Annotated in this window: 44 protein-coding genes; 24 read left to right on the forward strand and 20 right to left on the reverse strand. The window is 58.0% G+C overall.

The window, feature by feature from the left end; genetic code table 11:
- The coding region (locus tag AB1772_01365) for an IS110 family transposase (protein ID MEW5794985.1) at positions 1-106 on the forward strand (106 nt) is incomplete at its 5' end.
- 116 nt (positions 107-222) lie between these two features.
- Here the strand turns inward: AB1772_01365 and AB1772_01370 are convergent.
- The 4 genes from AB1772_01370 to AB1772_01385 form a co-directional block, all read right to left on the reverse strand.
- The gene (locus tag AB1772_01370) at positions 223-726 is read right to left on the reverse strand and encodes a DinB family protein (protein MEW5794986.1); all 504 of its coding nucleotides are present in this window, start codon (positions 724-726) and stop codon (positions 223-225) included.
- A 174-nt stretch (positions 727-900) separates the two neighbouring features.
- Complete coding sequence (locus AB1772_01375; protein MEW5794987.1) at positions 901-1,860, reverse strand: aldo/keto reductase family protein; 960 nt, start codon at positions 1,858-1,860, stop codon at positions 901-903.
- A gap of 126 nt (positions 1,861-1,986) precedes the next feature.
- Positions 1,987-3,765 (reverse strand): hypothetical protein, encoded by a 1,779-nt coding sequence (locus AB1772_01380; GenBank protein MEW5794988.1) that lies wholly within the window; start codon positions 3,763-3,765, stop codon positions 1,987-1,989.
- Between the two features lies 1 nt (position 3,766).
- Positions 3,767-4,669, reverse strand: coding sequence for a tetratricopeptide repeat protein (locus AB1772_01385; protein MEW5794989.1), 903 nt, complete (start codon positions 4,667-4,669; stop codon positions 3,767-3,769).
- 285 nt (positions 4,670-4,954) lie between these two features.
- Between AB1772_01385 and gmd the strand changes: the two genes are divergently transcribed.
- Genes gmd through AB1772_01400 form a run of 3 tightly spaced genes read left to right on the forward strand, consistent with a single transcriptional unit; the run spans position 4,955 to position 8,264 of the window.
- Positions 4,955-5,923, forward strand: a complete 969-nt coding sequence (gene gmd / locus AB1772_01390; GenBank protein ID MEW5794990.1) for a GDP-mannose 4,6-dehydratase — start codon at positions 4,955-4,957, stop codon at positions 5,921-5,923.
- Positions 5,920-6,897 carry a GDP-mannose 4,6-dehydratase gene (locus tag AB1772_01395; protein ID MEW5794991.1) on the forward strand — a complete coding sequence of 326 codons (978 nt, stop codon included), beginning with the start codon at positions 5,920-5,922 and terminating at the stop codon, positions 6,895-6,897. Before gmd ends, AB1772_01395 begins: the two co-directional genes overlap by 4 nt.
- Positions 6,898-6,923: 26 nt before the next feature.
- Complete coding sequence (locus tag AB1772_01400) at positions 6,924-8,264, forward strand: nucleotide sugar dehydrogenase (GenBank protein ID MEW5794992.1); 1,341 nt, start codon at positions 6,924-6,926, stop codon at positions 8,262-8,264.
- Positions 8,265-8,410: 146 nt separating this feature from the next.
- On the opposite strand, the gene AB1772_01405 is transcribed toward AB1772_01400, so the two are convergent.
- Positions 8,411-9,037 (reverse strand): exosortase C-terminal domain/associated protein EpsI, encoded by a 627-nt coding sequence (locus tag AB1772_01405; protein MEW5794993.1) that lies wholly within the window; start codon positions 9,035-9,037, stop codon positions 8,411-8,413.
- On the reverse strand, positions 9,013-9,867 hold the full coding sequence (locus AB1772_01410; protein ID MEW5794994.1) for an exosortase/archaeosortase family protein: 855 nt from the start codon (positions 9,865-9,867) through the stop codon (positions 9,013-9,015). Before AB1772_01410 ends, AB1772_01405 begins: the two co-directional genes overlap by 25 nt.
- Positions 9,868-10,043: 176 nt before the next feature.
- Here AB1772_01410 and AB1772_01415 point away from each other — a divergent pair, with 176 nt between their 5' ends.
- Positions 10,044-11,519 carry an oligosaccharide flippase family protein gene (locus AB1772_01415; protein MEW5794995.1) on the forward strand — a complete coding sequence of 492 codons (1,476 nt, stop codon included), beginning with the start codon at positions 10,044-10,046 and terminating at the stop codon, positions 11,517-11,519.
- A gap of 29 nt (positions 11,520-11,548) precedes the next feature.
- Positions 11,549-12,928 carry a phenylacetate--CoA ligase family protein gene (locus AB1772_01420; protein MEW5794996.1) on the forward strand — a complete coding sequence of 460 codons (1,380 nt, stop codon included), beginning with the start codon at positions 11,549-11,551 and terminating at the stop codon, positions 12,926-12,928.
- Positions 12,929-13,267: 339 nt separating this feature from the next.
- Here the strand turns inward: AB1772_01420 and AB1772_01425 are convergent, their stop codons facing one another.
- Positions 13,268-15,133 (reverse strand): asparagine synthase-related protein, encoded by a 1,866-nt coding sequence (locus AB1772_01425; protein MEW5794997.1) that lies wholly within the window; start codon positions 15,131-15,133, stop codon positions 13,268-13,270.
- A 504-nt stretch (positions 15,134-15,637) separates the two neighbouring features.
- Between AB1772_01425 and AB1772_01430 the strand changes: the two genes are divergently transcribed.
- From AB1772_01430 to AB1772_01485, 12 genes are all read left to right on the forward strand, one after another.
- Positions 15,638-16,561 carry an alpha/beta hydrolase gene (locus AB1772_01430; GenBank protein ID MEW5794998.1) on the forward strand — a complete coding sequence of 308 codons (924 nt, stop codon included), beginning with the start codon at positions 15,638-15,640 and terminating at the stop codon, positions 16,559-16,561.
- Positions 16,548-17,507, forward strand: coding sequence for an alpha/beta fold hydrolase (locus tag AB1772_01435; protein ID MEW5794999.1), 960 nt, complete (start codon positions 16,548-16,550; stop codon positions 17,505-17,507). The genes AB1772_01430 and AB1772_01435 overlap by 14 nt, the downstream gene beginning before the upstream one ends.
- Positions 17,508-18,437 (forward strand): glycosyltransferase family 2 protein, encoded by a 930-nt coding sequence (locus AB1772_01440; protein MEW5795000.1) that lies wholly within the window; start codon positions 17,508-17,510, stop codon positions 18,435-18,437.
- 5 nt (positions 18,438-18,442) lie between these two features.
- The gene (locus AB1772_01445; protein ID MEW5795001.1) at positions 18,443-19,801 is read left to right on the forward strand and encodes a glycosyltransferase family 4 protein; all 1,359 of its coding nucleotides are present in this window, start codon (positions 18,443-18,445) and stop codon (positions 19,799-19,801) included.
- Between the two features lie 12 nt (positions 19,802-19,813).
- Complete coding sequence (locus AB1772_01450; GenBank protein MEW5795002.1) at positions 19,814-21,277, forward strand: O-antigen ligase family protein; 1,464 nt, start codon at positions 19,814-19,816, stop codon at positions 21,275-21,277.
- Positions 21,274-22,680, forward strand: coding sequence for an AMP-binding protein (locus tag AB1772_01455; GenBank protein ID MEW5795003.1), 1,407 nt, complete (start codon positions 21,274-21,276; stop codon positions 22,678-22,680). Before AB1772_01450 ends, AB1772_01455 begins: the two co-directional genes overlap by 4 nt.
- Before the next feature lie 166 nt (positions 22,681-22,846).
- A complete protein-coding gene (locus tag AB1772_01460; protein MEW5795004.1) occupies positions 22,847-24,184 on the forward strand; it encodes a sialidase family protein in 1,338 nt (445 codons plus the stop codon).
- Positions 24,185-24,254: 70 nt separating this feature from the next.
- Positions 24,255-25,457, forward strand: a complete 1,203-nt coding sequence (locus AB1772_01465; GenBank protein MEW5795005.1) for a glycosyltransferase family 4 protein — start codon at positions 24,255-24,257, stop codon at positions 25,455-25,457.
- Between the two features lie 169 nt (positions 25,458-25,626).
- Entirely contained in the window at positions 25,627-26,736 is a 1,110-nt protein-coding gene (locus AB1772_01470; protein MEW5795006.1) for a glycosyltransferase family 4 protein, read from the forward strand.
- Positions 26,720-27,742 (forward strand): polysaccharide deacetylase family protein, encoded by a 1,023-nt coding sequence (locus AB1772_01475; protein MEW5795007.1) that lies wholly within the window; start codon positions 26,720-26,722, stop codon positions 27,740-27,742. The genes AB1772_01470 and AB1772_01475 overlap by 17 nt, the downstream gene beginning before the upstream one ends.
- Positions 27,742-28,935, forward strand: coding sequence for a GNAT family N-acetyltransferase (locus tag AB1772_01480; protein MEW5795008.1), 1,194 nt, complete (start codon positions 27,742-27,744; stop codon positions 28,933-28,935). The genes AB1772_01475 and AB1772_01480 overlap by 1 nt, the downstream gene beginning before the upstream one ends.
- Entirely contained in the window at positions 28,922-30,052 is a 1,131-nt protein-coding gene (locus AB1772_01485; GenBank protein ID MEW5795009.1) for a glycosyltransferase, read from the forward strand. The genes AB1772_01480 and AB1772_01485 overlap by 14 nt, the downstream gene beginning before the upstream one ends.
- Positions 30,053-30,089: 37 nt before the next feature.
- Here AB1772_01485 and AB1772_01490 read toward each other — a convergent pair whose 3' ends face one another.
- The 4 genes from AB1772_01490 to AB1772_01505 form a co-directional block, all read right to left on the reverse strand.
- A complete protein-coding gene (locus AB1772_01490) occupies positions 30,090-31,133 on the reverse strand; it encodes a glycosyltransferase family A protein (GenBank protein ID MEW5795010.1) in 1,044 nt (347 codons plus the stop codon).
- Positions 31,134-31,144: 11 nt separating this feature from the next.
- On the reverse strand, positions 31,145-32,287 hold the full coding sequence (locus tag AB1772_01495) for a GNAT family N-acetyltransferase (GenBank protein MEW5795011.1): 1,143 nt from the start codon (positions 32,285-32,287) through the stop codon (positions 31,145-31,147).
- A 243-nt stretch (positions 32,288-32,530) separates the two neighbouring features.
- Complete coding sequence (locus AB1772_01500; protein ID MEW5795012.1) at positions 32,531-33,532, reverse strand: acyl carrier protein; 1,002 nt, start codon at positions 33,530-33,532, stop codon at positions 32,531-32,533.
- Positions 33,529-35,031: a class I adenylate-forming enzyme family protein gene (locus AB1772_01505; protein ID MEW5795013.1), complete on the reverse strand. Its 1,503-nt coding sequence runs from the start codon at positions 35,029-35,031 to the stop codon at positions 33,529-33,531. Before AB1772_01505 ends, AB1772_01500 begins: the two co-directional genes overlap by 4 nt.
- Before the next feature lie 624 nt (positions 35,032-35,655).
- Here AB1772_01505 and AB1772_01510 point away from each other — a divergent pair.
- Together AB1772_01510 and AB1772_01515 are read left to right on the forward strand one after the other, a co-directional pair.
- The gene (locus tag AB1772_01510; protein ID MEW5795014.1) at positions 35,656-38,718 is read left to right on the forward strand and encodes a hypothetical protein; all 3,063 of its coding nucleotides are present in this window, start codon (positions 35,656-35,658) and stop codon (positions 38,716-38,718) included.
- 270 nt (positions 38,719-38,988) lie between these two features.
- Positions 38,989-40,881 carry a T9SS type A sorting domain-containing protein gene (locus AB1772_01515; protein ID MEW5795015.1) on the forward strand — a complete coding sequence of 631 codons (1,893 nt, stop codon included), beginning with the start codon at positions 38,989-38,991 and terminating at the stop codon, positions 40,879-40,881.
- Positions 40,882-40,920: 39 nt separating this feature from the next.
- Here the strand turns inward: AB1772_01515 and AB1772_01520 are convergent, their stop codons facing one another.
- The 4 genes from AB1772_01520 to AB1772_01535 all read right to left on the reverse strand — a co-directional run bounded on the left by AB1772_01520 (position 40,921) and on the right by AB1772_01535 (position 44,806).
- Positions 40,921-42,303: a hypothetical protein gene (locus tag AB1772_01520; GenBank protein MEW5795016.1), complete on the reverse strand. Its 1,383-nt coding sequence runs from the start codon at positions 42,301-42,303 to the stop codon at positions 40,921-40,923.
- A gap of 105 nt (positions 42,304-42,408) precedes the next feature.
- Entirely contained in the window at positions 42,409-42,567 is a 159-nt protein-coding gene (locus AB1772_01525; protein ID MEW5795017.1) for a DUF5989 family protein, read from the reverse strand.
- Between the two features lie 12 nt (positions 42,568-42,579).
- Positions 42,580-43,005, reverse strand: a complete 426-nt coding sequence (locus AB1772_01530) for an SxtJ family membrane protein (GenBank protein ID MEW5795018.1) — start codon at positions 43,003-43,005, stop codon at positions 42,580-42,582.
- Positions 42,992-44,806, reverse strand: a complete 1,815-nt coding sequence (locus AB1772_01535) for a carbamoyltransferase (GenBank protein ID MEW5795019.1) — start codon at positions 44,804-44,806, stop codon at positions 42,992-42,994. Before AB1772_01535 ends, AB1772_01530 begins: the two co-directional genes overlap by 14 nt.
- 337 nt (positions 44,807-45,143) lie before the next feature.
- On the opposite strand from AB1772_01535, the gene AB1772_01540 reads away from it, so the two are divergent.
- Entirely contained in the window at positions 45,144-46,127 is a 984-nt protein-coding gene (locus AB1772_01540) for a GDP-mannose 4,6-dehydratase (protein MEW5795020.1), read from the forward strand.
- Positions 46,124-47,434 carry a UDP-glucose/GDP-mannose dehydrogenase family protein gene (locus tag AB1772_01545; GenBank protein ID MEW5795021.1) on the forward strand — a complete coding sequence of 437 codons (1,311 nt, stop codon included), beginning with the start codon at positions 46,124-46,126 and terminating at the stop codon, positions 47,432-47,434. Before AB1772_01540 ends, AB1772_01545 begins: the two co-directional genes overlap by 4 nt.
- 220 nt (positions 47,435-47,654) lie before the next feature.
- Here AB1772_01545 and asnB read toward each other — a convergent pair whose 3' ends face one another.
- From asnB to nadE, 4 genes are read right to left on the reverse strand one after another with little or no spacing between them, the layout of a single operon-like run.
- On the reverse strand, positions 47,655-49,640 hold the full coding sequence (gene asnB, locus AB1772_01550) for an asparagine synthase (glutamine-hydrolyzing) (GenBank protein MEW5795022.1): 1,986 nt from the start codon (positions 49,638-49,640) through the stop codon (positions 47,655-47,657).
- A 31-nt stretch (positions 49,641-49,671) separates the two neighbouring features.
- Positions 49,672-51,231: a class I adenylate-forming enzyme family protein gene (locus AB1772_01555; protein MEW5795023.1), complete on the reverse strand. Its 1,560-nt coding sequence runs from the start codon at positions 51,229-51,231 to the stop codon at positions 49,672-49,674.
- A 31-nt stretch (positions 51,232-51,262) separates the two neighbouring features.
- Positions 51,263-51,526 carry an acyl carrier protein gene (locus tag AB1772_01560; GenBank protein MEW5795024.1) on the reverse strand — a complete coding sequence of 88 codons (264 nt, stop codon included), beginning with the start codon at positions 51,524-51,526 and terminating at the stop codon, positions 51,263-51,265.
- Positions 51,527-51,558: 32 nt separating this feature from the next.
- Positions 51,559-52,533, reverse strand: coding sequence for an NAD(+) synthase (gene nadE, locus AB1772_01565; GenBank protein ID MEW5795025.1), 975 nt, complete (start codon positions 52,531-52,533; stop codon positions 51,559-51,561).
- 621 nt (positions 52,534-53,154) lie between these two features.
- On the opposite strand from nadE, the gene AB1772_01570 reads away from it, so the two are divergent.
- Positions 53,155-54,663 (forward strand): Wzz/FepE/Etk N-terminal domain-containing protein, encoded by a 1,509-nt coding sequence (locus AB1772_01570; protein MEW5795026.1) that lies wholly within the window; start codon positions 53,155-53,157, stop codon positions 54,661-54,663.
- A 21-nt stretch (positions 54,664-54,684) separates the two neighbouring features.
- Here AB1772_01570 and AB1772_01575 read toward each other — a convergent pair whose 3' ends face one another.
- The gene (locus AB1772_01575; protein MEW5795027.1) at positions 54,685-55,110 is read right to left on the reverse strand and encodes a hypothetical protein; all 426 of its coding nucleotides are present in this window, start codon (positions 55,108-55,110) and stop codon (positions 54,685-54,687) included.
- 344 nt (positions 55,111-55,454) lie between these two features.
- On the opposite strand from AB1772_01575, the gene AB1772_01580 reads away from it, so the two are divergent.
- Positions 55,455-57,494 (forward strand): alkaline phosphatase family protein, encoded by a 2,040-nt coding sequence (locus AB1772_01580; protein MEW5795028.1) that lies wholly within the window; start codon positions 55,455-55,457, stop codon positions 57,492-57,494.
- Positions 57,495-57,671 lie beyond the last annotated feature (177 nt).

Below are 57,671 nucleotides of genomic sequence, written 5' to 3' on the forward strand. Positions count from 1 at the left end.
CGGCAAATCAAAGATGACCGCTAACGTGGCCTGCATGCGCAAGCTCATCACCATCCTCAACGCCATGCTCGCCAAAAACCAATACTGGGAACCAAAAATGGCTTGATCTCAAACACAGTCGCTACGAAGTTGCGGTCGGCCGTGGTCGACGAGGACGTCCACCACGCACGGAATTCGACTTCCCGCGACCATCAAGCAGCAAGCTATGGGCTACCGGATTATTCAGATCTCCGGCGCCGGGGCCCCGTAGTTTACCCACTCCTCTTTGGCCGGGCCATAAAAACCGAGGACCTTGAGACCGGCCTGGCGCATGAGCACGGTCATCTGACCCCGATGATGCACCTCGTGCTTGATGAGAATGAGCAGCGAGTTGCCGCGTTTCCACATCTCGCCATACATGTTGTCCTCGACCTGCAGCGAGGCGTCATTCCAGTTGCGTTTCACCTGTTCGAGCAGTTCGAGTGACAGCGCCGCATACGCCTTGGCGATTTCCGACGCGCTCCGGGGCACCGGGGCTTTGAAATCGACCGACGTCAGTTTCAGACCGGTGTGGGACATCATCTCCGGGATAGTCGTCGCAATGTGCCAGGCGATTCGACCCAGACTCCGGTGTCCGTCGACAACGCACTGCCCGAGCGACTTGTCGGTTAGCTGGTCCATTTGCTTCTGAGTGGCGGATGATTCATAGGTCCAGCCCTGCACGAATTCATCGATTGTGTGATACATGGTAGGCTCCTATTTGCGGGTTGTATTCGCACTTAAGCCGGCAGATGATGGCATCTGCCGGGCACTTTGATACCGATGGTAGGAACTCGGCACAGCGAGTAGGCGCCAAAGGTCCCGGCCAACGAGTACTATTACGAAAGCAATCCACCGTCGGCCATCACATTTGGCGGACCTTTAGAACTTGAACCGGCTGCTGGGCGGTGTGCCGAGGATCAGATCGATTTCCTCAATCAGGTCAGCCGACATTTCGACATCGGAAGCGCCCAGATTCTCCTGCAGTTGCTCCACAGAGGTAGCGCCCACTATGGCGGCACTGATTTCGGGTCTCCGCAGAACCCAGGCCAGCGACATCTGGGCGATACTGAGCCCCGCTCGCCTGGCCAGTGAGGTCAGTTTCCTGACTTTGGCCAGGTTCTCCTCACTGAGATGCCCGGCCAGCCACATCGTATCGGCGGCGCGCGAACCTTTCGGGACGCCGTCGTTGTACTTTCCGGTCATTATCCCCTGCGCCAGCGGCGACCAAACCACCAGCCCCATGCCATGATAGGCGCAGGTAGGCAGGATGGATTCCTCGATATGCCGGTCGAGCATGTTGTAGCGTGGTTGTTCCACCGCGGGGAGATAGCCGTGCAGCGTGCGTGCGTCGCCGACCGCCCGTTCGATCTGATCCGCCTCCCAGACCGAAGTCCCCCAGTAGAGTATTTTTCCCTGCGCCACCAGGTCGGACATCGCCCGGACGGTTTCTTCTACCTGCGTTTCCTTGTCAAACCTATGGCAGAAGTACAGATCGAGATAGTCGGTGCCGATCCGGGCGAGCGATTTGTCGATCGACTCCATGATATGTTTGCGGCTGAGGCAGCGGTCGTTGACATTGTCGCTCATCGGCCAATAGAGTTTGCTGGAGATGACCAGGTTGGAGCGGGTCATTCCCCGGATGGCCTGCCCGACCACTTTCTCCGCCTCGCCCCGGGCATAGATGTCAGCGAGGTCGAGATAGTTCACGCCGGCGTCTACCGCCGCGTGGACAATTTCCGCAGTGCGCTTGGCATCGACCGAGTTTCCAAATGTCAACCAGGCGCCGAGCGAGATTTCGGAGACCTTGATGCCGTACTTTCCGAGGCGGCGGTATTTCATGTCATGTCTCCTTCAGGTGATCGGCAGGGTTCCATCCCTGCCGTTCCGTTTGCGGCAGGCGCGGAGGCCTGCTGCTCGACACATACTATGCCAATCGAAATACACCCTATCGATCGCGCTCACTGCTCATCGGCTGAGCCGCAAAACCGTCCCAAATTCACCGACCGCCCACACATCGTCATAAGATGTCCCCCACACGTCCAACAGGCGTGATGTGGTCGGCGAGCTCATTTCGGTCCAGTTGAAACCATCGAAATGCAGAATTGTGCCGCCTATACCAACTGCAAACGCCTTGCGCTCTCGGAATCCCCAGACTCCGTACAACCACGATGAAACCGGTGCGGTCATCTTTGTCCAATTTACGCCGTCGTGCCTGAAAACAGAGCCGTTGGCGCCGACCGCGAGCGCCAGACCCGGCGCAATTGCGTGAACATCGAGCATAGGATTGGTGTACCCGGCGGTGTCATACTCCCAGGTGGCGCCGTCACCAAACAAGAGCGCGCCCGATGAGCCCACCGCCAGCAGGGCGCTGTCCGCAAAACCGCCAATGCCCCAGAGCGTCAGCCCAAGCCCCGATGATCTTACAGACCACTCCGAGCCGTCGAAATGCAAAACAGTCGCCTGCTGCCCGACCGCGTAAATGCTCGATTCCGACAGGCCCCAGATCGACGTAAGCGCTGCCGAAACCTCGGTTGCCATCTCTCCCCAACGGACGCCATCATAGTGCAGCACCAGACCACCGGGTCCTACGGCATACAGGTTGTCAGGTCCCGTTCCCCAAATCTTCTGGAGATTCACATCCACGCCGCTGGCCATGAAGCTCCAGACTCGGCCGTCGAAATGCCGAATTACGCCTTCTTCTCCGACTGCGAAAGCGTGCTCACCTATAGCAAATATCCCGAACAGATCACATTCTGCCGGACTGCGAAGCGGGGTCATACCGTAGTTGAAACGCATGATGGGGTACCTGTCTCCGACCACCAGCCCGTTCTGCCACCAATGGCCCCAGACAGCGCGGAGATTGGACCCCACCACCGCCTGAAATGTCATCCAACTCAAGCCATCGAAATGGGCGAGGATTCCTCCGGTTCCGACGGCATCAACGAGGTCCATTTCGCCGACCGAAACATCGTACAAGTCTTCGGTGGTTTGAGGGTCGAGCATCTCCCAGACATCGCTGTAATTGCGGATCACCGTACCACTGTCTCCAACAATGTAGAACGACTCTGTCGGCCATGACTGCACCGCCCGCAAAGTGTGTGTGGTCAGCGACCGAATGCCTGCCCACTGGTCATTCTCGAGCTTAAGCATGGTTCCGTTCTCTCCCACGGCCAACCCGTATGTGAGGGAGTCGATCCAGATGCCATAGAGATCGTTGTTGCCGGGGTGATAGTACGGTGTCCAATCTGTTCCGTCATAGTGCAGGATCAGGCCGGAATCTCCGACGGCATAGATGTCATCCTGTGCGACACCCATAATCTCATTCAGATCTACGCCAACACCCGTGTTGATGCCGGACCAATAGCTGCCGTCGAAGTGAACGATTGTGCCGGAGTCGCCAACCGCGTAGATATCGTTAAGCGAGAAGGCCCACACACCGTTCAGCATCCTTGATGTGGGTGACGAATAAGCCGACCACGATTCCCCGTTGTAGCGAAACACCGAACCACTCTCCCCTACAGCGAGAACTGTATCGATAGTCGGTCCCCAAAGATCGTTGAGAGCCATCGATGTTGAAACCACGCGCCAGGTAGGGTCTGGTTGCGCCGGTTCGGTCGGTTTCTCCGATCCGCAGCCGCTCAGAATCCCAGCCGCGGCAACACCCATTGTCGCCAACACAATTCGACACTTCCACACCGCCGGAACCATGGCAAATCTTTGGAACAGCGGTCCCCAGCGGGACACGCTATTCTCCCAACTCTTTCAGCCTCTTGTTGATGTTTTCCCAGACCTGCGGCGCGGACTGGTCCAGGCCGGCCAGTTTATATTCGTCGCGGGCTCGTCTCAGAAGCTCCAGCCCCTCGCTTTTCTTTCCTGCGGCGAGCGCTATTTCGCCGAGGTCTTCGGCCGCCTGTCCGCTCGCCGAGTGATTGCCGAGCCGTTCAGCCCAGGCAAGCACCGGGCGGAGCCACTGGCCGGCCTTCTCAAGCTGCCCCACTGCGCGATAGGCCATACCGACATGGTAATCCGCAAACAGTTTGGCGTTTTCGCCCGAATACTGCCAGTGATAGGTGCGTGCTTTCAGGAAGGCTTCGAGCGCCGGTTCGTACTGTTTGTTGTCGTAGTAGGTCGCGCCGAGGTTGTTCCAGAGCGGCCCGAGCCAGTTTTCCGCGCCGCCGGCCTCGGCGGTCTCGATCCCCCGTTTGGACCATTCAATCTGCTCGTCGACATCGTCCGCCACAATCGCGATCATATTGGCGGCGTCGACCGCCCGTGCCCAGAGAGCGTTGGTATTGCAGTAGACGTACATTTCATCGAAGGTCTGTCGGGCCGCTTTGAGGTCACCGTCTTTCCATTCGAACCGACCTTTGACACCCAGAAAGCATGACCAGCCCATGGGATCGCTGTCCGACCCCCGGCGAGCGGCCTCGTCCAGCCACTTGCGCCCTTTCTCCTTGTTGCCCAGGACAAGATTGCACCGCGCCATCTGGGCCATCGCTTCGGTCTCGACCGGGCGATTAAACTCCTGCCGGGCAATCTCCAGCGCCCGGGTGTAGTGCTCCAGGGCGGCCGGGTATTCTTGTGCCTGGAACAGGGTATCGGCCTCGGCCAGCAGGGAATCGGCGTTCAGATCTTCGGGCTCGGACATGACGGCTCCTTTGGATTGAACCTCGACTGATTGCACCGACACCCACAACAGCAGAGTCGGCAGAACTAAGGCGATGGTCCGCACAGGCATCTCCTCTCAGTTAGGGCCGCACAATATACAAGGCCGCGCCGGCGATTACAAACCCTTATGCGGCAGCGACAAATCCTTTACGGTTGACCGGCCCGAGGCGCCTCCCTATATTCCGCCCCGACCTGATCCACGTTTTGGCTGGGTGTGCGGCCTGAATCGAGTTCTTGGTGGTCCCCCTTAGTGGAAGGAAAGTATATGCGCGCGCTAGTGACAGGAATAACCGGGCAGGACGGCTCGTACCTGGCGGAGCTGCTCCTCGAAAAAGGGTACGAGGTCATCGGCATGGTGCGGCGGTCATCGACCGAGTCGTTCGAGCGAATCGATCATGTCAAAAACCGCCTGATCCTGGCGCAGGCCGATCTACTCGACCAGTTATCGATTGTCAATATCATCGAGCAGTACCGCCCCACCGAGGTGTACAACCTGGCGGCGCAGTCGTTCGTGCCGGCCAGTTGGACCCAGCCGGTGTTGACAGGTCATTTTGACGCCCTCGGAGTTACCAAGGTTCTCGAAGCGATTCGCCTGGTTGACAAGAAGACCAAGTTCTATCAGGCCTCATCGTCCGAGATGTTCGGCCGCGTGCAGGAAGTACCGCAGAGCGAGACCACCCCGTTTTATCCGCGGTCTCCGTACGGAGTCGCAAAAGTGTACGCACATTGGATCACGGTAAACTATCGCGAGAGCTACGGCATCCACGCGTCATCGGGGATTCTGTTCAACCACGAGTCGCCGAGGCGCGGGCTCGAGTTTGTCACGCGGAAAATCACCGATGCTGCCGCGCGGATAAAGCTCGGCTTGTCCGATAAGCTGAAACTGGGAAATCTCGAAGCCAAGCGCGACTGGGGATATGCCGGCGACTATGTGGAGGCGATGTGGCTCATGACCCAGCTGGCGGAGCCGGACAATTTCGTGATCGCCACCGGCCGCACCCATTCGGTCGGTCGCCTGGCGCAACTGGCATTTGAGCATGTCGGGCTGGATTACAAAGACTATGTCGAGATCGACCCGGCGCTGGTGCGTCCGGCGGAGGTAGACTTGCTCGTGGGCGACGCCTCCAAGGCCCGCAAAATACTCGGGTGGGAGCCGAAAGTCAGTTTCGAAGAACTTATCAAGATGATGGTCGATGCCGACCTCAAACGCCTGGCGCCCTTGAAGAAGTCGTGAAGAAACCGCGCGCGCTGATCACCGGTATCGCCGGCTTCGCCGGGTCATACCTGGCCGAGGAGCTCCTTGCCCACGGTTTCGAGGTGTCCGGGACGCTCTACAAAGGCGAGTCCACCCGCAACGTGCAGGGGATCAAATCGAACTTGCGGCTGTTTACGCTGGATATCCTGAACCACAGGAAATGCGGCGATCTCATTGCCAATGTGCAGCCCGAATTCGTGTTTCACCTGGCGGCGCTGGCATCAGTGGGGCAATCGTTCCGTATGGAGAGAGAGACTTTTCGGGTGAATGTCGAAGGTACCGTGAACATACTCGAAGCGGCCCGCCCAAGCGGGCATCTCAAGGCGCTGGTGTTTGTCAGTTCGCCCGAGGTTTACGGCAAATTCCGGCCGGTCAACAGGACCCTCACCGAGGAACAGCCCTTCGATCCTATCTCCCCCTATGGTATTTCCAAGGCATCCGCCGAATACGCTTGCCGGTATTACTGGCGGCAGTATGGCGTGCCGGTGGTGATCGTCCGGGCTTTCAACCATAGCGGAGCGCGGCAAAGCGACGATTTCGCCATTCCGGCGTTTGCCCGCCAGGTGGCGATGATCGAGGCCGGCCTGCAGAAGCCGGTGCTCAAAGTGGGCGATCTGAGCGCCCGCCGGGATCTGTCCGACGTGCGTGATATTGTGCGCGGCTATCGTCTGGCAGCCGCCAAAGGCGAGCCGGGACAGGTCTACCAGCTCTGCTCGGGTAAGTCTGTCACCATTCAGTCGGTGGTTGAGAAACTGCTGGCGATGTCCCCAACAAGAATCCGGCTGCAGATCGACAAGAGCCGCCTGCGAAAGGCGGAAATCCCGGTCCTGCGCGGGAGCCACCGCAAGGCCGTACTCAAATTTGGCTACAAAGTCCGATATAGACTCGAAGAAACCCTGGCCGATACGCTGACTTACTGGCGCAAAGAGATCGGCACGGGTCCTAAGCACTAGCGCAGATAGAACGGAGCATATCCCATATGGCAATGGCGTCGCGAGCAAAGTCACCGGCGGCGAAAGCGCTGATAAAGAAAATCGATGACCGCACCGCTCGAGTGGGCGTGATCGGGCTGGGGTATGTCGGCCTGCCGCTTTCGATGGTTATGGCCGAGGCCGGGTTCCGCGTAACCGGGTTTGACATTGCCGAGGCCAAAGTCAGGCTGCTCAACTCCGGACGATCCGATATCGATGACATTCCCGATGAAGTTGTCGGCAACGCCGTTAAAGCCGGACGTTTTGTTGCGACTACCGATCCCAGGTTGATCCAGCAGGTCGACACGGTCTCGATATGTGTTCCCACGCCGCTGTCCAAGACCAAGGACCCCGATGTCAGCTTTATTCTGGCGGCAATGGACTGGGTGATAGCCAATGTCAAAAAGGGAGCACTAATCGTTCTCGAGTCAACCACATACCCGGGCACCACCGATGAACTGATCCTGCCCATGTTCGAACAGAAGAAGATGAAAGCGGGCGAGGATTTCTTCCTGGCTTTTTCTCCTGAGCGAGTAGATCCGGGCAACGCGATGTTCAGAACCGAAAACACCCCGCGTGTGGTCGGCGGGGTCACAAATGACTGCACCCTGGTGGCGAAGAAATTCTACGAACAATCGGTCTCGAGTGTCTATCCGGTCTCGTCGACCCGGGCCGCCGAGATGGTCAAGCTGCTGGAGAATACTTTCCGCTCGGTGAATATCGGTCTGGTCAACGAGGTCGCGCTCATGTGTGACCGGCTGAAACTCGACGTGTGGGAGATTATCGACGCAGCCTCGACCAAGCCGTTCGGCTTCATGCCGTTCTATCCCGGTCCGGGACTCGGCGGGCATTGCATTCCGATCGACCCGCACTATCTGTCCTGGAAACTGAAATCGCTGAACTACTATGCCCGTTTTATCGAGCTGGCCGGAGAAATAAACAGCACCATGCCGGAGTACGTGGTCGCCCGAATTGCGCGCATGATGAACGACCGGTATTCCCGCTCGATTAATAAGATGAAGATCCTAGTGCTGGGGATCGCCTACAAGAAGGACATCAAGGACGTTCGCGAGTCGCCGTCGCTGGATGTCATCAAATTGCTCGAAGACGCCGGCGCCCGGGTCACGTACAATGACCCGCACGTGGGCAGCATTCGATGGAGTGGCGGGATCCTAAAGTCTGTCAAAGTGACTGCCGCGACGTTGAAATCAGCCGACCTGGTCGTGATCCTGACCAACCATTCGAAATACGATTACCAGTTCATCGTAGACAACGCCAAAGCGCTCTTTGATACCCGCAACGCCACCAAGAATGTCTCCCGCGGCCGGCAGAAGATAGAGCTGTTGTAGACATTGGACCGGTGCCCCACCCTTTGGGTGGGCTTGAGATGCCCCTCGCGTGAGGTCCTGCCCTTCGCCGGCAGATGAGGGCATCTGCCGGGCACTAATCGCATCCTGCGCTCCATGGGATTACGCACGAAACCAGACCGACAAGTCTATCGTGCGCCTATCGGCAGCCGGGAATAGATATCGGCAAGGAACGCTGCTTCGAATCTGTCCAATGCCGCCAGGCTCTCAGGCGATTCCTTAGCTACGAAACGGACAAACGTCAAATGCCTCGGCTGGAGGGTCAGCGATGTCATCATCTGAAACAGCTTGAGCTGATAGTCGCTGGCGGTCTCGCCCCAAGTCGTGATATACCAGAAGTCCATCACGTGCGCCGTTTGTCGAAAGCGCAGGTGTAGTCGTTTAGCACGAATGACCCGCCCGCCGAATTCGATTGAGCGCGGCTCCGAGGACTCCACGATCCACCCCGATGCCGGCAGGCAGTTCATGGGCGAGTGCGGCCCGCCCCGGGGATCGGAGAAACTGCCCAGGAACAGGTTGACCCGGTGGCCATCGTTGTCGGCATAGTTCGCGTTGAATAGATGATCCGGCTTGAGCAGGTCGATCACCCCCTGCGCGACTACGTCCTCGTGTCCCAGCCAGTCGTCCTTTTGGAGCGGAAACCCGCCCCAGCCGGGGCCAATCAGCGCCTTGGGAGTCTGATACTTGACCACCGCACCGGCTACACCGGCCGCCGTGATTATCAGAGCGATTATGAGAAACGTTTTTCGGTCCATTTCAGGAACGCACCCAGGATTAAGAGCATGACCAGCGCGGACAGGAACACCAGCATCCCCGAGACTTCGTGCAGGAAAGTCTCGGCCATTTCTCTGCTGATCGCGTACGCGCCGATCGCCGTTACCATGATTCTAAACACGTTTGCGGTCATCGCAATCGGGATCATTGCCAAGGTCAGAAGCACAGGTCTGAACCGCCCCGACATGTAGTGCCACGAATAGAGCGAACCGAGCGCCAGCAACGTCACCAGGCTGCGAAGGCCGCTGCAGGCCTCTATCACCTCGAGCGAATACCCCGGCAGATGGATGATATTCCCCTGCCGGACAGCCGGCATACCAAGCAGTTGCAGCAGAAAAGTAGTCAGCTTGGTGGAGAGAAGCTGCATCGGCAGTGTGGCCTGGTAGTAAATGACCGCCGGCACCGGCACCATGAAGAGGAGAAAGAAGAAGGCGAACCAGGCGCGACGAAAGTTATCCCGGCCAAGATAGGCAAGGCCGATGCCGGTGATCTGCAAAATCAGCGACATCCGAGTCACGAAGAACTCGCTCGCGGCGATACCCAGCACGAGCCCCCCGCTTCCGACCAGCACGAGAACGATTCCCCATCGGCTCGGTTCTGCGGGCCAATGAAGCTCACGGCGGCAGCGATAGAGCAGGTAAACCGATATCGGCAACACCAGAAAGCCGTGGGAGTAGTTATCGTCATGCCACCAGTCCAGCCCCAGGTCAACCCAAACGTGGAAACTCAGTGCTGTCGACAGGGCCAGCAGAGCGTACGGGAACTTATGCCTGACGATATGGCTTAATATGGCATTCCGGTCGATGGTCATGGGTGTGATCGTTGGTGTCCGCTGCTGCGCTGACAGGTTATCGCGTTCTTTCGGCTGTCGGGCAAGGTTTAACTTCCTTCTAAGGGGCCACGGAAAGGTAATGGTTGAACCTGCCGACAGTTGAACTATATTCGGGCGCTCGGAGCGGAAACGCTGTGCTCCACGGATGACAATTGATGGCGGAATCGGTTGCTAAAGAAGCCGGGCTGGTAGCCAGGCACGCCGGTATTTACGGTCTGGCCAACGTGATGGAACGCGCGGTCGGTTTCATCATGATACCGGTCTATACCCGATTTCTGACACCGTCAGATTACGGCATTCTCGAACTGATCTACCTGACTACCGCTGTTATTTCTCTCGTAGTCGGGATGGGGATCGAGTCGGCGGTCAGCCGTTTCTATTTCGATTACAAGGACGAGCGTTCGCGCGGGCTGGTGATGAGCACCGCGACTATCGGCTACGGGGGCGCGACTCTTCTAATAACCCTGCTGCTCCTACCGCTGAGCCAGTTTCTCGCGGCCCGGGTGCTGGATTCACCTGATAACGCCCAGTGGTTTCAGATCGCCCTGATTACCCTGTGCTTCAACTTTATCCAGCCGATTTCCATGGCTTTCCTGCGCGTTCGCCAGCAGTCGACTCTTGTCATGGTGACACAGGTGCTCAAGACCTTCCTCACCCTGGGCCTCAATATCTATTTCGTGGTAGTGCTTGAGATGGGGGTGACCGGCATCCTTCTCGCCTCGCTGATTACTGCCGCAGCATTCACGATTCTGCTGACCGCATACACGCTTTCGAAAACCGGCCTCGGAGTTGACTACAAGCTGCTCGCTCAGATGGTGAAATTCGGCCTTCCGCTGATTCCGTCGAATATCGCCGCCTTTATCGTGCAGGCCTCGGATCGGTACTTTATAAAGGAGTACGCGAGCCTTTCGCTGACCGGAATCTACTCACTCGGCTACAAATTCGGCACCCTGGCTCACCAGTTCGTGACTGCACCGTTCATCCAGATCTGGATGCCCCGCCGTTTCGAATTTTTCGGCAAGGAAGACTCCGAACGTATCTACGCCCGCATCTTCACCTACTTCTGTGCGGTTTCGGTGATGGGCGGGCTGATGATCTCGCTTCTGTCCCGGGAGGTCATCATGATAATGGCCGACCAGGCCTACTGGGACGCTTACAAAGTGGTGCCGATTGTGGTCCTCGCCTATATCGCCTTCTCTTTCCACTACCACTTCAATATCGGGATACTGATGAAAAAGGCGACCAAGTATATCGCCTACATTAACATCGCCAACGGTATCCTGAACCTGGCGCTGAACTTCATTCTCATAAGCCGCTACGATGTATGGGGTGCGGCCATTGCGACGCTCATCTGCTTCATCTTCAAAGCGTACATGACCTATTACATATCCAACCGACTGCATAAGATTCAGATAGAGTGGCGACGTGTCACTACTCTGTTTGCGGCCGGGTTCGCTCTGTTCTTTATCGGTTCGATAGTCGCTACCGGATCCATCTGGACTGACATAGCGATCAAGATTGTAATCGGGCTTTCGTACCCGGTTGTACTTTACCTGACGCGGATGTTTGATGAATCTGAGATTAGCAAGTTCAAGCAGATCATCAGAGCGCGCCGACTTAGTGTCGAATGAGAGTACGGAATGACGGGAAGAGTCAAAACATGCCTGACCTGATGCAGCCTCTGGCTAAACACGTGTTCTTTCCCTTGTTTGCCCTCAAGCAGGGGAGCAGCGTGCCCCGGCATCTGCGGGAGTTCGAAAGAAGCCAGTATTTCTCACCCGACCGGATAGCCGCCATGCAACTGGAGCGGCTGAGAGCGCTGCTCGGACACGCCTATCGCAATTGCCCGTTCTATACGCGACGCTTCGACGAGGCCGGGCTGGTGCCGTCGCGGGTGCAATCGATCGATGATCTTCGGGTGCTGCCGGTCCTCACCAAGAAGGACATCCAGACAAACCTGGCGCGACTGACCGCCCAGAACCTGCCGCCGTCCGACCTGGTGCCGGACAAGACCGGCGGCTCGACCGGCCAGCCGCTGAATTTCTTCATCAATCAGGATCGCGTTTACTCGCGCAACGCGGCCGCGCTCAGACATGACCGCTGGACCGGGTGGGATATCGGCTGCAAGACGGCTTACCTCTGGGGCCACCACGGCGACCTCGGCACAGTCGCGCGCTTGAAAAATCGCATCAAGGACACCCTGCTCGACCGGAATCTGATTCTCGATACGGCCAGTATCACCGCACCGAAACTCGAACAGTTTCGCAAAGGCCTCCTGAAGTTTCGACCTGTCATCTACGTCGGGTACGCCAATTCGGTGTATCTGTATGCCCGCTTTCTGAGAGACACCGGCGTTCGCGATTACCATCGCCCCAGCGCGATTATCACGTCAGCGGAGCTGCTCGATCCGGAGCAGCGGCAGGTTATCGAGAAGGTCTTCGGGTGCAAGGTGTTCGACCGCTACGGTTCGCGCGAAACCAGTATCATTGCGTCGGAATGTGATCGCCACACCGGACTGCACGTCTGCGCCGAGACAATACTGCTTGAAATTGTCGCGGATAACCAGCCCGCCCAACCCGGCCAACTGGGCAAGATCATCATCACCGATCTGATGAACTACGGTATGCCGTTTATTAGGTATCGAATTGAAGACATCGGCCGTCCGTCCCCGCACAAGTCCTGCTCATGCGGTCGGGGCCTGCCGCTGATCGACATGGCCGCCGGCCGGGTGACCGATTTCCTGGTGACCCCCGACGGCAAGATCATCTCTGGAGCATCACTGACAATTTTCCTGATCGCCAATACTCCCGGCCTGGCTCAGGCGCAGTTTGTCCAGGAGCGAAAAGACGAGCTGATTATGAGGATCGTGAAGGGGGAGAAATTCAACGACGAATCACTCAGGTATCTGAACGAACAGATACCTGAGTTCTTCGGGCCGAAAGTGAAGTACCATTTCGAGTACGTCGACTCCATTCCACCGGAACCGTCGGGGAAGCATCGTTTCAGCCTGTCGAAGCTGGACATTTCGGAGATGTTTTAGGGGCAGCGAACCGAGGACGGTATTAGGTGGGCGGCAGACGTCCTTGTCTGCCCCATATGGTAGGGATTTTGCGAGTACGGAATTCAAGTGACCCGCGCTCCATCCCACCCGCAAGCGGGTGGGCCACCGGGAGGGCATTCATCTGCCGACGGATATGTAACCGTGCCCGGCAGATGTCTTCATCTGCCGGCGGATGACACTTCTTCATGCGAGTGCTATCTCAATCCCACCCAAAGGGTGGGCCACCCAGATCTGCTTTGTGCGTGAGGCGAATCAATCCCCCCCCGCAAGCGGGTGGGCCACCAGGGTGTGGCCGTCAGAGAACGGCCGCCCGGAACCTCACTGACTGCTGTCCACAAACCGGCGCAGGAACAGCTCAAAGCTGAGCAGGTAGGTAAGCTCGTAGAAGGAATCACCGCCCAGGCGCTGGCGGCGAAGTAAACGCCTGACCACATCGGTGTTGAAGTAACCGCGTTGCGCAAACCGGCTGCTTAGAAGGTGGCTCTCGTACATGTCCCGGATGCGCCGGTTAGAACGATACCACTGGTTCTGATGCGCGTACTTGCGGGGATCATAGAACTTCATGCGCCCGAGCGACAGCCGCTCCAGATAGTACCGGGCGCGGTTCAGCCTGTCCAGGTTGCGCGATCGATTCGCCTTTGGAGCGGAATTCAAGTCGACCCCGGTCGCCTGGTAGGCAACTCGGGCCAGCGACGGGAACTTCGCCCTGATGTACTCGATCATGAACCGCCGCTTGATCTTGAGTGGCGACGGCAGCTTGATGTAGAAGTCAAGCAGACGGTCATCGGACAGCGCAAAGTGGTCGTGCCAGCGGTACCGGTTGCAGTCCACCAGGTTCATATACCGGGTGAGCCGGTTTCGGATGAGAAAGACATCCTTCTGATGATGAAGCCAGTCGGATACGTGCAGGTGCCTCGCGAGTTCCTTATCGATACTGGTTTCGCGCGCCTGCTTGAGTTCAGCGACAAAATCGTCGGTAAACAGCGCATAATACGCCTGGCGCATCTCGTCGGTGCCGTACGAACGGGCGATCATCGCCCGCCGCTGTTCATAAGTGAGGTCCCGCTTCATTTCATGGGGACCAAAATAGCCGGAGCCGAAATTGGTCGGTCCGCCGAAGATACCGTTCAGGAAACAGGTATCGCCGACCGGTAGGCCGTACTGGTCGGAGATGCCCAGCAGTATGCACGGGCTGCCTTCGGCCATGCCCTCGGCCAGGTCGACATAGGTCTCGAAATAGTCGGCCAGCCAATTGGAATCAATTGGTATGAAGCGGTAGTTCTGCACGCCGGCCACTTTGGCCAACTGAATCGCGATCTGGAGATCTTCGCAGCCGCGGCGACCGTGCGTGAAACTGTGAATCTCCACGCCCAACCGGGAGGCCTGCCCTACGATGAAGCGCGAATCGAGCCCACCTGAAAGCGGTATCAGCACCCGACGGTACCCGTTGACCCGACGCTTGATCACATCGGGGTATATCGCATCCGCCTCCTCAATCAGTTCCGGGATTGTCGCCTGAGATTCCTCGCCGTACTTGAAATCCCAGTACTGGGACAGACTGACTTTACCCTGATCGGTCTCGATCAGGTGGCTGCCCCTCAGGAATTTCACCCCCTCGAACATCGTATTCTCGCCCAGCGGGTAGCCGAAATTGAAATATTCGGTAACCCCGGTTCGACTGAGCGGCGGCCTGACCTCGCAGCAAGCGAGAATCGCCTTTACCTCCGGCGCGAACAGGAACAGCTCCGGTGTGTCGAGATAGTAGAGCTGGCGATGCGCCATGCGATCGTTGCCGATTAGGGCGCGGTTGCGAGTCGAATCGAAAACCGCGACATTGAATGAGCCGTCGATTAGGTTCGGTAAGGCTCGATCGTGCAAGCCGTAGAGTTCGATCAGGCGTGGCGCTTTACTCGCCGGAGAGGGGATGGCACAGGGGTCCCGGTCGCGAAAGCCGTAGATGTAGCCACCGAACGCGGCAGTGACATTCCGCCCCGGATCGTGGGCAATCCGGGTTTCGCTGGTGAACGGTATTGTCGTACTTCCGACGGCGAACCAGCTGTCGACATGTCCCTCGGAAACGTACTCCCTGTAATGCTCCAGACGTGCGCGCATCCGACTCAACAGAGCGGCGTTGGCCTCTCGATTGGGGGTGGTTTTCCTGATAATCCCGTAAATTCCCGGCATGTGATCTCCTGGCCGAAACCGGGCCATGGTACCGCTGGAGCGGGGCCGAAACAAGTCAATTAAACGCCGGACGATGTCGGTTACGCGCCCTGCTGAGGGGGCAGGCTGGGGGTCTGCCGCCCACGGCGAGGTGCCGCCGGGCGACCCTGCCCGGCGGCCCCTACCGACGTTTTTGGGTTGCTGTTGCCTCGGCCCATACCATAGGTTGCTCTGGAAACGGTGACTCGAACGGGCCTACCCAATCCCGGTGCGTGAATCGTCCATACCGGGGAACCAATTGCGGCCCAAGGCGGTATTGGATATAAACCAGCGGAAAAACCGACCGGCTGAAATCGTTCTGGATACTGTCGCGGGTGCAAATGTCCGTGTCTCTGGAGTGGGCCACAGGGGACTACCGACAAAGCCGGTCGGGAAGCGAGGATCGCCCGACGCCCACAGTCCTCAAGTCGCCGGAGAATCAAGCGCCCGATGAATTTTACTGCCGATCATATCGATAGACGAATTATGAGCACAACCCCCGACGCCAACAGTAAACCTGAGATCGCGGCAGCTTCCCAGCACCCGGTCCTCACCCCGGCCGAGCAGGCCGAGATCAACACGCCAACCGGCTCTGTTCGCGAGGAACACCGCTATCTGATTCGCGACGGCAAGCATCTCTTTTGTGCCGAGTATGCCCCTGTCGGCGGGGCTAAGTGCGGGGTTGTGCTTTGCGCGCCGTTTGCGGAGGAGAAGATTCGGACGCTGAGGGTGTACGTTTCATTCGCCCGGGCGCTCGCACGTCGCGGCGTGGCGGCGGTATGTTTCGATTACTACGGCGACGGTGACAGCGAGGGGAGTTTCGAGGACGCCTCATTTGATGATCGGCTTAGAGACATCAGCGCGGTTTTCAGCGATTTCCAGGGCCGCTATACTATGTCAAAAATCACGCTCTTTGGGCTCCGTTGGGGCGGCACGCTGGCAGCTCTGTCGGCGGACGTGCTAAAGCCGGCCGGCTTGATTCTGTGGGAGCCGGTTGTCGATACCTCGAAATACTTCTTCGATCACCTCCGCTCGCAAATCGCGTCGCAGATGCTCATCGACGGCAAGATCTCTCAGAAGCGGGAACAGCTTGTCGAGAGTCTCGAGGCGGGCGAGACGATCATGGTGGAGGGGTACAACCTGCGCGGCGAGTTTTTTGTCAAGGCGCGCGATACCGGCCTGAAAGATCGACCGACGACGTATACGGGTCCAACCCTGGTTGTTCAATTGGCCGGAAGTCCGGCGCGGTTGAACCCGGAACTTGAGGCGCTCGCCGGTTCCTTCGCGCAAAGCAAACTGGCCGCCCTGAAACGCGAATTCGAGTGGGAGAAGACCGAGCTCTGGCAGCCGACCCCTCCCGAACTGTTCGGCCTCACCCTTGATTTTATGAAAACTCATGGCCTTCTCTGAAGAATCATTCAAGCTGACCACGCCGTCGGGCGAAGCGATGTACGGCATTGCGCACCTTCCGGAGCGGCCGAACGGCGCTGCCGTGATCATGTTCAATATTGGTCTGCACTACCGGGTGTGCCATTCGCGCCTGTTTGTCCGCCAGGCGCGAGACCTGCAGCTGGCCGGGTTCAGCGTGATTAGATTCGATCCGTGCCGGGTCGGCTACAGCCACGGAGAAATCCGGGTCCAACGGGCCATCGATTCCTATGATTCGGTCCAGACCGGCCTGTTCAAGGACGACGCCCGCCAGGTGATCGAATATGCCCGCGAGCGGTTCAAGCCGGGAAAACTGTTTCTCTATGGTCTCTGTGGTGGCGCGCTGACGGCGACTATCGCAGCGGCGCTCGACAAGCGGATCGACGGTGTCGCGTTTGTCGCCGGACCGGTGACGGTGACCTCTCCCGAGGTGGAGCTATCGACCCTGCATCCGTTTGACGCGTCGGTCGAGTTCCGGCGCTACCAGTCGCGGCTCCTGAACCCCTCAAACTGGCTGCGGGCGCTCACGGGAAGAGTGTCTTATCGCGCGTTCTTTAATACCGTGGCGGTCGTTATTAAAGATCGGCTGCGTCGGCGACGGGAAACGCCTCCTGACCAATCGACCTCTGCGCCCGCCGAGGCGGAAGAGCAAAAGGGCGACCTGTACAACCGCACCTATCATGTCGCATTCGATACGTTGATGAAAACCGGAAAGCAGGTGCTATTCCTGATGCCGGAACTTGATCGGGCGACTTATGATTTCGATCGCTTCTTCAGCTCCCGCTACCTGCCCAATTATGAGGCGTACAAGCACCTTTACACGGTCGAGCGCGTGGACAAAGCCAACCACACCTTTTCGACCCCGGCCTCGTCCCGGCAACTATTTGATATCACCCGCGAATGGCTGACGGCGAGGGCGGCGTCATAAATGCCGAAACTGATAGTCGCCATAGTAAGCTGGAATACGCGCGATCTGACACGCAACTGCCTGAGCAGCCTCCAACGCGAGGTGGCCGGGCTTGAACACGAGACCTGGGTGGTGGACAACCATTCGTCCGATGACTCCGTCCAGATGATCCGGGGCGAATTTCCGCCGGTCGTGCTGATCGAGAACACCAAGAATGTGGGGTTTGCGCGAGCCAACAATCAGATTCTTCGCGAAGCCCGCGGCGATTACTACCTGCTCTTGAATTCCGATACGATCGTGCCACCCGGGTCGATCCGGACCCTTTGCCGCTTTATGGACGAGCATCCCGAGGCCGCGGCGGTGGGACCTCGACTGCATAATGGCCAGGGGAGTGTCGAACCCCCGCTTAAGCCGCTTCCGTCTTTGTCCGGCGAATGGCGCTACTGCCTGGCCTATCATTCCGGGCCGTTGGCGGCTATTTCTCGGCGGCTCATGCGCAACCGCCTGGTGGACTGGCACTCGATCAAGGGACCAACCGAGTCCGAAGTACTGTCGGCCGCCTGTCTTCTTATCAGGCGCACAGTCATCGACCAGATCGGCCTTCTGGCTGAAGATTACTTTCTCTTCTCCGAGGAAAACGACTATTTCACCCGCATGAAAGCGGCCGGACTTCGCGGCTATTATCTTCCCGATGTCGAGATAGTACACCTGCTGGGCATGAGCCGCAAGAAGCGGGCGTCGTATGATTCGGAGGTAAATTTCTTCCGCAGCCGCCTGCTCTATTTTCGCAAGTTCTATCCCGGCCGCGCCCGGATCGTCCGGTTAATCTACTATCTCTTTTTCGGTTGGTCTTCGGTCTGGAGCCGGCTTTCGGGATTGTTCAAGTCTGAACACGAGTCTGACCAGGTGGCGCTCTATAGCCGGCTTCTCGACGTGCTGAAAGCCGGGTGATACCCATGAAACGCGTTCTCTTTGTCACCTATGCATTTCCTCCGATGGCGGCGGTCGGCGGCAGGCGGATAGTCGATTTCTGCAAGTATCTGCCGGAATACGGATGGGAACCGGTGGTACTGACGGTAAAAGGCGGCAGCAATACGGCCTGGGACGATACCCAGCTCGACAAAGTGGCCCACGTGAAAGTGTACCGGTCGCCGATATACCTGCCAATGTTGCCCAAGAACGGACGCCGCCCCGGCCCGAAGCGGCAATACACTGGGGCTCAAGCGGAGATCCCATCGGCGGCCGTCCCGACTCAGGCGTCCGCCATACGGAGCATGAGACGAGCGGTGGGATCCCTGCTTCGGATCCCCGATGAAATCAACTTCTGGATTCCGCTAGGTCTGGCTGCCGGAATCCGGGCGGTACGAAAAGAGAAAGTCGCCGCGGTCGTTTCCTCCTCGCCGCCGGTGTCGGGACATGTACTGGCGTCGCTTCTCGCGCGTGTGAGGGGATGTCCGCATGTGGTCGACTTCCGTGATCTTTGGACACTTAACCATACTTACGCTTACCGGCAGCACACGCCGACATCCAAACGGGTCGATGCCGCGCTGGAGCGCTGGGTGCTTCGCAAAGCGGCGCGGATTGTGACCGCGTCTCCGGGTTTCGAGGATCAGTTGCGCCTCCATCTGAGCGGCTCCCTGGCCGACAGACTGGTGACAATTACCAACGGCTTCGACTACGATGAAATCGATTTGAACAGGGAATTCGTCCCTCGAGACAGCTCCCGGATGCGTATCGTTTACACGGGCAGTCTGTACTCCGATTTCAACCCGGTTTTCTTCCTGGAGTGTCTGGCCGAGTGGATGAAACGATCGGCAATCGATCCGGGTACGATACAGGTGGATTTCTACGGCAATTGCGAATACGATTACAGCGATTTCCTGGCCGGGCTGGGGCTCGCCAGGACAGTCACATTTCACGGCTTTGTTTCGCATACAGCGCTGCCGGCGATTGTCGAGCAGGCCGATTACCAGCTGCTGCTTTTGAGTTTCAAACCGCAACACGCGCCGGTGATTCCGGCTAAGTTGTTTGAGTATCTGGCCGCGCCGGCCCGTATCCTGGCGCTCACGCCTCGGGGAACGACTGCCGACCTGATTGCCCGGTACGAGGCGGGCGAGGTCCTGTCCGAACCGGACCGGGAGAAGATGTCGGGGATTTTCGATCGGATGTACCGGGACTGGCGTGAAAGCGCTCGCCGGCCGAAGAAATATCGTTATATTAGAGAGATAGATCGGAAGTTCCTGGCCGAGCGTTTCGCCGGCGAACTAGATCGGGTGACGGCTTCGCGACTCGGACCGGGAGTAGCTGCCGAATAGAATCTGAAGCTGGTGATTGAGAACCTGCTCATGGGTGCTTTCAATCCACAAACGGCCCCTCGCCAGATTATCACCACCAAGACACTGGCCTATGCCGCGCTGGTGGCGATATCGGCGGTTGCGGCGGTGGCATCGCTGGTGGTTCCGCCCGTTTTTCTGATCGTGGGCATTGTCGGGCTGGCCGGGGCGGTTCTGATTTATCGCCACGTGTACTCCGGGCTAATTCTCTACCTCCTCCTCTTTCTGCTCCGACCGGCTGAAACCTACCCGGCGCTCGCGCCCCTCAGACTGGAGTTCCTGTTCGGCGGTTTCCTGATCATAATCGTTCTGCTCAAGAACAAGTGGACTTACGGCAAAATCCGCTTTCCGATTAACCGGATCAACTTCGATCTGCTGTTCCTGCTGGGCGCGATAGGTCTCTCCGTGTTTGGCACCGCCTGCACCGACTGCACAGTCGACGCCTTCATGAACATGGCCAAATTAGCGGTATTCTACGTTCTGATCGTACTTATCATCGACAGCCAGCGGCGGCTCGAGATTTTCATGTGGGTGTTTGTCGTTTGCAACATTTACATGTCCATAGGAATTATACAGAACTTCTTCTCCGGTGCATACGTGGCTAAAGAGGGCCTGGTGCGCGCTACCGGCGGCAACTCCACGATGGACAACATGAACGGCATTGCCATCACCATGAATACCATCATCCCCTTCGCGTTCTACCTGATGGTGTCATACCGCAACATCTGGAAAAAACTGGCCATGGCGATGATGCTTGCTCCGGCGGTGCTGACCCTGATTCTCACTGGTTCACGTGGCGGCCTCTTGGGCTTCTTGATGATCGTGATCACGATATGGTGGCGGTCGCAGCGCAAACTGCTGCTGACCGTTTCGTTCCTGTTGTTTGCTACTGCCGCCTGGTTCAGCATGGAGGACAGCCGCCGCGAGCGCTACCTGACCATTTTCGACTCCGCCGAAGAGCGAGATCAGTCGGCCCAGGGGAGAATCGACGCCTGGGTGGACGGGATGTACCTTTTCGCAGCCAAACCTGTAACCGGCGTAGGCGCCGGGGCGTTCGCCTGGGCGCGGGTGAAGGAATTCGGCGTCTACCTGATGCCGCACAACATGTATGTCCAGATTCTGGCTGAACTGGGATTGATCGGCGCCTTCTGCTACGGGCTCTTCCTGACCGATGTCTTTCGACACAACCGTATTGTGTCTGCCAATGTCAGCTCACGCGGTTTCCCCGACGGCCTCCTGGAGCCGCTCGCGCTGGCCATTTCCACGTCCTGTTATTCGATGCTGATCACGGGTGTCTTTGCCCACTCGGCGTACCGGTGGGCCTGGTTCTTCTTTGCTGCCCTGGCAGTGGTTGTGTTCCGCCTGCACACCGAGCTGCAAACAGCGGCCGAGGCGGCCGCTCCGGCGGAAGAGGCTCACCCGGGGGATATCGCCCTGGCCCGAGGAGGCCATCGGTGAGCCTGTACTCCACTCTCATAGAGCGCACCATCTGGCCGTTGGTGCTTCGCCGAGAGAACCGACACTCCGCCCTGACACACTGGCGTTTTCTGGAGAAGAGTCAGTATTGGCCGCGGGAGCGCCTGCTAGAGTACCAGACCGATAAACTGCGGCAGCTCCTGGCCCACGCTTACAAACACTGTCCCTATTACACCAGGATAATGGATGAACGCGGCCTGACACCGGAGTCGTTCAAAAGCCTGGACGACCTGGCCCTGCTGCCCGTGCTCACCAAGGATCTGGTGTATGACAATAATGAGGGGATTGTCTCGACATCTTACCATCGAGCCGACCTGCGAAACTACGCCACTGGCGGCACAACCGGGCAGCAGATGCACCTGTTTATCGATAATGAGAGCTACAACATAAAACTGGCGTCCGAATGGCGGTGCGGGCAATGGATGGGTATGTCCCCCTGCGACAAACTTGCAATACTCTGGCCGGCCGCGATGGACTTCGACGAATCTCCCAAGCTTAGAACCAGGATCAAAGACCGATACATAGGCCGCAAGCTGGTCATCCATATTGGGGCGGCGTCGCAGTCGCAGATGCACGAATTCTACAAGGAAATAAACGGGTTTCGTCCCCGGTTTCTAAAGACGTTCCCCGCCCCAATGGTCGAATGGCTGGATTATTTGAAAGAGAAGGAGCTTCCCATTCCCAGGGTCAAAGCCATTATGAGCACCGGCGAACCGCTATACGACGAGATGCGAGCCTACATGGAACAGACCTTCGGATGTCCGGTCTACGACATGTACGGCTCACGGGAACTCGGCCATACCGCGTCCCAGTGCAGCGAACGCGACGGCTTGCATATTGCCATGGAAACCTCAATTGTCGAATTCCTGGAAAACGGTCGCCCGGTTCGGCCCGGCGAACAAGGCGAGATATTCATTACCGATCTTACCAACTACGCTTTCCCCATGATTCGGTACGCCATAAACGACTACGGCCGCGCCATCGAGGAACCGTGTGTCTGCGGCCGGGGCCTGGCGCGTATGTCCACCGGGGTGGGACGGGTACAAGACTTCTTCCTGGATGCGTCGGGGCGTCGCCATGCCGCCATCGTGCTGGCTGTTCACACCACCTCCGATTTAGGCCACCGCATCGGACAAATGCAGATCATCCAGCGGAGCCTGCTCGATTTTCTCGTGAGAATCGCCCGCAAGCCGGAACCGACTCAGGAGACCTTCCGGTTTATCACCGAACGGATGAAGAAGATGATAGGGGAGTCCATCAACGTCCAGTTTGAGGTAGTCGACAGGATTCCCCAGGAGCGCTCCGGCAAGACCCGCTTCTTTATCTGCCAGGTGCGGCCGAGCAGTCCGTCCGCACAACCGCGCCGGGAGGCGGTGGACGGGTAGATCTGGTGGCGGAAACGACGGTGCTTGGGCGGGCAATTTTGTTGGAACCAACGGGCATCATGGTTATTGTAAACTGTAGAAGTTACCGGATAGGTTAAACCGTAAACTGGGACCGGGCCCTGTTGGCCGGCCAGACCAGACTTACAACGTGACATACGACACACGCATGGGACCAGCCTCCTGCAGCAGCCGCAAGGCGTTAACTTCTTCGGTGGCCGTACTGCTTTTGCTTGCGGCAGTCCTGATACTTGGAACTTTCCCGTCGCTACGAGCCGAGTCTGTAACCACACCGGTCTTGATTGGGTCGTCGGCCAACGACGGTCCTACGCTGGGCATCCCCCGCTGGAAGGCGTATGTATCCGAATTGAATCCTCAGCAGATCTGGGCCGCCTTCGCCAGCAGCGGGAGCAGCTCAGGCAGCCTGGTATATTCCACCAACGGCGGTCAAACCTGGAGCAGCAACACCATCCAGATCGACAACAGCGGCTGGCTGGATATGCATCTCTCGGCCTTCGGCCGAGCGGGAGCGCTATATTTCACGTTCCCCGGATCGCTCGGCCAGGGAACCTGTTTCCGCAAGTTTAATCCCCCTGCTCAGTCGGACGATGACCGAGAACCGTTGGTCACGCTGCCGGGCACCAGCTCTGGCAACCGCTCCAACGTGATGGTTCAAAATAGCGGCCGCATATGGATTTTCACGAGACTTGGCGACGCCCCGTCGGAAAACGTGCGCTATCATTACTCCGACAACGGAGTCAACTGGACCTCCGGTGTGGCTTATGCGACCGGCGCTCCGGACGTGCGTATCGGCTCAATGCCGTATGTTGGCGGCAACCCGGCGCTGGTCGTGCTCCATCTCAACGACAACCGGGGATACGAATACTACCTATGGAACGGCACAGCGTTTGAGGCTAAAGCGGATCGCTCTATATTCGCCCAGAACATGGGCGGCGTTCGCGCTTTCACGCACAACGTGGTCAAAGACACGACCATGCACCTTGTGTTCGGTCTCGGCACCACCATGCATCACTTATGGAAAAACTACAGCAACGGAACGGGGAGCTGGAACTATCGGACGCTCGAGAGCTCTCCGTACACGGAAGATGTCGAGTGGTTTCCGATCTCGACTGTGCGCGGCGATGATCTCTATCTGTTCTACTGCAAGAAGTCAACGGCCAGCAGCGCGTCGTCGATGATCTATTATATGAAGTGGTCACAGACGAACAGGACCTGGTCCAGCCCGACACTTGTCTCAACGTTGGCAGCTAACGCCTCTAGTCTGGACCCCAACACCTGTTTTAGTGAGCCGACGAGCGCTGATTATATCCCGGTCTACTGGCGGAGCGGCTCCAATCCATACGATCTCTATTTCGCCAAAGTCCTTGTGGACGGGGTGCCACAGCCGGATATCATCCCGCCCGGGCCGGTGTTTGATCTCGAGGGCATCCAGGGTTCGACCCCGACCGGGGCTGTGCCCGACCACGCTTATGCCGAGCAGAGATGAGCCTCAGTGAACTCCACCTCGTTATCGTCGCGGAGAGATAGCCGTCCACCTTGCCGGTACTGACAGCCGCATGAAGATTCTGATTATCGACGAGGAGTTTCCCTGGCCTCTGGATTCCGGCAAGCGGATTCGCACTTTCAATCTGGTAAGCCGACTTGCCTCACACCATGAGATCCGCTTTGTGGCCTACGGTGATGAGAGCAGCGGGGGATTCAACCATCTGGTGAGTTGCGGCATCACTCCGATCGCGGTCCCGGCGCGGGTTCCGCGCAAATCCGGGCCGATGTTCTATCTGCGGCTGCTCAAAAACGTTTTCTCGCCCTGGCCGTATATCGTTTCCAGTCATTATTCGCGCCTTTTTGCCCGCACGCTCGAGGCCGAAATGGTACGGCAGCGCCCCGATATCGTAACCTGCGAATGGAGTCCGTACGCCCGCTACTTTCGGGAATTGCCCGCAGTCAAAAGACTGGTAGTGACTCAGAACATCGAGCACCTCATCTGGCAGAGGTACTTTGCCAACGAGTCCAATCCGGTCAAAAGGTGGTATATCGGTCATCAGATGAGAAAGGTGGAGCGCTTCGAGCGAGAGGTGTTCGCCTGGGCCGATGGCGCCGTGGCGGTGTCGGAGGCTGAAGCTGAAACAATCCGGCAGTTCGCTCCCGGTTTGCCGGTGACCGTGGTCGAAAACGGGGTGAACCTGGACTATTTCGCTCCCCAACCCTTACCGGACGACTCATCCCGCCTGGTCTTTGTCGGCTCGATGGACTGGCGTCCCAACCAGGACGCGGTGCGCTATTTCATAAACGACATCCTGCCCGCCGTCGAGCGCATCGGCACGCGCTGTGAAATTGATCTGATCGGGCGCCATCCGCCTCGCGATCTCATGGCGCTGAAAAACCGTCCCGGTGTGAACCTGATCGGCCACGTTGACGACGTTCGTCCTTTTGTGGCCAACGCGGCGGTTTTTGTGGTGCCTCTCAGGATAGGCGGCGGCACCCGCATCAAGATTCTCGAGGCTCTCGCCATGAAGAAAGCGGTAGTGTCAACCTCGGTCGGCGCCGAGGGCCTCAAGGTCACCGATGGAGAGAATATCCTGCTGGCCGATACCCCGGTGTTATTCGCCGAGAAGATCAAACGGCTGCTGGACGATCGCGCGCTCAACCGTCGGCTGGGCGAAAATGGCCGCCGACTGGTCGAGGAACACTACGGCTGGGATCGACTCGCCGCCAAACTGAATGATGCGATAACGGACATTTGCAGGGCGAGAGGCTAACCTGTCCGGAGCTCCAAGGCCTGGGGCGGAGCACCGCAGGTCCGAGCAGTCAAACCTTGCGGCTGGATTCGGTGTTTGACTACTATTGACAACCGAAACAGCGGGGTAGAATAGCGATTCGACGTGGATTCGCCGCCGCTGAAGTATGGCCCCAAACTAGATTAGCCGAATGACCACACCGATAGTGCTGCATATAAGAGGCTCCGACTTCTACGGAAGCCCTGAGCGACTGATCATCGGACAGATGCAATACATGTCCTCGGTGCGCTCGATTGCAGCGTCGTTTGTCAAACCGGGACACGCCAATCCGTTCCTCGAACGTTTGGGCAGTTTTGGGATGGAACGTATCGCGGTTGAAGATCGGCATAAGTTCGATTGGCAGATACCCGGTCGCTTGAGAGCGATATGCGCCACCCACCAAGTCGATTTAATCGTAACTCATGAATACAAGTCGGCGTTTTACGGCTTTCTGGCGCGACGCAAGCTGGCTGTCCCGCAGATCTGCTACTTTCACGGCTGGACCAGCGAGGACGCCCGGGTGCGACTTTACAACGCCCTAGATCGATTTGTGCATCGCCGCGCCGTCCGGGTTGTCACCGTTTCTAAAGCGAGCGCCCAGCGCCTGGTTGAGTCCGGTGTGCCGCCGGACAAGATAGACGTTGTCTATAACGCTATCGATATCGATCCCAATGCCGACCCGCCCGAGCGGCAGCCCAACGCGGCGCCGGTGATTGGCGTGGTCGGTCGGCTCAGCTTTGAGAAGGGCGTTCATGATTTCATCCGGGCACTGGCTGTTGTACGGGGACGTTCGCATCGATTTGCCGCGCGTATTATCGGGTCGGGGCCGGAGGAAACCCGCCTGAAACAAATGACCGCTCAACTCGGTTTGACAGACGTTGTCAGCTTCGAGGGGTTCCGCTCGGACCTGGACCAGGTTTATCCCCGGCTTGATTTCCTGGTGATGCCGTCGCTATCGGAGGGCCACCCGGTGGTGATCCTCGAGGGCTGGAAGCATGGACTGGGGATTATTGCCACGCGCGCGGGTGGCATTCCCGAAGTCGTGGAACACGAGAAGACCGGGCTCCTGGCGGATGTTGGACGGCCGGAACAGTTGGCCGAGCTGATCAGGCGCGGGATCGGCGATACTGGCCTGATGAACCGCCTGGGCCGGGCCGGGTTCGACCGGCTGAAAACCGACTACAGCTATCGCGGTCAGGCCGCGCGGTTGGAGGCAATCTATCTCGCGGTGATTCGTGAGTACCGTGAAAAGACTAATTAAGAACATCCTGATCTCAGTGGCGGCCGCACTCGGCATGGCCGCGCTGGGACGTTGGCTGAACCGGAGGCGGTTGGCTATTCTCATGTATCACGGCTTGATCGATGATGACCGCCCGTCTGAATGGACGCAGCTCGCAGTAAATGAATTCGAGGAACAGATTCGCCACCTCGCCCGACACTACACGCCGGTAACGCTTGAACAAGCCGTGGACTATGTTTCAGGAAACTGCGATCCCGGCAGAAACCCTGTTGTAGTCACGTTCGACGACGGCTACCGCAGCAACTATGAACTGGGGCTTCCGATATTGCAGAAATACAATGTGCCGGCCACGGTCTTCATAACTACCTCACTGCTTGGTGATTCCGTCCAGCCGCCCCGCACGCTTTGGTTCGACAGGGTGTACGGTGTCGCCTCGTCACTGCCAGCGGGTGAGATTGATCTGACCTCGCTCGGCCTGGCTCGCTATCGTGTTTCCGGAGCAGAGGATCGTATCGCTATGGTGGAGGTGATATGCGAGCATCTCAAGGGGTTCGCCTCCGACGAACGCAGCCGAACGATTGATAAACTCTCGGCAATGTTTCCCGCGACAGGACCCACAGGCCGGCGATATGTCGGCGCTGATTGGGATCACGTTAGGCAACACCAAGCTTCCATCACACCGGCGGCGCATACGGTGAATCATGAAATTCTGTCACGCCTGCCGGAGGATCAGGCACGCCAGGAGATACTTCAATCGAAGCAAGCAATCGAGCACGAAACCGACTCACAGGTCACATTTTTCGCATACCCGAACGGTCGCCGTGAGGATTTCACGGACGAAACCAAACGTCTGGTGGCCGAGGCCGGCTTTCGAGCGGCGCTCACCACCATAGAGGGATTGAATGAAGTCGGCGATGACCTTTTCGAATTGAAGCGGCTCGGTATTGGTTCCAATGCCACGCCGAAATGGTTCCATCTCAAAGTAGCCGGTGTATTAGACTTCTGGTCCAACAAGGGCGCCAAGTAGTGATTATCGATCTGATTGAGAATATCGACGGTTTTCGCCGCCTTGAGCCGGAGTGGAACGGTGTCCTCGAGCGCAACCGGCATGATAATCCCTTCATGACCTTCGAGTGGCTGCTTTCGTATCTGGAGGTGTACGGCCACTCGGTCAATCTCTTCGTGGTTGTAGTACGGGAAGGCTCCCGAATTCTCGCCTTGGCGCCATTGATGATAAATGAGAAGCAACACTTGGTTTTCATCGGCTATCCGCACAACGACTATGCCGACATCATCGTAAGTGGCGAGCACCCGTCTGCGCTCGACGCTGTCTGCTCGGTACTTATCACCCACCGGCATCGCTGGAAGAAGATTATTCTCGATCAGATGCACGAAGATCGTTCACACTGGAAGGAACTCCGTGCCCGGCTGGAGAAACAAGAACGGCCCTTCCGCATACTGCTATCCGATAGTTGTCCCGCCATGGTGCTCGACGATATCGCGGCGGCGCGCAAGAAGTACTACAAGAGAAACATCACTACCTACGTGAACTGGTACGAGGCACAGGGCCGGTTTGCCTTCAACATTTACAACACGAAAGACGAAGCGCTGGCGAGGCTCGAGGATCTGTTTGCGCAGCATATCGAGCGCCGCGACCAGACTCCGTTCCCCAGCCAGTTCACGAGCGACTCGGTGCGCGCCCTCTACCGGAGGTTCATCGATCGGATGTATTCGCGAAACTGGGTGTTGCTCTCCAGCCTCACCCTGGACGATAAATTCCTGGCGTTGTACCTGGCTTTTCGGTACCGGGATACCCTGTACCTGTACACGACCAGTTTCAATGGCGCCTACTGGTCCCGGTCACCCGGTCAGGTAATCCTGCGCTACTTGTTCGATTATTGCGTGGAGCACGGCATCCGTCAGATGGACTTTGCGCGCGGCGGCGAGGGATACAAAGATCGCTTCTCGAACGTGGTTCGCCAGAATCGGAAGTTCATCGTATACAACACCCGCTTGGCGCTCGCGGTGGCAAAGGCTTTTCACGCGTTTCGTTACTCGCGGCTGGTGGATCGGCTGTACCGTAACCGGCGTGTCCAGGGGGCCTTGAACGCGTATCTTTACGCGGCAAGAAAAGACGGCCGGATGGGGGGAATTTACCGCGGCCTCGTGACTCTGATCACTCTCAGCGAATCCAAAGGCGGTGGCCGTGCCCAGGATTAAGATACTCTACATCATCGACTATCTCAGCGCCGGCGGCGGCACCGAGCGCCAGATGCGCCAGCTGGTGTTGCACCTGGACCGCGAGCAATTTGACCCCACTCTCGTTACACTGCGGCCGATCAAGTGGCTCAACATGCCCGAGCACGTAAACCCCAACTGCGAGCATATCTGCCTTGATGTCCCCCGCCTGGCCGGCCCGAAAGCCGCCCTGGCCCTGTTTCGGCTGGCCCGTTTCCTTCGCCGCCACCGGTTCGATATCGTTCATACGTTCTTTCAGGATGCCAACTTGATGGGCGTGCTGGCCGGAACGCTCGCCGGCACCCGCAGCATCATTGTCAGCCGACGAGACATCGGCCACTGGTACACGCCGGGGAAGTTGTTTGTCTTACGCCAGTTCAATCGCATGGCCGATTATTTTCTGGTCAACTCCGACGCGGTTAAACGCTCGGTCGCCGGACATGAAAGATTCCGCCCGGAACGAATCAAAGTCGTGCGCAACGGCTACTTTGACCTTCCGGACGATAGCCCGTCGCCGCTTAGCAAGACTGAACTCGGTGTCCCGGCCGACTCCCCTCTTGTGGGCGTGGTCGCCAACCTCGGCGTGGTTAAACGGATCGACAACTTCATTCGCGTTGCCGGACGTGTCGCCGACAAGAAATGCCATTTCGTGGTGATCGGCGCGAGCGACAATGTCGAGCCGTTCTATGACCTGGCCCGCCAGTGCGGCCTTGAGGGGCGCTTCCACATCCTCCACACCCTCGAGAATATCTTCAATCATGTGAAGCTGTTCGATGTCGGCGTGCTTACCTCGGACGCCGAAGGTCTTTCCAACACGCTGATCGAGTACCAGTTGTGCGGCAAACCGGCGCTGGCTTTCGATGTCGGCGGCAACCGCGAGGCTCTCCGCGACGGGCGCACCGGTTACTTAATCCCTCCGGGCGATCTCGACGGTATGGTAAAGGGTTTGGACGCACTGCTGACTGACCACGGCCTCAGAAAATCGATGGGGGCTAACGCCGCCGCCTGGGCCAGGCAGGAATTCGCCGGCCAGAGGCTCATTGAGCAGACATCCGCGTTCTATCGCCACTCCCTGACCGGGAAAGACATAACGGACTGATCACTTGCACGAGTCGTTGCGGCCCGAGCAAACAGGGTCAAAACGGCTCGTGTTTGCCGAGTACTCTCCACAGGACCGCACGGAGCCCCCGTCTGATCTGCAGCAACCGGCGCGCCAGCCAACCGGGGAGACGAGCCAGCAGTCTCACATACGCCGGCGCATCGCTCACATCCTCCAGTGCCTCGCGAGCTTCCGCGCAGCGGCCCAGCGAGATCAGGCTGCGCGCCTTGAGCAGATACTGATTGCTGACCACCCGATCGTACTCCGCCTCGTGCTGCGCCAGATAGCCCGGGTCCAGTCCCCAGAGTCGTTCCAGAATCTTGAGCCGTGTGATCGCCATGACCAGGCTGTCAGCATCGGTCAGTCTCGGTCCCGAGTGAGCATGCTGCCAGGCTGTTTCTATGTCCAGATAGGCCGCCTTCCCTTTTTTCGCCAATCGCCCAAAGCAGAGCCAGTCCTCGTACATGGGAAGGTCTTCCCCGAATTCAAGGGCGTCGCCCGCCTCTACCCGCCGCACGATCGTCGTGCTGGTCACGACATAGATCGCCTGCGCCAGCGACACGTATAGGTCGCCGGAATGCACTTTGAAATCCTCGATACCAGCCAGGAGCGGTGCGATTTGGGAATAGGCCACGCCCGGACCCAGGATCTCATCCCAGGATCGCGGATCGTTGTGCCAGTACCTCAGAAAATTCCGAATAATACTGCCCCGTTTCGTGGTGATGGCTATATCCGAGAAAGCGAAGAGAATGTCCGGACGTGCCCCCATCAGTTGCCGCTGCAATGCCAGCTTGCCGGGCATCCACTCGTCGTCGGAATCCAGAAACGCCACCAGATCGCTTCTGGCCTCGGCGATGCCCCGGTTCCGCGCCCTGCCGGCGCCGCCGTTGCTGATCTTGACGTACCTGATGCGGTCTCGATACCTCTCAAGCACCGCCCTTGTGTTGTCGACAGAGTCGTCGTCGACGACAATGATTTCGTCGCCCGACTGCACCTGGCCGAACACTGAGTTCAGCGCGCGCTCAATGAGGTGGGCGCGATTATAGGTAGGGATGATGACCGAGACTGTGAGCTGCTCCAAACGACTATCCTCTATGCTCCGGGTCGGACACGTTGCACCAGTTTGTTGATCCAGGATACGCCCTTGAGGCGTTTACGGGCCCGGTATGCCATAAGCGAGGCCTGCCCCCGAAACGTGTTGGAGAACAGTATCGCTTCGACTGAGGTCGAGTTCTCGTTGCTCCAGCGATGCTTGTAACCGCCGTCGCCCGGAAACAGATGAAACCTCCGAAGGTCCCGGCGGTGCTCCATAAGATAGCGGATGATATCGAGAAGGAGCAGGTTCGACGGGGTCAGTTCGTGGTAATCCTCGTGGTAGCCGATCTTGAACCAGTGGAAAACGTCCCCCTCGGTGTAGCCGAAGGCTCCCGCGATTGCGTACCCGTCCAACTCCAGGAAGAACAGATGCAGGCAGCCCTGATCGGCCAGGAGCCGGACAAGACCCCGGTAGTATCTCTGGTAGTTTTCGGGGAGTCGGGCTATTGACGACTCCGCTCGCCCTTTCCAGCCGGAGTCTTCGAGATGCAGCAGCTCTCCAAAATTGCTGACCGCAGCATCCCGTTCGAAGTGCAGGAAAGCTCCCGCCCCGACATCCTCCAGACGCTTTCTCAGTCTCTTGAGATTACTGCGGAGTTTTGCCGAGATGGTTCGATGGTAGAATTCGTCGAACCCTACCCCGAGGTCAATCGTGAAGTCGGGTAATTCGGTGCGTCCGAAGGCAAATCCGGATCGGGACAGCGCCGCTTCGGACAGAAGCGCTCCCTCCGGATTGAACGAAAAGTACGGTCCGAGGCGGATTATGTCGAAGGACGATCGCATTTCCCTGAGGGTGGGATACAGGTTAGCAGCGAACAGATCCTCACGGTCCTGTCTGATCAGCGGAGAGCAGTGCAGGCAATGCAGATTGGTGATGCTCGATAGTGCTCTCCGCCCTGCTGCCTTCGTGGACACCAACGGCAGAAAACCAACCGTCTCACCCTGGTCTTCTATACGAATGATGCGAATCGCTTCCTCGGATGCGAAGCAATGATACCAGAGGCAGAGATACTCGAAGCTGAGAAACGGAGAGCGAACCGCAGATTCCTTGTAGATCGCCTCCCACTCGTCGCGAATTGCCTGCAAGGCCTCCGGGACTGGCACGCTGATCGGTTCGGGACTGAAGCTGTTATTGGTCATTGATCTGTGCTTGAGACCTCAAAGTGAAGTCGACACTGGCACCGCCTCTTAGCTAATTCGGGACGATCACGGGTGAGCTTTACCACCTGGTCATGTTCGATTCAACATACAGTTCGCCAAGTGATCGCTCCATGGCAAAAGACAGCAAACCTGCCGCCGCAACCCACACGTTCAAGGCAAAGGGCACCTTCCCGAGTAACCAGGTAAACCGACAGCGAACCGACATCCGGACGGTGAATTGCCCTACAGGGTCAGCACCCCGTCGGCAAAAGTCTTGTCCTGTATATAGCAAACAGAATGCGGGCGGAGCAACCATCTCGTGGTCACAATTTCGCCCAGCATTCTGTACCCCACAAGTTGTATCGCAGCGGCTAACATCCGCTCGTTCTTTTCATGCACAATCGAATAATGAAACGCCCGTCCCGATTCCGCCGCCTTTTGCAGCGAAAAGGCCACCGTAGCCAGGCCGATCCCCCGGCCGTGATAATCCGGACGCTCGTTGAGATCGAGACCATAGCAGGAGTTTTCGCGGAGCTTGATTTGAAGCCCGGTATCAGGCTCAAAGTCGCCGACTTCAGTTACCCAGCATAGCCCTACAATGTTGCCGTCCAACCAGGCCGCATATCCGGTGTACCCTTTTCTGAGTCGTTCCACAAACAGTTGCTGTTTCTCTTGCTCCTCAGCTCGCCTCCAGAGTCCGTTAGTCGCCTGAAGATCATCGGGTGAAACTGCTCGAAAAGTGGTGCCGTCCGGTACTCTGATTTGGGGAACAGGCTGGCGGACCAGATCGAATGCGAGAATATAGTAGTGGTCTCTTTTGTAGATGGCCTCGGCCAGCCTCGCGAACGACTTCCTGGCTCCCCATGTCATCCCCCGAAATACTCCCCGGCCTCGAACCGTCTCGATCAACTTGTCCCATGGCGACCCCGACAGGGCTGGTGCCTCGGCCGCGACCGGCCGGGCGATTTTGGCGCCTGCTGAGAGCTCCCTTTCGCCGATAGACTTCGCTATCAATTCCACCAGATCTTTGAAACTCATCTGCCCGCGTTCGACCCAGATCGACTCGGGTATCTCAATCTCGAATCGGTTCTCGAGAGCGGTGATAAAGGTCGTCAGGGCCAGTGAGTCCAGTCCCAGTCCGAATTCGCCCAGTGGATCCTCGCTGTTTATTTCGCGATCACTGCCGCTGAACGCCACCCGACGGAGGATACCGGCCACCTCCTGTTCCAACTGTGCCTGGATCATATGGTCACATCCTCCGGGCGGAGTCGCACCTTGCCGGTGGCGCCGCGCGGAAGCTCGGAACGAATGTCCACACGCCGCGGGATTTTGTAATCGGCCAGGCGGCCGCGGCACCAGGCGAGAATGTCATTCTCTCCGGCTTCGGATTTCAGTGTGACTGCGGCATAGACTATCTCCTCGCCGCTCTGGTCACGCGCACCGATCACCGCCGCCTCGCGCACGACAGGACAGCTCTCCAACACCCGGACAACTTCGTCCGGCGATACCTTCATCCCGCCGACATTGATCAGGCGGTCGAGTCGTCCCGTGACATAGAGAAATCCGTCGGAATCAAGATAGCCGACGTCACCAGTCCAATACTCGCCGTTTTTGAGACCGCTGCCGCCGCCGGGCTGACCCATCGCATACCCCAGCGCGACCGCCGCGCCTGAGATCACCACCTCCCCCGCCGAACCGGCTGCTGTCGCGTGGCCGTCGGGATCCACTATGCGAATTCTAACGTTGGGCATGGCCTGTCCGACAGAGTCCTTGCGGTTAAGAACTTCCGACGGAACATGAGTTGTTGCAGCGCCGCTTTCCGATGAGCCGTAGTGCTGACAGATAACCGCTCCGAATTTCTGGTGGAAGGCGTTAATCGTCTCTGGGCTGAGCGGGGCCGTGCAGGAAAGCAGATAGCGAATGTGGGACAGATTGGGGATTTCGCCCATGCGGGTTTCCAGAAAGAACCGGTACATACTCGGAACACCGAGAAAGACCGAGATCTCCGGACGGGCCAGTTCGCCCATGGTCTTTCGCGGAATAAAAGTGTCTCTCAGTTCGAGTCTTGCGCCTGAGTGGAGCGATGCCAGCACCCCAAGATCGAACCCGTAGGAGTGAAACGCGGGCACCGCGGAGAGAATGCAGTCGTCCGGAGTCAGAGCGAGACCCTCCCCAACGTTTCGGGTCTCCGCTAACAGGTTACTGGCCGACAGCACAATTCCCTTTGGCTCGCCAGTCGAACCGGATGTAAACTTGATCAATGATGGAGCCTGCTCCTTCGATTCAATCGGCTTGCGCCACCAGTGTGCGCCCTTTTCGCCGACGCGATCTTCCCTCTCGATCAGTACCAGCGGTTCGCGGGTGGCCCCGGAGAAGACCTGCTTTCGTTTGACCGGCGCTACACTGGCAACGAGTGAGTCAGACAGCAAATTGCCGGTCAGAAAGAAGTCCGGTCGGGTGCCGGCGGTAATGGCTTGAAGTTCTGTCGCATGGTACTTGGTCGACACCAGTAACACCACACAGCGCAATCGGCACAAGGCGAGATAGGCGACCACGAAATCTATCGTGTTGGGCAGACAGAGGCCGACGGCGTCGCCGGCTCGCACCCTGGAGCCCGAAAGCTGACCGGCCAGGTTCTCAGCGGCGGAAAAGATCTCGGAAAAAGTCGCGCGGCTGTCCGGCGTGGCGACTGCCACACGGTTGCCGAACGCATTGGCCCGCCCGTGGAACTCGTTCCACAGCACTGAAGATTGGCCATTAGGTATCATATCGCACATGGGTTGTCACAGTTTGCTGTAACGCCGAAAAATGCATATATATCTTGTAATCGATCGGACCGCTATCCGAAATGCAGTCTGGGAAGAAAGTACGCTTTGCCATAATACGCTCCAAACCATGAGGTTTCGCAATAGTGCCTGCCGATACGACAGTCCCCTGGCAGGGGCAAGAGCGGACCGGGTTCAGCTTTCATCACAGAATCCGGTCAAGTTACGCTGCTCTCCTGTGTATGGAAGGCGTACAACTGGAGAAACTTGAACAGGCGGTTCGACTCTTCGGTAGGTCTTCGGCCTCGTAACCATTGGTCTTACAGGAAGTTAACCTCCGGAACCGACAGGCACGCCGTTTGTAGAATGGTCGTATAAATTCTGGCGGCGCAGACTGGCCACTGCCGCCGTAAAACGGACAGAGTCAAAGGTTCTCGCTAGGCATCCGATACCTCACTGAGGAACCTGCTATCACGGGAACGTGGCCGGAGCGTACTCTTCACAACGTCGAAATCGCCCGGCCTGCAGGAACATTAAGCTCATAGCGTAGTTGCTTGTTGAATGGCGTAGTGCCGGACATTACCATACCCATTTGGAGGTTGAATGCAGGGTCTTTTTCTTGAAATAAATCGCCGTTGGCTGCTGAAAACAGTTCTGTCGGCGGTTGGAGCGGCTGTACTTCTTGCCTCCGGCACTGACGCGCAGGTGCGGACGATTTCGTCGCTTCCGTACACTGTCACCACCTCTGATAACGGCTACACGCTCGAACTCGCCTCCAGCAGGATGACCGCGACCGGACGCGCGATTACGTTCGATGCCGGCGTGCACGATGTAACGCTGCGGTTGGACGGCGACACGATAGTCTGGGGCACGGCCGGAACACAGGGCACTACAGCCATCGCGGTAAGCGGATTGACTGCTTCGTACAATATCACTATTCACGGAGGTACCATCCTGCACTCGCCGCCCCCGGCGATGGAGGCACCCGACGCCGGGCTGAACGCGACCGCCATGAGTATCGGCAACCGCCATCATGACATCCGGGTGCGCAGCACGAAGTTCACGATCCGCGGTCATGACAGCCAGTTTATCATCAACGCCGGCGGTGCGTACAACGTTGAAATCGATAGCTGCGTTTTCGAGAGCTTTCGCCAGTCGTTTACCTACCGCGATCAATGGGTGATGTCGGCCCTGAACGTGTTTGTCGGTACGGTACCGCTGAACACTTCGGGCCTCAATTACACGATCAAATGGACGAACAACCAGGTCCTCAGCGCGAACTGGTGTAACCTCTATGTCGAGGGACCGACCCTTAAGGCGCTTATCTACGGCAATGCGTTCTTTACCGACGGTCTGAACACCTACACAGTCGGCACCTTCTCCACCGCCGCGCAGAACTACTGCCTGTCGATGCGTTTCGGTACCAGCGCGGGCGGCGTAGATCGCTCCATTGTGAACTGCTACAATAACACCTTTCGGGCGGGCACGAACTACGCCGGCGGGCGCGGTATCTTCATATCGAGCATCGACGGCTACAGCCTGCATCCCGACAGCAGCATCTACATTCACGACAACGATTTTGAGTTGCACCAGGGCTGGGACGAAGAGGAACGCACGCTCAACGGCATCATAGTGAGACAGGGCTGGAGCAACATCCACATCCGCAATAATCGAATCACGGTTATCGGCAATGCCAACAACCCGAGCAGTTCTTATGACGCCGGTCCGATTGCCTGCCTGCGTCTCACCGGCAGCCCCATGGGCGACGGCCTTAAAATCGTGGGGAATACTCTCACCAGTTATTTCATCGGCGGTGTGAATCCGAACTATGGCACCTCGGGGCCTTTCGGGGCGGGGGTTATTTTCGATGCCTACGAGATGAACATGCCCAACGTGACTATCGACTCAAATACGTTTAACACCGATAACGTGGCCATCCGCTGGGGCTTCTACAATGGAAACGCCGGCGCCAGTGTCTTTCGCAATAACACCTATAATTACCTTTCGGGCGACAACGGCTATGTCTTCCAGCTCTATGGCTCGGGCGGCGGGAGCGAGGCAAGCTATGGGAATATCGACCGCGACGGCATCTTCACCGGGGGCGCCAGCGCCACCGACATATTCGTCAACGAGGGTGAGCCTGACCCGATGGACATCGGTATCGAAGCGACCCTCCGCGTCACGGTTATGGGCAATAACTCTCAGCCGGTCGAGGGCGCCCAAGTCACGATTAGAAACGCGTACGGCACTCAGGTCGGCAATCTGACAACTCCAAGCAACGGAATCGTTAACCAGCCGGTTCGTTATTGGTACCAGGCCAACGCATCGCGCGGGCCTGACTCCACGGGTTACAACCTGTTTTCGATTAAGGCTAAGAGACTGAGCGATTCAACCACGATTTCTTACTCAGTCGGCGCGAACACCAAGAGCGCAGTAATCACCCTGGCGAACACTCCCGGCGGCGGAGCGTCGGCTGACACGATTCCGCCGGGCCGGATTAACGACCTCGGTGCGGTGTGCGATTCGCTTGGCCAGGGTGCAATCCTGACTTGGACCGCGGTCGGCGACGACGGCTCGGTTGGCCAGGCGACGCGCTACGACCTGCGCTACTCGCTAAGCCCGATCAGTGAAGGAAACTTTGGATCGGCTGGCGTTGTGTCCAACCCGCCCGTGCCGAAACCATCGGGACAGACTGAGTCTTTCCTGGTAACCACGCTGCAGGACAATACGCCGTACTACTTTGCTATCAAAGCCTACGACGACGAGGATCTCGGCTCGGATCTCGACGAAGCCACCGAGTATTCCCCGATCAATATCCGCGCTCCCACCGCTGACACAATCGTGGTCGATCAGCCCAACCGGCTCGTGACCCTGTATGCCACGCCGGTTCGAGGTTGCCAGGAAACGTACCTTGAGTTTCAGGTCGACTCAGTCGACACCTTCCCCTCGCCATTTACAGTAGTCGATTCGGTCTATAACACGTCAGCCGACGTGGTCATAAGCGGCCTTGCGGATAATACCGTCTATTACTGGCGTTGCCGGGCGATTTCGACCGACGGCTCCCTGGCCGGCTCGTTTACGCCCACTCAGACTATGCTGCCGTTCATCACCTTTGCATCCGGCTGCGATGACATAGAGATGGTCTATCCGGTCGACGGCCAGAGTGTCACCGACTCAAGACCGGCTCTCCAGATACAAAATGTTAGCGCCGACCCGAATGTATACTTCTTTGAGCTTAGCAACGACGCGGCATTCCAAAATGTAACCGCCTCGGGCGTGGTCTACCAGCAGGCGGGAGCGACGACGTCCTGGACCGTGCCGTTGGATCTGTCGCCCGCCGCCGCATATTACTGGCGGGTGCGGTTTAATAACTGCGAAAACTGGTTTTCAACTTCGTTTGCGATCGCATCGGCCGGGACCTTTGCATTTCCCAACCCGTTTCGACCGGGCGACGGTCAGTTACTCACGTTTTCGAGCCTTGCCGCCAAATCCAATCTGGTCATTATGACCGTGTCCGGTGAACTGGTGCGGTACTGGCAGGATGTCGGCGGCGGGAAAATTACCTGGGACGGCACCAACTTATCAGGACACCTGGTGGCCTCCGGAGTTTATGTCTGGTCGGTTGAACCGGGCGATCTCGGCGGCAAGATTATCGTTCAGAGATAATAAGGCGCGTCATTTTTACACCGCGCTACGTACCATCAGACGCGACAAAGCAGGAGGTATCATCACCGGGAATTTGAGCTTGAGAAGAGCGGTTTCAATAGTCGCCGGTTAGCGGCGCAGGAGTACCAAAAGGCGAGACAGACACGGGACTCCCGTTAATCCCGTCCTCTGCTACTGTCGATTAATAAAGGGATAGCCGTGAGAGGCGGCGAAGGCAGTCAAAGACGCCGGTCTCGGTGGCCATCGGGGAAAACGTGGATGAGCGAGCATATGAACAGCGAAACCTCTAACATCACCACCCAAAACACGTCTGGAGAAACGGCAGATCAACCAAGGGCGCCGTTGAGAACCCCGTTCGGCAAGGCGGGTCTTATTGCGATCCTGTCCCTTTTGGTTGCCGGGGCCGTCCTCGCCCAGGCGCCCTCTACTCCCGTGCTGGTGGCCAGCTCCGGTGTCAGCGGACCGACTCTCGGCATACCCCGCTGGAAGGGGTACATGTCGCCGACCGATCCGGACAAATTCTGGCTCAGTTTCGCTAACACCGGCGCCGGCTCCAATAATATGGCGTTTACCACCGATGCCGGCACTACCTGGTCAAGCAACACCATTACCATCGACGCTTACATGGATTTTCACCTGTCGCTATTCGGTCGCAACGATGACCTGTACTTCACCTTCCCCGGAGTCGGGTTTCGCCGCTTTGCTTCACCTGCGGAGTCAATCAGCGATGCCGGCCCGCTGGTGACATTGAGCGGCACCAGCAGCGCCCATCGCTCCAACGTGATGGTACAGCCCAACGGCCGCATCTGGGTCTTCACCCGTCAGGGCGGCACCCCGTCGGAAAACGTGCGCTACCAGTATTCCGACAACGGCGGAGCGAACTGGACGTCCAGCGTGGCCTTTTCGACGAGCGCGCCTGACATCAGAATCGGGTCGATGCCTTATGTTAATGGCAACCCGGCCCTGGTGGTGCTGCATCTCAACGATGCCCGCGGCTACGAGTACTATCTCTGGAACGGTTCCAGCTTCCAGGAGCGCCCCGACCATTCGGTCTATGCCGCTTACGTGGGTTATGACAGGTCGTTCACGCATAACCAGATAAGCGATACCGTGTTTCATCTGATCTTCGGCGATGGTTCCGGCCTGCGCCATGTTTGGAAGAACTATGCCAGCGGTTCCGGCGCCTGGAATACGTCGATTATCATGAACGAAGCGAACAACGGCAGTATCGACTGGCTGCCCATTTCCACCGTACACGGCAGCGACCTGTATGTCTTCTATTGCCGCAAGGGTTCCGCCGACGCCGCCTCCATGCGCGTCTATTATCGCCGCTGGTCACAGGTCACGCGCACCTGGGGAGCAGAGTATCAGGTATCGACTCAGAGCACGTCGCGCGACCCGAACACAGCTTTCCATGTGCCGGCATCGGCTGATTATATCCCGGTCTTTTACTCCGCAGGCAGCGGGCCTTACAGCATCTACTTCTCCAAGATTGCAGTTACCGGCCAGGTTACCGATACGATTCCACCCGGCCCGATTCTCGACCTCGGCGCGACCTCCGGCCCCGGCAGCGGCCAGGTGACACTTGGCTGGAGCGCTCCCGGTGACGACGGTGGGTCGGGGACCTCGGACAGCTACGATATCCGCTATGCGTTCGCGCCGCTGAGTGAATCAAACTGGGCGTCGGCGATTCCGGTGGGCAACGCGCCCGATCCGGCCTCATCGGGCCAGCCGGAGTCGTTCGCCGTGTCGAATCTGCCTTTGGGTACAGTATACTTTGGAATCAAGTCCTGGGATGAAGCCGGGAACCCGTCGGCGATGTCAAACCTCGCGCTGGTTCTCGTGACCGGAGTAAACAACCCCGATGACAACGCTGTTCTCCCCCAGCGAACCAGCCTGACCGGTATCTGGCCGAATCCGTTCAACTCGCAGGCGCGGATCGAATACGAGGTGGCCGAATTAGGTCGGGTCGAGATTACCGTGTATAATGTCCTCGGGCAGGAGGTGGCGCGGCTTCTGAACGCTCTTAGGTCGAACGGACTGTACCAGTTATGGTGGGACGGCACCGACAGTCGGGGAAGTCCGGTGGCTTCCGGCATCTACTTTTGCCGACTGGCCGCCGAAAATACGTCCGATATCCGTAAGCTCGTATACCTCAAGTAAAAAACCCGACCATTGCGCGCCGCATGGGCGCGCATCCCCTCAATCGCTTCCGCCGGAATTATAACTCACGGGCCTGACAAGATCCCTTGGGGACTGCAGCCATTCGCCCACGATCTTTGCCGCCGCGGCGTGACCGTGATTGTTCCAGTGCGTGTCGTCCCGCCACCAGAGCAGCTCGCGCGACTGAGTGTAGAGAGTCTGCGCTTCCTCGAGTAGCTGCGGCTGAAGGTCGATAAAGTCGAAGCCGTTTTCGCGAGACAATTCTTCGAAAATCAGAGATGCCGGCGAACGGAGTCGTTCGTTGGTCCAAGGCTCGATCTGGTCGAGCGCCCAGCCGTAGATCGCGTACGCCGTGGGGAGGTGAGCCACCACCACCGTGAGACCTGCATCGCTTGCCACGCGGGCCATTTCGGCGAAGACCAGGCGCAGGCTGGGCAGGTTCGGGTGGCGGTGGAGATCATCCAGAGTGCGAAGTTCGTGCCTCAGGTATTGCGAGTAGAATAGGAAACTGCGGCCGTCGGGGAGAGTCGACACGATTGCCGTGTCTCTGGGAATCTGCGAGTTCAGTCCCATGAGGGCCCGATCGGTGATGATCTTAATCGGCGAGCGCCGGTAAAACGTGCGCGTCCGCACTGCCAGCCGCTGCCAGAAGCCGGCCGGAGCCGGATTCAAATTCGCAAAGCAGGGCTCGTCGATATCATTGCCGCCGAAGATCGCCCAGAGAACGACCGTATTCGGTCCAACTCTCAGGCGCGACAACTCCCGCTTCAAAGACAGCAGCTGATTCCACGGGCCGAAGCCGGGCATCGAGAGATTGTAGGTATTGAGACCGTAGCGCCTGTGAAAAACGACGCCCCATACATCTTCCTGCGTGGTCCCGGCGCCGGCGCCAAAAGAATCGCCGAGTATGATCAGGTCAAGCGGCCGGGTCGTGTCGATATCAGAAGCGTCATTCCTGAAACCGTACGAATCGGTACGGAAGTCTACATCGCGCATGTCCCGAAGGCTGTCCTGGGTAGTCATCGCCGAGAGATCTCCCCAGGTACGGCCGCTGTAATTGACGTTGAGGTCAAAAATGCTCAAAGCAGGTAATTCCGGCAGGCGATGTTTGTAAATGTCCTCCGGGCGATAATAGAGCTGGCTGCGAAGGAGCGGCCGGGCGAGCAGGTCAATTACGACTATCGAGATAACCCCGGCTACCAACGAAACCAGCAGTCCCGTGATCAGCGCGCGGGTGGCGAACAGGCAGAGCAGACCCACGAAGATCATGAACACGTCGAAACCAAGAATCATCAGGCTGGTGCCGGTCTCGAGCTGACCGTCGGAACTGGTCAGCCGCGCCGTCCACGGATTGAACAGTACGCCAATGACGATTGCGCCTATGCCGGGGAGCAACCGCCAGAGAGGAACTCGCTTCTTCAAGATAACCCCAAATGTATGAGTGTACCCGACCCCGCCCGCTCTTTGCGGCCGTCTGCAAAACGGGCAGGTGCACGCCGGATGGTTTTTATCATCGGCCGGCTTCGCTTAGAAAATAGCGTAGATGAACGGCGCCAGCACCGATGACTGCGCGAATACCATCAGAAGTCCAAACAGCAGCAGCACCACCACGAACGGTGTCAGCCACCACTTCTTCCTGGCCCTGAGAAATCCCCAAACGAGTTTGAAGCTTGAACCTGCCGCCATAGCGTTACCTTATCAGTAGGGCTTTGAATATCTTTCGATCGTGTTTTCGTAGGTCTGAGAGCTTACCCAGTAAGAGTCTCTGACGCCCGGGAACCGACGATCCATCGGATCCTTGCCGAACAGTCTCATGATCAGTCCCGCGGGGGTCATCACCAGAAAGAAAAACAAAGTCAGGATGACGAAAGTCATGACAAAGCTGAGATAGTAGGCGAACGTCATCCACACGATGTAGACCGGTTTGAGCACGATCGGAAGCGCCAGACCCAACAGCCCAAACAGTCCGGCGACACCCGCCCACCAGGGGGTACTGGCGTAACCTTTCCAGTAAAGGATGGCCGCGATTATGAGCAGCGGCACGGCCATAACCAGGCCGAAACGCCGCAGGGTCTTGGTATCCGCCTGGAGGAAGTCCCGTGGGATAAGCTTAGTCCAGTTCATACTGCTTACGCCAATCTACATCGTCGCCCAGCTTGGGCTGTTTTTCTTTTTCCAGGATCAGATTCTCGAGCACCAGCACGTCCATCTCTGTCCGCATAAAGCAGAGATAAGCATCCTGCGGGGTGCACACAATGGGCTCGCCACGGACATTGAAACTGGTGTTGATGACAATCCCGTATCCGGTGCGCTGCTTGAACGCGCCGATCATAGCATGATAATCAGGGTGATCGTCGGGGTGAACCGTCTGCACGCGCGCCGAGTAGTCGACATGCGTAATCGCCGGGATGTCGGAGCGCACCACGTTGAGCTTGTCGATCCCGAACAGCCTTTCCTCCTCCGGGGTCATGGCGCGGCGGCGTTCTTCGGTGACCGGCGCAACGAGCAGCATGTAAGGGCTTTCGCGGTCCAGCTCGAAGTACTTGTCGACATCTTCGGCCAGGCACGACGGCGCAAACGGCCGGAACGACTCCCGATACTTGATCTTGAGGTTCATCACAGACTGCATCTTGGGACTGCGGGCGTCGCCGATAATGCTCCTGCCGCCCAGCGCGCGAGGCCCGAACTCCATGCGCCCGTTAAACCAGCCCACGACCTTGTGATTTTCGATGTACTCGGCTACCCGGTGGGGGACTTCTGATTTGGGCAGCTTGGTGTACGGATAACCGGCGCTCTTGAGCCAGCTTTCGATTTCCTCTGTGGAGAACGCCGGGCCGAGATACGATCCCCGCTGGCGGTCGCGCAGACTGCCGTTGCGCTCATTGCCGAGCAACTGGTACCAGACAAAAAGCGCCGCGCCAAGCGCCCCGCCGGCATCGCCCGCGGCGGGCTGAATCCAGAGGTCATCGAAGACGTTTGCCCGAAGAATCTTCCCGTTGCCGACACAGTTGAGCGCCACGCCACCCGCCAGGCAGAGATTCTTCATGCCGGTTTGCTTTCTCACGTGGCGAGCCATGCGGAGCATCGCTTCCTCGGTGACATCCTGCACCGAGCGGGCCAGGTCCATGTCCATTTGCGATGGCATCGTCTCCGGCTGGCGCGGCTCCCGGCCAAAAAGCTCGTGAAAGGCGCGCGAGGTCATTGTCAGCCCCGCGCAGTAATTGAAATACTTCATGTTGAGGCGGAAGGAACCGTCGTCCTTTAGGTCAATCAGCTCCCGCATCATCACGTCTTTGTATTTCGGCTCGCCGTACGGCGCCAGGCCCATCAATTTGTACTCGCCTGAGTTGACCTTGAACCCGGTGTAGTAAGTCAGTGCGGAATAGAGCAGCCCCAGGCTGTGCGGAAAGTGAATCTCCTGGTGCAGCTTGATCGAGTTCCCTTCGCCGGTACCCCACGACGACGTCGCCCACTCGCCGACACCGTCCATGGTGATAAACGCCGCCTGGGCAAAAGGCGACGGGTAAAACGCCGACGCGGCGTGGGACTGGTGATGCTCCGGGAAGATCAGCTCCCCCTCGAAGCCAATCTCCTTGCGAATGTAATCACCCATCCAGAGCTTGTGTTTGAGCCACATCGGCATCGCCATGAGGAATGATTTCAACCCGAGCGGGGCGTAGGAGAGATAGGTCTCCAGAAGGCGTTCGAACTTGATGAACGGCTTGTCGTAGAAGGCGACATAATCGAGGTCCTGAGCCTTGATATTCCCTTCCTTGAGGCAATAGGCGATGGCGTTTTTCGGAAAGCCGAAATCATGCTTCTTGCGGGTGAAGCGCTCCTCCTGCGCGGCGGCTACTATTTTGCCGTCGACAATCAGCGCAGCCGCTGAATCATGATAGAAGGCCGAAATTCCAAGAATCCTCATCGGGCGATATTCCGCTGCTCAGGGTTCAAACAACGCAAAACCTGCCATAGGCTGCCACGATCAGGGCGGTCATGTCAACCGGGCAAGAAGTACGCTTGTGATCCAGGTATCGGTCTAATATACCCTTTACCGGAGACACAGTCAAATCGATAACTCCAAACCCCACCTGGTTGTTCCCGCCGTCGTTTTGACTCGCCTTTCAAGTCTGTCGCCTTAACCTGTTGTGACATCTGAAATTAGCCCCACCCATCGATGTTCGGCTCGGCGTCAATTCCGGATCTGCTTGAGAAAGTAGCGCTTGTCCTCAGCAAAGGGGCAAGGCAAATTGGTTCGCGACATGAAATCATCACGCAATAACCCGCTTGAATCAATCCTTGTCACTGGCGGAACCGGGTTTATCGGGTCGCATCTGGTGGATCGCCTGCTCGCCCGAGGAGCGCGGGTGACGGTCCTGGACAATTTCAACGACTTCTACGATCCTCGCATCAAGCGCGCCAATATCGCGAGCCACTTGGATTTCCAAGGCTACACGCTGGTCGAGGGAGATATCCGCGTTCCGGGAACTGTCAATCAAACGTTTGCGAAGGGCGGCTTCCACCTTGTTATTCACCTGGCCGCCATGGCCGGAGTGAGGCCGTCGGTCGAAAACCCGGCGCTGTATCACGAGGTAAACCTGATCGGAACTATGAACGTGCTCGAAGCGATACGCCAATACGGCGTGCCGAAACTGGTATTCGCGTCGTCCTCGTCCGTATACGGCAATAACACAAAAGTGCCGTTCGCAGAGTCAGACCCTGTCGATCACCCGATTTCGCCGTACGCCGCCACCAAGAAGGCCGGCGAGCTGATGGCGCACACGTATCATCATCTCTACGGCATCAATACCGCCTGCCTCCGCTTTTTCACTGTCTACGGGCCGAGGCAGCGCCCCGAAATGGCGATTTGCAAGTTCACCGACAGGATTACGCGCGGCCAGGAGATCGACGTTTATGCCGAGGGCCACTCCCGGCGCGACTATACTTATATTGATGACATCATCGACGGCGTTATGGCGGCGTGCGACGCTGACCTCGAATACGAGATAATCAACCTGGGGCGGTCGGATACCGTTGGGCTGCTCGATCTGATCACCAAACTGGAGAAGCTCCTCGGCAAGAAAGCAAAGACTCGTCTGATGCCGAGCCAGCCGGGCGATGTCGAGCAGACCTATGCGGATATCACCAAGGCCCGGCGTCTGTTGGGCTTCCAGCCGAGAGTCTCAATCGATACCGGCCTGGCCAGATTCGCGGAGTGGTATTTGAACAGGCGGGGATCAAAATGAACATATGCATGGTGGGCACCGGCTATGTCGGCCTGGTGGCGGGGACGTGCCTGGCCGATTTCGGCATGAATGTCACTTGTGTCGATATCGACCGGGACAAGATCGACCGCCTCAACCGGGGCGAGGTGCCGATATACGAAATCGGCCTGTCGGATTTGATCGGTCGCAATGTCAAACTGGAGCGCCTTCGTTTCTCCTCCGACCTGGCCGAGGCGGTCGACCGCTCGCTGGTGATCTTCCTGGCGGTGGGTACCCCCGAGGGCGACCACGGCCGCCCTGATATGCGCGCCATTTTCGAGGCCGCCCGCCAGATCGGCACCTGCATGACCGAGTACAAAGTAATCGCGATCAAATCGACCGTACCGGTAGGCACGGCCCGCAAGATCCGGCAGATCGTGAGGGAGGCTCAGAGCTCGCCGGTGGATTTCGATGTCGTCTCCAACCCGGAGTTCCTGCGCGAGGGGGCCGCGATCAACGATTTTCTCCGGCCTGACCGGATCATTCTCGGCAGCGATTCTGAAAGAGCCCTGGCGATTATGCGCGACCTGTACCGCCCGCTTTATCTACTCAAGAAGCCGATCGTGTCTACTTCGAATGAAACCGCCGAACTAATCAAGTACGCCGCCAACACCATGCTTGCGCTTCGCATTTCATACATGAATGAGATAGCCAATCTCTGTGATCGAGTGGGAGCTGACGTATACGACGTGTCGGTAGCGCTGGGCATGGACAAGCGGATCGGGCCCAAGTTCCTGCATCCCGGCCCAGGATTCGGCGGGTCATGCTTTCCTAAAGATGTCAAGGCGCTGGCGCATCTCGCGCAAGAGAACGATTACGATTTCAAGATTGTCGACGCCGTGATTGCCGTCAACGCACGCCAGCGGGATGTCATTCTCGATAAGGCCCGCAGCGCGCTCGGCGGTTTCAATGGACGCACGGTTACGGTCTGGGGTCTGTCTTTCAAGCCGGATACTGATGACATCCGCGAATCGCCCGCCCTCCACATTGCAGGCGTCCTGCTGAGCGAAGGCGCCCGGGTGAACGCGTATGATCCGGCGGCCATGGCCGAGGCGAAACGAGCCCTGCCGGACATCCGGTATGCCGACAACCCGTACTCGGCCTGCGAAGGGAGCGACCTGGTGATGATCGTGACGGAGTGGAACGAGTTTCGTGATCTTGATCTGGGACGGGTGAAAGAGCTGGTCCGCACGCCTAATCTCTTTGACACGCGCAACATCTACGACCCCGTGCACGTGCGCGCCCTGGGGTTTAACTATCTGTGCACGGGCCGCTCAACGGCGAAGTAGGTTGGCTGGTTGTCTGGGCTGGTGGCCCACCCTTTGGGTGGGTTTCTTTCCTCGCTTGAACATTCAGGTACATTGGCAGAAACCCACCTGTAAGGTGGGCCACCTGCCAAGTTTCCGAGTGATGCAGGAGGATGGCAGAATCGCCGGTGGCTCGCTGTCGCGCGCGGCCCATGGGTTCTGCCCTACCGGGTCTAAACCCAGCGCAAGCGCTGGGGCACCATCACCCCTCTGAATCCTCGTGCCAGACTTTGAAATCGGCCCGCGGGGTCGGCGACGGAATCGAAAACTCGTTCAGGAATTGTTTCACGAGCAGTTGTGTCGAGAGTATCCCCACAAACGCCATGTTGTCCTTGAACGACAAGTGCTCGTCCGCTCCCTTAAGGCACTTCTTGTAGAGCAGCGACACCGCGCGAGAATTGAACAGGCCGCTTTGGGCGATCGCGTCCTCGGAAAGTAAGTCGGCGACATAGCCGGGTGAATCACTCTGCACGAAACAGTTCGAGTCGGGCGCCATGTACGGCTGCTTGACCCGCTTGACAATCTCCGGCGGCAGTTCCGGGCGCATCGCCTTCTTCAATACATACTTCTCATTAAGGCCGAATATCTTGTATCCCGGCGGTATAGTCGCCGCGAACTCCGCGACCCGGTGATCCAGAAACGGAAACCGCCCCTCGACTGAGTTAGCCGCCGATACCCGGTCCCCCTGCGACGACAAGAGATAGCACGACAGCAGTGACTTGCTTTCGAGATACTGCGCCCGGGCCAGGTGATGCCACTTCGCGAACAACTTGGGCAAGTCACGCCCGAACGCACCAAGAGAATCATGGCTGTCGATGGCGTTACGAATATCGGCAGTGAGAAACTCCTTGAGGCGCGTGGTGGTGTTTATGCGCGGAATGTGCGAGAAGTAGTACTCACACGTCTTGTCCAGGCCGGATTTGTAAAACTGCTCGAGATAATGCTTCGCTCTCGCGCCGGATACCGGCAGAGTCGGGTACAGTTTTCTCAGCACCGCCGGCCGCCATTGCGAGTCGGGATTTTTCGCCCAGAAGGCGCGAATAAGCGTTTCCTTGAAGATGTCGTAACCGCCCAGAAGCTCGTCGGAACCTTCGCCGGTCAGCACCACCTTGAAGTTGTTCTCTCTGACCAGGCGCGAAAGTTCGAGCAGCGGCGTGGGCGCGGTGCGCAGAATCGGGCGCTCGGTGTGCCAGATGACTTTCGGGAATGACTCCGCAATTGATCGATATGTGCAGTTCACCGTGTGATGACTCGTGCCGAGATGACGGGCCATCTGCTGCTGATAGTTCGACTCGTCAAAAGCCTTGTCCTCGAACGTAACCGAAAACGTCTCCAGGCGCGATTGCGTGAAGTGTCTGATGAGCGCTGTTGTCACCGATGAATCCAGCCCGCCGGACAAGTACGCCCCCACCGGCACGTCGGCGCGAAGCTGCAGCCGCACCGAATCGATCAGCAGCGCACGCAGCTCCTCGGCATAAGATTGCACCGGGCGGTCATAGTCGAACCTCTCCGGAAAGCTCATGTCCCAGTACCGACTTGTTTTCAATCGGCCGTCGGTGATCTCCACAAAGCTCCCCGCCTCCAGTTCGTTGATTCCCTCGAACAGCGTACGCGGCGGCGCGGAGGTCCACCAAGTGAAGGTCTCGTCGAGACCTTTCAGGTCGAGCCGACGAGGCACGCGGGGGTCGCAGAAGATCGCCTTTATCTCTGACGCAAAGTAAAATCGTCCGTCGTGCACGGCATAGAAAATCGGCCTGATACCCAGCCGGTCGCGGGCTACAAACAGCGAACGCTTGCTGCGATCATACAGCGCGAAGGCAAACTGGCCGTTGAAATGATCGACACAGTTGCGCCCGTACTGCTCAAAGGCATGGACGATTACCTCGGTATCGCAATTAGTACGAAAGCGATGGCCCTGCTTTTCGAGTTCTTGTCGCAGCTCGATATAATTGAAAATTTCGCCGTTGAAGGTCACCCACGCGGTGCCATCTTCGTTGCACAGCGGTTGCGAGCCGCCGGCCAAGTCGATAATCGACAGGCGCGCCTGTCCAAGCGCACAGCGTTCGTCGAAATAAGCGCCGAACTCATCCGGCCCGCGGTATCGTATCGCGTTCACCATGCGGCCGAGCAGTTCATGCTCCGGCGGCGACGGTTCCGACATTTGAAAGTATCCGGCAATTCCGCACATGGCGACTATCTTATCGGCTTGGAGTGGACAGCTATATCTTCAGCGCCTGCTCTTTCAAAGCGAGCTTGTTTACTTTGCCTGACTGGTATTTCGGCAGACTATCTACAAATGAAACCACACGCGGCACCTTAAACGGCGCCAGCCCTTTCTGGCACCAGCCCTGAATTTGCTTCTCATCGGCGTGAACACCCGGCCTCAGCACCACGACAGCGCGGATTGCCTCCCCCAGAACATCATCGGGAACGCCGAACACCGCTGCCTCCGCGACCAGTCCGCTCTCGAGTATTCTCTCCTCGATCTCCTTGGCGCTCACCCGGTGACCCGCCGCTTTGATGATCTCCCGTTTTCTCCCGACTATATATATGAAGCCGTCCTGATCGCGCCGCGCCAGGTCGCCGGTGATCAGCCAGCCGTCGCGAAGCACCTCGGCGGTGGCTTCGGGTTGATTCCAGTAACCTAACATGACATTCGGCCCGCCGACCGCGATTTCACCCGTTTCGCCTGTGGAGACCTCGGCGCCGTTTTCATCGATAATCCTCACCTCGACACCCGGAACCGGTATACCGATAGAACCCAGTTTCTCCTCAAGCCGCTTCGGCGGGAGATATGTTACTCGCGGCGACGCTTCAGTTTGCCCGTACATGATCCAGATCTCCTGGCGCGGGCAGGCTTCCATCAGGCGGCGCGTAATCTCCGGGGCCATGGCACCGCCCGCCTGCGTGATGTACCTGAGATCGGCGAATTTGCGCTTGGCGATGCTCGACTTGTTCAGCGCGATCATAAATGTCGACGGCACCCCGGCAAAGCCGGTTGCTTTCGACTCTTCGAGCGAGTCGAGAACGACTTCCGGGTACATGAAGCGGTTGTCGATCACGATGTGTCCGCCGCAAGCAACGTGGGTCAGCAACAACGAATTGCCGTAGATGTAATAGAACGGCAGAATCACGAGCACGGAATCGTCTCTGGTCAGCCGAAGATACTCAACTGTCGCCAGTGTGTTTGATACGAGATTGCGATGCGAGAGCATCACCCCTTTCGGTTCGCCGGTCGAACCGGACGTATAAAATATCGCCGCCAGTTCATGGGGTGCTTGCGCGGCATCGACAACGGCTGCCGCCGCCCTGCTGAGGCTGGCGATGGGTGCGGTGTCCTCCAGAATGTCTTCAATCCGGATCAGCGGGGCCGGCAGTTCAGGGACGAGCGGTTTGTCCGAGATGATTAGATCGAGCGCGAGGTTTGTCCCGAGAATCTGCTGCAATTGTCGGCGGTATTTCCCCTGCACCATGAACACCTTCGCGCCCGAGTCGGCGAGCATGAAGTTGATGTTTTCCGGCGCGAGCGAGGTATCCAGCGGCACCGCCACCAGTCCGGCCATCAGCGATCCGAAAAAACAGATCAGATATTCAATCGAATTCTCAAATAGAATTGCGGCGCAGCTGCCGTCGGGGAGGTCGTACCGCTTCAAGCGCTCGGCCAGGGCCGCCGAGGATCGGTATAGCTCACCGTAGGTGATGTGTCGCTCAAGATGAATCGCCGCCGTCTTCTCTTCGAAAGCGGCGGCGGTCTTTACGAGAAAATCGGATACTTTCATGCCGTCACAGAGGTGTGGCCGCGGGCTACAGCTACCCGGCCTTTCGCTGCACAAAAGCGGCCAGGTTGTCGATCGAATCGAGATTGGCCGGGATCATCTCCTCGTCTTCGACCGAGATGCCGTAGGTCTGCTCCAAATGCGAGACCAGCTCCAGCACGCCGGTAGAGTCTATGATGCCCCTCTCCATGAACGAGTCGGAGTTGCCGAACCCGTCGGAATCGTCGCCGAAGAGAAAGGTCTCGAGGATAAACGCCTTTAGTTCTTGTCTGGTCGTATCGATATCAATCGTTGCCATTGTCGTTTCCGTGTCTTGCCCGGTTGCCCCCCTTAGCCCGCGGTCGTCATTTCCAGCGGGGCCATTCTCAGATATTCGGTCGCAACCACTTTTCGCTTGATATTGGCGTAGCCATGCTCGACCTGCGCTACTGTCAGCCCCAACACAGCGGCGGCTTCATCGGGGGGAACATCGTTTTCGAGAGCATACCAGAGCATGTCCATGGTGTAGAAATCCAGCCCGAAGAAGAACTCCTCCTGGGTGACCTCGAAACTGTATGTATCGGTGGTCGGGGTCCGCTTGATTATCTCCTCAGGTATGCCAATCGCCTCGGCAATCTGGTACACCTGTATCTTGTACAGGTGCGCGATTGGCTTGAGATCGGCGCCGCCGTCGCCGTATTTCACGAAAAACCCCTGCATGTGCTCGTCTTTATTGCCCGTGCCGACTACCGCATAGTTCCGCTTCTCCGCATGATAGTAAAGCGTGGTCATGCGAAGGCGCTGCTTGAGATTCGATGCCGCCACCACCTGCAAGTACGCTTCAAGCGGCATCCGTTTGGTCATTACCTCGCCCCTGGGATTCTCAACGGTCAGGTTGAAGTAGTTATAGGTGTCTTTTTCAAGGATGTTCGTCGGGATGACAATCTTGTTCTTCCAGCCGTCGGTATACTCTGGGAACACCCTCCGAATGGCCTCGTCGCGGCGGCTATAGCACCCCAAGCCGGCGAGACCGCCGCTTATGTCTTCTTTGATTGTCTCGAATCCGAATTTCTCGCCCAACTGGCAGGCGAGCCGTTCGCTTTGGGGGGACGAGTCGGTTTCGGGCATCATGATGCCCACCACCCGCTTTGGGCCGAGAGCCCGCGCGCAGAGTGCCGCGCAGACCGAAGAATCGATTCCGCCCGAGACGCCGATCACGGCCCCCGACTTTTTCAGCACGCGGCCGACCTGGCGCCGCAGCTCGGCTTCCATCTGCTCGGCTGCCCGGGCCGCGTCGATTTTAAGGCTGTCTTTTGTGAACTTCAAGAACAGTTCCCTTCAGCGTCTTTAGTTTCGGTTCGAGTTCCGTCAACGGCCCGAAAAATAGGCGGTTAGTCTGCAAACACAACCTCAAACTGGTATGTTCCCATCCATCATGGTGATATCAGGGATTGAGGACGGCCTTCGCGCGTGCAGCCAATCCGGCGGCCCACCCGCTCGCGGGTGGGGTTGAGGTATGCTGGTTAGGCACGGGTAGATTGTGTATCGCAGGCGTATAGCCCGTCATGCCCGATCCAGTCGGGCATCTATGTCCACTCGCGCCGGTAAGAGCCGAAACTCTCACGAACGCGACTAACCATCGATTACTCCTGCCGTACAAGGGGCAGACCGGAGGTCTGCCGCCCACAACGCCGGCGGCAGGCGCGGAGTCCTGCCGATCAGTCTTCAAATCCATGGGGCAGCCTCGGGAGGTCTGCTGCCTACGACCTCCGCACCGGCGCTGCGCTTTCAAAAACCTTGTCCGCGCCGACCTGGACCACCTATCTTCAGTTGGGCAGTCCACTTTTGCGTGGGCACTCGATATGCGGCGCAGTGCCGTTGAAATGCAGGAAACCTTTGCTCCTGCCGACGTTACAAAAGTAGGACTACCGGCCCAAAGGAACCTTGATGGCAGCAACCAAGACAGTCGGCGTGATCGACATTCGCGAAATCTTGGCCATGGTCTGGCGCCGCAAGTGGCTGGTGATCATTCCGGCCCCTTTGGTGGCCGCGCTCACTTTTGCCAGTTCCTATCTTCTGACGCCTAAATACGGTTGCTCAACCATTATAGCCATCGATCCCCAGGTCCAGCTTATTGCCGACCTGCAACGTATGCTCAGCGAACCGGCCAGCTATACCGCGATGCAGAGCCGGGACCGCTCCAATGTCCTCAACAGCATCTACAACGAACTTACCTCCAGCCACTACGCGGAGCTGCTCGCGGAGCGCATGAAAATGCCCCGTCAGGCGTATATCGACGAGCGTGCGGCCACCTATGTCCAGATGCAGGGAAGCCTGACCATGGAGCGCGCCCGCCTGATGGTGCTGCAGGATATGCTCAAGGAATCGGTCGAGCTGGGGTGGGCATCCGGTGATCAAATCCGGATCATGGTCCTCTCCCCCCACCCGGTGGAAGCCCGCGACCTGGCCAACCATCTCGGTGACATCTTTATCGCCGAAAAAATGCGCCAGGACCTGATGGACATACGCTCATCGCAGGATTTCTCGGACGTGCAACTCGAAAAGTACGAGCGCCAGGTCAGCGACAAAGTAGCTGAAATTACAAGGGTCGAGCAGCGGCTCGCCCGGCTTCGCAGCGCCGACGCCACTACTTCCGAGAGCAACCGCTCCGAGATCGAGGACGAAATCAACCAGACAGAGAGCGAAATCGACGATCTTCGCGCTCAGGAACGTACCGTGCTGGGCCGTTTGCGCGGGATCGACGGCGTCAATGTCAACCAACTTTCACTTACCGAGACGGATGCCGCCCGCGAGGCGCGCGACGAACTTGGCAGCCGCCTGAAGGAGATCGGCGACCTGCTTTCACGGTACACCTGGAACAACCCCCAGGTGATCAACTTCAAGCTGCGCCAAAACCATCTTTTAGAGACAATCGAACGCGAAAACCGGGCGCAGGTAAACGCTCAATACGCCCAGCACCAGCAGAGTGTCCGCGACGATCTGGTCGCCCTGTTCAACGCCCGGTCCACGCTGGACTATCTATACTCCAAGAAGCCTTATCTCGAGTCTACGCTGAGCGACCTGGCCCCGTCCACCGACCTGATTCCCGAATACGAGGCGCAACTGGCCCAACTGCAGCGTGAGCTGCAGGTAGCCACCGATATCCGCGACCGTTTTCGCCGCCAGCAGGAGAGCTCCACTATCTCGCAGGCGCTCTTGGAAGATCGATCATCGAGCAAGTATCGGAAGGTCGAACCGGCCAAGCTGCCGATGAAACCGATGAGCCCGAACCGGACCAAGATCATGGCGATGGGGATACTGCTCGGCCTCGTTATCGGCGGCGGGGCGGTCCTGGTCGCAGAACTTATGGACAGTTCCTTCAAGAAAGTTCAGGATGTCGAGGAAGTGCTTGGCCTGCGCGTAATCGGCATCAGCCCCAAGATCGATTTCAGGTAGTACTCCGGAATAGTCCGATGATTACTTCGAGCGGGAAACCGGCTTAAGTGCCGCTGTCGTTTCCGGCTCTATTCCGTCGGCCACCCAGGCAATCGCGCGCTCTTCCCAGCCAGGGTACCTGGAGGCGTCGATTACTCGATCCTGGCAGGTGGGCGACGAGCTGTAGTGCATCTGCAAAACCTGCCCCTTGGTAACCGGAGAGTCCAGAATGAAAGCGACTCTCTGGCATATGGTTTCCCAGACCGCCATGTGGAGGTCGTGGAACTTCACGAGCTTTTCCGGCGATGGCGGAACCATCTTGCGGCTGTCAATCACCAGAGAAAACGGGCGGTCACAGTTCTTCAGGGCCGTTAGAAGGTCTCGCGACAGATGCCCGATTTCCTCGGCGGTAAAAGACCCCGACGACGTCACCCGGAATCCGTAGTAGGCCGGTTCTATTCTGTACATATCAATTCGCCCGTAATTGGGACAATTCGACTCTGGTAATATCGGCAGGAAGAGGGGCTTTCTGAACTGCCGCCAGTGGGCACAGACTCATGCTCCTCAGTGCTTGGTGCACCTCTCTTTCCAAATGGTTGGCAAACGTCCTCTTCTTTTAGTGGTTGGCGTACCTCCCGGTGCGCCAAACCTTGGCAATCGGCCTTACAACGTCTTCATCTGCATCTGACTTAACCGTTTGCGCCGAAACCCGCCGCCCACTATACTCCCCCGGTTGCCGAGCCGAGGTTGCGGTCATTGAAAGCCGCTCCGCCCGGCGCGAATAACCGCGACTCGACCAGCAAGGGACCTGCTTGTACCAACGCGTTCTCATTCTTGTAGCCGACGGCGCCAGGGATGACCTCATGCGGCGGCTAATCGCCGAGGGCTGCCTGCCCAATCTCAAAAAACATGTGGTCGATCGCGGCTGCTACCGGACCGCGCTGACTGTATACCCCTCCACCACCGGCCCGGCCCATATCCCTTTCGTCTGCGGCCTTCACCCGGGAAGCGCCAATATCCCCGGCTATCGCTGGCTCGACCGCTTCGAACACGACCGCAAGCGCCGCTCGATTCACCGCCACCGCAGCCTGAACAGCCCGCGCGGCCTGATGGTCGGCCGGGACATGAATCCCGCTCGGGCGATATCGCTCTACGAGTATTTCGAAAACCCAAGCTCTGTGCTGGAACTGATCGATTACTGCCCCAACCAGCACCTGTACAAAATCATCGCCCGCCGACTGTTCCGTATCGTGCAGGCGCATCATCTCGACGACTGGTCACGGGTCGACAAGATGGTTGAGCAAGTGGTCATTAAGCGGATTCGCGCCGGCAGCCGCTGCATAATCGGGAGCTTCTTTGGGATCGACGAGTATTCCCACCTGCATGAACCTTTCGATCAGCGCACGATCGGCGCGTATCTCAATATCGATCGCGCTGTGGGCGAGATCGCCGAAGTTATGATCTCCGAGGGTGTGTACCACGAGACGATTATCGCCATCGTTTCCGATCACGGTTTGAGTGCTACATCGGTGCACATTCCGCTGGTCGACATCACCAAGCAGCACGGTTTCAACCCGTACTGCTATCCGAAACTGTATCGCCGTAGTTGTGACTCGGCCGTGTGCGAGAGCGGCAACGCCATGGCGCAAATCTATTTCCGTCGAGGCGAAAAGTGGGGGTCGCACTGGAACTGGGAAGAACTGCGGCTAGACCCACGATGCAGCTCGCTGATCGACGATCTTGTCAGACGCGACGGTGTCACGTTTGTGGCCGCGCGTGACGGAGTCGACAGAATCGTGTTTATCGGTCGGAGCGGCACACTGTGCGCCAGTAGAAATGGTGATATATACAGTGTAACCGTTGACGGTACGGATCCGCTGGGCGGGCATCCTGTCGGACGGTTCACACGCGACGAGCTGTTTCACCTGACATACGATTTCACCTACCCGGACGCTGTTAACCAACTATTCATGCTGTTTAGCGCGTCGAGGAGCGGGGATATCGCAATAAACGCCGAGCCTGGGTTCGATCTGCGCCTACAGTACGAAGATCCCGAGCATCACGCGTCGCACGGCTCGCTGCACAAAGTCCACATGCAGGTACCGCTGATGATCTCGGTGCCGCTTGTCGAAGAGCACGTCGCTAATTGCGACCTGGTGCCGACCATTCTTCACCTCACCGGCAAGAAGCCACGAAAGCCAACCGACGGGCGTCTCCTGAGTGTCGCAGTTGAAGCCGCTCCGGAGTCTGCTGAGCTCAAACCGAGCGTGCATAAGAAGACCAACAATCTCGGATCTATACTCGCGACTACGTTTATCATTGTTGCAGGCATAGTTCTCAGCGCCATTTTCAACAAAGACATCACCCGCGTAGGCGAGTACCTGCTTTCTACTTATGGCCAAAACTGGGTAGACGGAATTCTCTTCTTGTTGACCGCGGTTAGCAGTACGCCACTCGTACTGCCTATCTGGGCCTACGCTATGATCGGGGTGGCCCTCGGTTACGGGGTGATTCATCTGGCGATCGTCATGGCGCTCGGTTCGGCGACCGGCTCGCTGGTCAGCTTGTTAATCGGAAAATACTTCGGCGAAACCGCCTGGATGAAGCGGCGCTTCCCGGAAATACACAGGCACCCGTGGACCTACGGCCGCTCGAAATGGTATGTCACGCTGATGCTGTTTCTGGGAACCGCGTCACCGCTCCCGTGCGACGTCTTCTATGTCGCTTGCGGCGTCAAGCGCTACCCAGCGGCACTTTTTTGGGTAACCATGGTGGCGGCGAGGTTTGTCCGCTACTGCTACCTCGGCCTCGCTTTCAAATACGCCCCGGAGCTGTTTCAGAAGATGATATAGTAGGTCGGAATCTGCCATGGGCGGACGGTCCGAGGTTGTCTCAAACCCTCGATCTGTTGCGTCCGGTCTTGCTTCGGGTCCGGCTCGCTCCGCGGGTCGGGATCGAAGTGTGACCTGACCCCGTTGATCCGGAGCGGCTTAGGCGCGTCAGTTCACACCCCATTTGCTTTGTTGAAC

It is taken from the genome of Candidatus Zixiibacteriota bacterium (assembly GCA_040752815.1).
Lineage (GTDB): Bacteria > Zixibacteria > MSB-5A5 > GN15 > FEB-12 > JAGGTI01.

Coding starts and splice junctions, on each gene's coding strand:
- AB1772_01370 (MEW5794986.1), bottom strand. CDS start 726: ATGTATCACACAATCGATGAATTCGTGCAGGGCTGGACCTATGAATCA.
- AB1772_01375 (MEW5794987.1), bottom strand. CDS start 1,860: ATGAAATACCGCCGCCTCGGAAAGTACGGCATCAAGGTCTCCGAAATC.
- AB1772_01385 (MEW5794989.1), bottom strand. CDS start 4,669: ATGTCCGAGCCCGAAGATCTGAACGCCGATTCCCTGCTGGCCGAGGCC.
- gmd (MEW5794990.1), top strand. CDS start 4,955: ATGCGCGCGCTAGTGACAGGAATAACCGGGCAGGACGGCTCGTACCTG.
- AB1772_01400 (MEW5794992.1), top strand. CDS start 6,924: ATGGCAATGGCGTCGCGAGCAAAGTCACCGGCGGCGAAAGCGCTGATA.
- AB1772_01405 (MEW5794993.1), bottom strand. CDS start 9,037: ATGGACCGAAAAACGTTTCTCATAATCGCTCTGATAATCACGGCGGCC.
- AB1772_01410 (MEW5794994.1), bottom strand. CDS start 9,867: ATGACCATCGACCGGAATGCCATATTAAGCCATATCGTCAGGCATAAG.
- AB1772_01415 (MEW5794995.1), top strand. CDS start 10,044: ATGGCGGAATCGGTTGCTAAAGAAGCCGGGCTGGTAGCCAGGCACGCC.
- AB1772_01420 (MEW5794996.1), top strand. CDS start 11,549: ATGCCTGACCTGATGCAGCCTCTGGCTAAACACGTGTTCTTTCCCTTG.
- AB1772_01425 (MEW5794997.1), bottom strand. CDS start 15,133: ATGCCGGGAATTTACGGGATTATCAGGAAAACCACCCCCAATCGAGAG.
- AB1772_01430 (MEW5794998.1), top strand. CDS start 15,638: ATGAGCACAACCCCCGACGCCAACAGTAAACCTGAGATCGCGGCAGCT.
- AB1772_01435 (MEW5794999.1), top strand. CDS start 16,548: ATGGCCTTCTCTGAAGAATCATTCAAGCTGACCACGCCGTCGGGCGAA.
- AB1772_01440 (MEW5795000.1), top strand. CDS start 17,508: ATGCCGAAACTGATAGTCGCCATAGTAAGCTGGAATACGCGCGATCTG.
- AB1772_01445 (MEW5795001.1), top strand. CDS start 18,443: ATGAAACGCGTTCTCTTTGTCACCTATGCATTTCCTCCGATGGCGGCG.
- AB1772_01460 (MEW5795004.1), top strand. CDS start 22,847: ATGGGACCAGCCTCCTGCAGCAGCCGCAAGGCGTTAACTTCTTCGGTG.
- AB1772_01465 (MEW5795005.1), top strand. CDS start 24,255: ATGAAGATTCTGATTATCGACGAGGAGTTTCCCTGGCCTCTGGATTCC.
- AB1772_01470 (MEW5795006.1), top strand. CDS start 25,627: ATGACCACACCGATAGTGCTGCATATAAGAGGCTCCGACTTCTACGGA.
- AB1772_01495 (MEW5795011.1), bottom strand. CDS start 32,287: ATGACCAATAACAGCTTCAGTCCCGAACCGATCAGCGTGCCAGTCCCG.
- AB1772_01500 (MEW5795012.1), bottom strand. CDS start 33,532: ATGATCCAGGCACAGTTGGAACAGGAGGTGGCCGGTATCCTCCGTCGG.
- AB1772_01510 (MEW5795014.1), top strand. CDS start 35,656: ATGCAGGGTCTTTTTCTTGAAATAAATCGCCGTTGGCTGCTGAAAACA.
- AB1772_01515 (MEW5795015.1), top strand. CDS start 38,989: ATGAACAGCGAAACCTCTAACATCACCACCCAAAACACGTCTGGAGAA.
- AB1772_01525 (MEW5795017.1), bottom strand. CDS start 42,567: ATGGCGGCAGGTTCAAGCTTCAAACTCGTTTGGGGATTTCTCAGGGCC.
- AB1772_01530 (MEW5795018.1), bottom strand. CDS start 43,005: ATGAACTGGACTAAGCTTATCCCACGGGACTTCCTCCAGGCGGATACC.
- AB1772_01535 (MEW5795019.1), bottom strand. CDS start 44,806: ATGAGGATTCTTGGAATTTCGGCCTTCTATCATGATTCAGCGGCTGCG.
- AB1772_01540 (MEW5795020.1), top strand. CDS start 45,144: ATGAAATCATCACGCAATAACCCGCTTGAATCAATCCTTGTCACTGGC.
- AB1772_01545 (MEW5795021.1), top strand. CDS start 46,124: ATGAACATATGCATGGTGGGCACCGGCTATGTCGGCCTGGTGGCGGGG.
- asnB (MEW5795022.1), bottom strand. CDS start 49,640: ATGTGCGGAATTGCCGGATACTTTCAAATGTCGGAACCGTCGCCGCCG.
- AB1772_01555 (MEW5795023.1), bottom strand. CDS start 51,231: ATGAAAGTATCCGATTTTCTCGTAAAGACCGCCGCCGCTTTCGAAGAG.
- AB1772_01560 (MEW5795024.1), bottom strand. CDS start 51,526: ATGGCAACGATTGATATCGATACGACCAGACAAGAACTAAAGGCGTTT.
- AB1772_01570 (MEW5795026.1), top strand. CDS start 53,155: ATGGCAGCAACCAAGACAGTCGGCGTGATCGACATTCGCGAAATCTTG.
- AB1772_01575 (MEW5795027.1), bottom strand. CDS start 55,110: ATGTACAGAATAGAACCGGCCTACTACGGATTCCGGGTGACGTCGTCG.